Genomic DNA, 57,427 nt, shown 5'->3' with positions numbered 1-57,427 from the left:
ATGAATTGCGAAAGTTGTGAAGAACCAAAGAACTCTTTCACTGCCGCAGAAATTGGTTTTGGATTAATTAAGTCTTGTGGCGTGATCGCATCTAAATCGCCTAAAGATAAACGCTCTTTAACTGCTCTTTCTACACGAACTAAACCAATACGGAATTGGTTTTCTGCCATTTCACCCACAGAACGAATACGACGGTTACCCAAGTGGTCGATATCATCCACTTCACCACGACCATTACGGATATCGATGAGTTTTTTCATCACACGAATGATATCGTCGTTACTTAAAATACCTGTGCCCTCGCCTTCAGGAATACCTAATGAGCGATTAAACTTCATACGACCTACTGCAGATAAATCATAACGTTCTGCAGAGAAGAATAAATTATGGAATAACGCTTCTGAAGATTCTGGTGTAGGTGGTTCACCTGGACGCATCATACGATAGATTTCATATAATGCACTTACACGATCGTAAGTTGGATCAACACGTAATGTTTCAGAAATATATGGACCGTAATCTAAGTCATTGGTGAATAATGTTTCGATCACTTTATAGCCTGCTTGCGATAATTTCGCTAACACTTCTAAAGAAATCTCACCATTTGCGGGACAAATGATTTCACCAGATTCAAGATCTACATAATCTTTCGCTGCAACTTTACCTGCGATATACTCAGTTGGTACTTCAACTTGTGTCACATTATCTTTTTCTAATGCTTTGATGTGACGAGCTGTAATACGACGACCGCGTTCTACATAGACTTTGCCATTCGCTTCAATATTAAATGTCGCTGTTTCACCACGTAGACGTTCTGGCACTAATGTCATTAATAATTTATTGCCAGCGATTTCGAAAGTTACTTTGTCGAAGAATAAGTTTAAGATTTCTTCAACTGTGTAACCTAACGCACGTAAAATAATGGTTGCCGGTAATTTACGACGACGGTCGATACGCGCATATAAGTTATCTTTTGGATCAAATTCGAAATCTAACCAAGAACCACGGTAAGGGATGATACGTGCGTTATAAAGCACTTTACCTGAAGAGTGTGTTTTACCTTTGTCAGAATCAAAGAATACGCCCGGGCTACGGTGTAATTGTGAAACAATAACACGCTCAGTACCATTGATGACAAAGGTACCATTATCAGTCATTAATGGGATTTCCCCCATATATACTTCGCTTTCTTTAATGTCTTTGACTGCGCGTGATGAAGATTCTTTATCGTAGCTAACTAAACGTAATTTTACGCGTAAACCTGCTGCATAAGTTGAACCACGAATTTGACATTCACGTACATCAAATTCAGGCTCTTCTAAACGGTAATCAACATATTGTAATTCTGTATAACCGTTATTGCTTACGATTGGGAAAACAGAACGGAATGCAGCTTCTAAGCCTTGTTGACCTTCAGGATCTTTTTGAATGAATTTATCAAAAGAATCTAATTGGATAGTTAATAAATAAGGTACATTTAAAACTTGCGGACGTTTGCCGAAGTCTTTACGAATTCGTTTTTTCTCAGTATAGGAGTAACCCATTATTGGTTTTCCTCTGTAAATTTTAGTGAGACCGAGTTGATATAAAAAAGTGCGGTCAAATTGATTGACGCTTTTTATTTATATCGGAGATTGACGCCGTTTCGGATACCGCACTCTGAACCTTACTTCTGTAGTGGGCTACTTAAATTAAAACGTCTGATTAATTTAAGTGGAAACAGATACCATTAAACGGAAAATGCCTATCTGTTTTTTGTGCTGTTTTTGATAGCACAAAATGGCTGATGGTAAACCACCAGCCATTAAGCCTGAGAAACAGGACATAAGTAAATCAAAAATTATTTGATTTCTACTTTTGCACCAGCTTCTTCTAATTCTTTCTTAAGTGCTTCAGCTTCTTCTTTAGAAATGCCTTCTTTTAAGTTAGCTGGAGCTGATTCAACTAAGTCTTTAGCTTCTTTTAAGCCTAAACCAGTTGCACCACGTACTGCTTTGATAACTGCTACTTTGTTAGCACCAGCTTCAGCAAGAACTACGTCGAATTCAGTTTTTTCTTCTGCCGCTGCTGCTGCACCGCCAGCTGCTGGAGCTGCTGCTACTGCTGCTGCAGAAACGCCGAATTTTTCTTCCATCGCTGCGATTAATTCAACGATTTCAGTTACAGATTTAGAAGCGATCGCTTCAATGATTTGTTCGTTAGTTAATGACATAACAATCAATTCCTAAAATTAATAAAGTTAAATGAAGTAAGAAACGCTTAAGGATTAAGCTGCTTCTTGTAATTTGTCGCGTAATGCCGCAAAAGTGCGAACAAGTTTGCCTGCCGCAGCTTCTTTCATTGTGCCCATTAAACGTGCAATTGCTTCTTCGTAAGTTGGTAATGTTGCTAAGAATTCAACATCTTGGATCTTACCTTCAAAGGCTGCACCTTTAATTTCAAACTTATCGTTTGCTTTAGCAAAATCTTTGAACAAACGTGCTGCTGCACCTGGGTGTTCGTTAGAGAATGCGATAAGTGTTGGACCTACAAACGTATCTTGTAAGCATTCGAAATCAGTGCCTTCAACCGCACGACGTAATAAAGTATTACGAACAACGCGCATTGTTACACCAGCTTCACGAGCTGCTTTACGTAATTCAGTCATTTTATCAACAGTTACACCGCGAGAGTCCGCGATTACTGCTGAAAGTGCACCTTTGGCTGCTTCATTTACTTCGGCAACAATTGCTTGTTTGTCTTGAAGATTTAATGCCATTGGCTTTTAGCTCCTGAATACACTCCGATTTTTCGGAATTAATTTACCTCATCGAAAGAGTTATCTTTCAGACTAGGACGACTTCGGTGCCCAGAAGCAAGAAATATTCTTATTCTGTTCACCATCTACGTAGGATTATTAAGATGATTATTGCTAACCATTCCCTACGGTCTTGGACGGGGCTTGAATAGGTCAAGCACCAACCAGAAATTTTACGCTAAGCGTAATTTAGGAGCGAGATTATAGTGATTAATCTCGCTCTTGTAAAGTCTATTGTAGAAAAAATCTGCAGATTTTAACCGCACTTTACGATTATTTTCTTACCGCAATTGCTTCGATTTCTAAGCCAACATCTTTTGGCAAGCGAGCAACTTCTACGCAAGAACGAGCAGGGAAATTAGGGTGATTATTTTCTTTAAAGAATTTCTCATACTCTGCATTTACTGCTGCAAAATCATTAAGATCTTTCACAAACACAGTGGTTTTTACAATATCACCCACTTTCAAACCAGCCTGTTCAATAATCGCTTTCACATTTTCTAACGATTGACGCGCCTGAGCTACAATATCTTTTGGCACTTCACCTGTTGCTGGATTAACCGGGATTTGACCTGATGTTAAAACTAAATTACCTAAATCTACCGCTTGAACATAAGGACCGATTGCTGCTGGGGCTTTTTCTGTGTGAATGATTTTAGTCATGATATTTTCCTTTAACATTAAGTATTCTGATTAGTCGATCTCTTTTAACACATCATCAGACAGTTCTTTCTGTGAACTTTCTTTTACTTTGCCATCATTTACTTTAAATTCTAAATTCTGATAATAAGCTTCGCGGAAAGTAACATAAGGATCTTGGGCTTGATTGAGCAATTCTGTTTGGTCCAATGTTTTCGAGCGTTTATCTATGGCTTGCACACCATATTTCACCAGTGACCACGGACCACCCACCCAATTCCAGAACGGATAAGTATAAGCCGCATCGACCACTGCCCCCGTTAATTGACGAGGTGTTGTCGCATTATAAATTGGCAATACAATATAAGTGCCCGCATCTACACCGTAGGTGCCCAATGTTTCACCAAAACTGCGTTGATCATAAACCTGCAAGTCTTTGCTTGCACTGGCAAAATCAAATAAGCCACCGATACCAAAGGTTGAGTTAATCCAGAAACGGTTGAAGTGAACAAAGGCTTTTTTCGGTTCACCTTCTAATAAACGGTTCACAAAGCTCACTGGTTCATCTAAGTTATTTGCCACATTGGATAAACCTTTTGTGACCGGTGTCGGCACGTAATCACGCCAGCCTTTCGCTGCGGGTTCTAACACATAACGGTCCATGACTTTATAGTTAAAATCAAACATCGTGCGGTTAAAACTTTCTAATTTATCATTGCGTTCACCATCTGCTTTTGTCGCACAACCAGTTAATACAGCTGTAGCCATTAAGCCGACCGCAAGTAAAGGTGTTTTTTTCATTCCACTTTCCTATCACAAAAAATTGTCTTTATTCTAACCAACTTGAAAGATAACTACAAAAAATTTATTGAAACCCAAAGATAACTTTTCTGTTAGCTATGTTTAATCATAGTACTTTTTAGTTTTCCAAAAATAACTTTTGTTCCCGACATAAACAAAAATGCCACCTTTCGGTGGCATTCTTTGCAATATAGATTAATTATTCAGTTGCATCTTTTAATGGAATTTCTGCATCTGGCTCGCGAGTAATACGGTTACGTAAATCACGACGAATAATTTCAATTGTCCAGAACCAGAAGATATGTCCCACTAATTCAGAAATATGTTCATATAATGGCCATTCTGCAACAGGCGGTGTTAAACCTAATGCTGGGAAAGTGATGTAGTGCACACAAATATCTGCGATTAAACCCGCACCAATACCTTGCCAGAATTTGATTTTAGGGAAACGTTCTGCCACTAAACAGTACGCAATAGCAAATACTAATGAGAAAGTAATGTGAGTCACGCCAATCCAGTCAAAACCATGATCTGCAAAAGTGAATACTGCTTGAGTTGGGTCAATACCTAAATAATCACGTAAGAATACGTGTGGTGGGTTTAAAAACGCACGTGAACATACTTGAAGAATTTGATCTTGGCTTAAACCTGTGATGTCTACTTTACATGCAACCGCGAAGAAATCGATTGGACTACGCGGTGGGAATGGATGCTCAGCACCCCATTTTACGAATGCAGAAATTAAACCTGCAATAATACCAACAAAAATCGCTACACCATAGCGACGACGATTAGCAGGAGTTTGTTCAAAAATACCTGACATATATTTGCTCCGAAAAAAGAAAAAAATGACCGCACTTTGTATCAAAAATCGCGGTTCCCATTTTGCTTTAGCAAAACTTGTCTTGAATTCTCAATGACTTTGGTGAGTTAGTCAAGAACTAATTATTAAGAGTTAGAACATTTTATGGTAAGAATAAAAAATGCGGTTATTTCTAACCGCACTTTCATGTTTTTTAAATTAAAGTTTTGCTGAAAGCATTGCTTCTAATTTCTCTTGGTCAACTGCAAATTTGCGAATCCCCTCTGCTAATTTCTCAACAGCCATCGCATCGCTGTTATGTTGCCAGTAGAACTCTGCTTCAGTTAATGGTTGAGGTTTCGCTTTTACTTCACCTTTGTAGTCTAGTTTACGTACAAGTGCGGTTGAATTTTCTTGTAATTCTTTAAGTAAAGCAGGAGCAATAGTTAAACGGTCACAACCTGCTAATTCAATAATTTCACCGACATTACGGAAACTTGCACCCATTACCACGGTTTTATAACCGTATTCTTTGTAATAGTTATAAATTTTGGTTACAGAAATGACACCTGGATCTTCTGCTGGAGCATATTCTTTTTTATCAGTATTTGCTTTGTACCAGTCTAAGATACGGCCGACGAATGGTGAAATTAAATAAACACCCGCTTCAGCACACGCACGAGCCTGTGCTTCAGAGAATAATAAGGTTAAGTTACAGTTAATGCCTTCTTTTTCAAGAATCTCTGCTGCACGAATACCTTGCCATGTTGACGCAATTTTGATCAAGATGCGATCATTTGAAATACCTGCCGCATTATAAAGTGCGATAAGTTTACGTGCTTTTTTAACGGTTGCTTGGGTATCGTAAGAAAGACGCGCATCCACTTCAGTTGAAATACGTCCTGGGACAATTTTTAAAATTTCTAAACCGATGTTTACCGCTAATTTATCTTCTGCATCAATTAATTGTTGCGCTTTATCTGCACTTTGCGCTTTGGCATAAGCAATCGCTTCATCAATTAATGGTGCATATTGTGGTAATGCTGAAGCACTTAAAATTAAAGATGGGTTTGTTGTTGCATCTTGCGGTTGGTATTTTTTAATAGCATCAATATCGCCCGTATCAGCCACGACGACGGTCATACTACGAAGTGAATCTAACTGAGTTGTCATTATATTCTCCTTGAATGGATTTGTTTGAATTCGACTGTCTTACGATAGCATAATTAGCTTTAAAAAGGTAATTCGTCCAGGAAAATATTTACGATAGGGAAAACCAATGCATTCTAAATTTATCCTCTCATACCATCACTTTTAGCAATTTTTTCGCGATTTATTAGATACAAATCACAAAACGTTATTTTTCTTTAAATAATTACCTTACAAATCTTTACAAACATGAATTTTTGAGCTAATAAGAGAAAGACCCTTTATAAAAATATCGCCTAATGACAAGGAGGCTCAAATGCAACACAAACTACTCTTCTCAGCAATCGCTCTTGCTCTTTCCTATTCTGCTCAAGCGGTTATAGTACCTGAGGGAACGCAATTAGATGAAAAACAGCATATCGTCATCAATAACGGGGCAGAACCACAAAGTTTTGACCCACAAAAAACCGAAGGTGTGCCAGAATCTGCCGTTGCTTATCAATTACTTGAAGGCTTAGTCACCTCAGACTCTGAAGGTAAACTTCAACCAGGTGTGGCTGAAAGCTGGGAAAATACACCTGACTTCAAAACTTGGACATTCCATTTACGTAAAGATGCTAAATGGTCAAACGGCGATCCTGTTACCGCGCACGATTTCGTATTTGCGTGGCGTCGTTTAGTGGATCCTGCAACTGCAGCGCCTTATGCAAGTTACTTAAGTTACTTACAAGTAGAAAATGCGCAAGACATCATTGACGGTAAGAAAAAACCGGCTGAATTAGGTGTTGAAGCAAAAGATGATTACACCTTTGTGGTTCATGCAACCAATCCTGTGCCTTATGCAGTCAGTTTAACGACTCACCAATCCTTATTGCCATTACCACAAAAAGTGGTCGAAAAATTGGGTGATGCATGGGTGAAAAAAGAAAACTACGTGGGTAATGGTGCCTATAAACTGACTAACCACATCATTAACGAAAAAATTGAATTTGAACGCAACCCACTTTATTGGAACGATAAAGAAACCGTAATCAATAGCGCTACATTCCTCGCTATTGAGAACCCAAGCACTGATGTAGCGCGTTATCGTGCAGGTGATTTAGACATGACCAATTATGGTTTACCGCCAGAACAATTCGCTAAATTACAAAAAGAATTGCCAGGCGAAGTATACATTACTCGTACCCTAGCAACTTATTCTTATGAGTTAAACAATAAGAAAGCACCTTTTGATAACGTGAATATTCGCAAAGCCTTGAACTTATCCCTTGATCGTAATGTGATCACCGATAAAGTATTGGGCCAAGGTCAAACACCAACCTATGTGTTTACCCCAACTTACATCGAAGAAGGTCATCTCATTCAACAACCTGCTTATTCAAAAGAACCGATGGCACAACGTAATGAAGAAGCCATTAAACTCTTAGAAGAAGCCGGTTACAGCAAAGCGAATCCGTTGAAATTCACCATTCTTTACAATACTAATGAAAACCACAAAAAAGTGGCCATTGCTGCAGCATCTATGTGGAAAGCGAACACCAAAGGTTTGATTGATGTGAAATTAGAAAACCAAGAGTGGAAAACTTACATTGATAGCCGTCGTGCGGGTCGTTACGACGCGGCACGTGCAGGATGGAATGCGGATTACAACCAAGCAACAACATTCGGTAACTATTTCTTATCTAATTCGAGTAACAATACCGCGAAATATGCGAACCCAGAATACGATAAAGCCATTGCTGAATCTTATGTTGCAACGGATGCGGAAGGACGTGCAAAAGCCTACGCGAAAGCCGAAGAAATTCTTGCAAAAGATTTCGGTATCGTACCAATCTTTAACTATGTGAATCCACGCTTAGTGAAACCTTACGTAAAAGGTTATTCAGGCAAAGATCCACAAGATCACATTTACTTACGCAACCTTTATATTATTAAACATTAATTCGTTGCTTGTATTTAAGTGCGGTTAAAAATTATCGTGTTTTTGACCGCACTTTTCGCCCATTTTGGTTGGAGTTATTATGCTCAAATTTATTTTTAAACGGCTGTTGGAAGCCTTACCAACGCTGTTTATTTTGATTACTTTTTCCTTCTTTCTGATGCGTCTCGCCCCTGGCAGCCCGTTCACTTCTGAACGCGCTTATCCACCAGAAGTCATGGCTAATATCGAAGCGAAGTATCATTTAAATGAACCATTACATAAACAATATTTCCTTTATTTGGAAAACCTTTCCAAAGGTGATTTTGGCCCCTCTTTCAAATATAAAGATCAATCGGTCAATGATTTAATCGCATCAGCCTTCCCTGTTTCCTTAAAATTAGGGATGGTCGCTTTCGCCTTTGCAGTGGTATTAGGTGTCACAGCGGGTACGCTTGCCGCACTCAATCAAAATAGCCGTTGGGATTATATTTTGATGAGTTTCTCAATGCTTGGCGTAATTATGCCAAGTTTCGTCTTCGCACCAGTCTTAGTACTGATTTTTGCCATTTATTTGGGGTGGTTACCCGCTGGCGGTTGGAATGGCGGTTCAGCAATGTACATTATTTTACCCGTAGCATCCTTAACTATCGCTTATGTTGCAGGGATTGCACGTATCATGCGTGGCTCGATGATTGAAGTGCTGCACTCCAACTTTATTCGTACCGCCAAAGCTAAAGGGCTTTCTACCTCGAGAATCATTTTAAAACATGCTTTGCGCCCTGCTCTTTTACCCGTGATAACCTATTTAGGACCTGCTTTTGTGGGGATTATTACCGGCTCAATGGTCATCGAAAGCGTATTTGGTTTACCTGGCATGGGGTTATTATTTGTAAACGGTGCATTAAACCGTGATTACTCTTTAGTTTTAAGTCTCACTATTTTAGTGGGCACATTAACCATTTTATTTAATGCGATTGTGGATATTTTATACGCCATCATCGATCCAAAAATTCGTTATTAAGGATAAATTATGACAGATTATCGTACTCAGCCGATTAATCAGAAAAATGCGGATTTTGTGGAACAAGTGGCTGACCGTATTGAAGAAATGCAACTGGAAGGCCGCAGTCTATGGCAAGATGCGAAACGCCGTTTTTTCCGCAACAAAGCGGCCGTTGCCAGTCTGATTATTTTGGCGTTTATTATTGTATTTATTACTGTAGCACCTTGGTTCTTCCCCTTTACCTATGAAGATACCGATTGGAATATGATGAGCTCCCCACCAACAATGGAAGGCTATCACTTCTTCGGTACGGATGCTTCTGGTAGAGACTTACTCGTACGTACCGCTATTGGTGGACGTATTTCATTATTGGTCGGTATCGCAGGGGCTTTTATTTCCGTCACTATCGGCACAATTTATGGTGCGATTTCCGGCTATGTAGGCGGTAAAACAGATATGTTGATGATGCGCTTTTTAGAGATTCTCAGTTCATTTCCATTTATGTTTTTCGTAATTTTGCTGGTGACCCTTTTTGGTCAAAACATTTTCTTAATTTTTATCGCTATCGGTGCCATTGCTTGGCTTGGCCTTGCACGTATCGTGCGTGGACAAACGCTCAGCCTAAAAAATAAAGAATTCGTCGAAGCCGCCATCGTTTGTGGCGTACCTCGTCGCCAAATCATTTTGAAACACATCATTCCAAATGTATTAGGCTTAGTAGCAGTTTATGCCTCGCTTGAAGTTCCGGGACTCATTCTATTTGAATCATTCTTAAGTTTCTTAGGCTTAGGAACTCAGGAGCCAATGAGTAGTTGGGGTGCACTCTTAAGTGATGGTGCTGCACAAATGGAAGTGTCACCTTGGTTATTAATTTTCCCGGCATTTTTCCTTTGCCTTACTCTATTTTGTTTTAACTTTATCGGTGACGGGTTGCGTGATGCACTCGATCCGAAAGATAGATAGGAGCGAATAATGAATCCTTTATTAGATGTAAAAAATCTCTACGTTCGCTTCAAAACACCAGATGGCGTCGTCACAGCCGTGAATGACTTAAACTTCACGCTCAATGCAGGAAGCACGCTGGGTATTGTAGGTGAAAGTGGTTCAGGCAAATCACAAACGGCCTTTGCTTTAATGGGTTTATTGGCAACCAACGGTGAAGTGGAAGGCTCTGCCATGTTTGAAGGTAAGGAATTAGTCAATTTACCGAATGCTGAGTTGAATAAAATCCGTGCTGAGCAAATTTCCATGATTTTCCAAGACCCAATGACGTCACTCAATCCATACATGAAAATCGGTGAACAACTCATGGAAGTGCTGCAACTGCACAAAGGTTATGATAAACAAACTGCCTTTGCCGAATCCGTGAAAATGTTGGATGCAGTTAAAATGCCAGAAGCAAAAAAACGCATGGGCATGTATCCTCATGAATTTTCGGGTGGTATGCGTCAACGCGTGATGATTGCGATGGCCTTATTATGCCGTCCAAAACTACTCATTGCAGATGAACCAACTACCGCTTTAGACGTGACCGTTCAAGCACAAATCATGACCTTGTTAAATGAGTTAAAACGCGAATTTAATACTGCAATTATTATGATTACCCATGATCTTGGCGTGGTGGCTGGTATCTGCGATCAAGTCATGGTGATGTATGCTGGGCGAACCATGGAATACGGCACAGCGGAACAAATTTTCTATCATCCGACTCATCCTTATTCTATTGGCTTAATGGATGCAATTCCTCGCTTAGACGGCAATGAAGAACACTTGGTCACCATTCCTGGTAATCCACCGAATTTACTGCATTTGCCAAAAGGTTGTCCATTCTCACCTCGTTGCCAATTTGCTACCGAACAATGCCAAACTGCGCCAAAACTGACTACATTTAATCATGGTCAATTACGCAATTGTTGGTTACCAGCGGAGAAATTTAACCTATGACAGTCTCAAACAACAAAGAATTACTCCTTGAAGTCAATCACTTAGGCGTCAGTTTTAAAATTAAAAATGATAAATCCCTGTTCTTCGCCAAACCGCAAACCTTAAAAGCGGTGAAGGATGTCTCTTTTAAACTTTACGCAGGTGAAACCCTCGGCGTAGTAGGTGAATCCGGTTGCGGTAAATCCACACTTGCACGCGCTATTATCGGTTTAGTCGAAGCGAGTGAAGGGCAAATCTTGTGGCTTGGTAAAAATTTACGAAAACAATCAGCGAAACAATGGAAAGAAACACGTAAAGATATTCAAATGATTTTCCAAGATCCGCTCGCCTCTCTCAATCCGCGAATGAATATTGGTGAAATCATTGCTGAACCATTAAAGATCTACCAACCGCACTTAAGCACCACTGAAGTGAAAGAAAAAGTGCAAGCTATGATGTTGAAAGTTGGGCTTTTACCCAACTTGATTAACCGCTATCCGCATGAGTTTTCTGGTGGCCAATGTCAGCGTATCGGTATCGCTCGCGCGTTAATCATTGAGCCGAAAATGATCATTTGTGATGAGCCTGTTTCTGCTCTGGATGTGTCTATTCAGGCTCAAGTGGTAAATTTATTGAAATCCCTGCAAAAAGAAATGGGGCTTTCCTTAATTTTCATCGCTCATGATTTGGCGGTGGTAAAACACATTTCTGACCGCGTGTTAGTGATGTATTTAGGCAATGCCATGGAATTAGGCAGTGATGAGGAGGTATATAACAACACCAAACATCCTTATACCAAAGCCTTAATGTCTGCAGTTCCGATTCCCGATCCAAAATTGGAACGCAATAAATCCATCGAATTACTTGAAGGTGAGCTGCCTTCGCCAATTAATCCACCGTCTGGTTGTGTGTTCCGAACTCGCTGCCTGAAAGCTGATGAAAATTGTGCGAAACAAAAACCACCTTTAACCAGCCAAAACAACAGCCATTTTGTGGCTTGTTTGAAAGTCTTATAAAACAAAAAGTGCGGTCAAAATTCACCGCACTTTTTACTTTTACAATCCTAACGTTTCTTCGATTACTTTAGCCAAATCATCTATCATCGCATAACGTTTACGATACATGGAGCGCTTTTTACTCGGCACATCATCAAGATTTCTATCTATTTCTAAAGGCAATTCCCAATAATCTTTCAACAGTCCTCCTGATTCAGCAAAAATCGCATCATAATCTACAACATAATGAGAGCTTTGAATAAAACGCGATTTATTTTGATATTTTTGTGGAATGCCCAATAACGTCTTAAAACCCAACGCTTTCGTCAATGCTTTCATCGTTTCCACCATCAAATAAGCAGGACGTAAACCATGGCACGTTTTTGTGAGTTGCTTCACCATCTCTTTAGAACCTTCAAAATTGGGGCCCTGCACCACAGAAATAAGCAATGCCTCATCAAGCTTTGCAAAAGTGAGTAAATACACTAATTCATTACGTGGTTTATGCCATAACTCTAATACCCAATAGCCTTCCATCGGTTGGTGCGTGGTCATCGACAATGTCATCTCAAAATCAGGAATCACTTCACCAAAACTTAATGGCGTTTTATAAATGGGTGCTGAAAGTGCGGTCAATTTTTCAGGTAAAAAAAGTAGATTGTCGCAAATAGCTTGGAAACGCTGTTTACTATTAAAACGTTTATCTAAAAAACGATAAACTAATGGATAGCTATAATCAGCATGTTCATTTAATAAGGTCACAAGAAAGGGATGCTGATTGATAAATTGCTCAAAATGAACAATTGAGCCTTGATGTAAAAAAGATCGAAGACGATAACGTAGACGCTTAAGCGCATAAGAACGCCCTGGTCTATCGGGATAAAGGGCTTCCGCTTTTGGCCAGCGATATTGATTCTCTTGAGATTCCATAGTTATTAATATAATTAAAGAGGCTTTAAATCACACAAAGCGCGCATTCTCTCATAATTTCAGCAATTTTTCTATTTGTGATATGCTAGGGTCAATTGATGAAAGGAACCATTATGTCTGAAATTAAACTGAATTATCATAAAACGCATTTTCTTACGAGCGCCCCAAATATTCGTTCCATTCCAGAAGATACTGGAATTGAAATTGCTTTTGCGGGACGCTCAAATGCAGGGAAATCAACCGCACTTAATGCGTTAACCAATCAAAAAAGCTTAGCCAGAACGTCTAAAACACCTGGTCGTACACAGCTCATCAATCTTTTTGAGGTAGAGCCAAATTGTAAATTGGTGGACTTACCTGGCTATGGTTATGCTGCTGTTCCTGAGAAAATGAAAATTGAATGGCAAAAATCCCTCGGGGAATATTTGCAAAAACGCGAATGTTTAGGTGGACTTGTTGTTTTAATGGATATTCGCCATCCTTTAAAAGATCTCGATCAACAAATGATCGAATGGGCAGTTTCTGCTGATTTACCGGTTATGTTACTTTTAACTAAAGCGGATAAACTCAGTCAAAGTGCGCGTAGTAAACAAGTTAAAATGGTACGTGAAGCGATTTTACCCTTCCAAGGTGATATTCAAGTCGAGGCTTTTTCTGCACAAAATAAAATTGGTATTGATAAATTGGCTGCCAAGTTAGATAGTTGGTTTGCCCCACTTTTCGCGTAGTTTTTATCAAGAAAAAGTAATTTCTGCGATCTCGATCGCAAAAAAGGCACAGAATGTATGATTTCATTCTGTGCTTTTTTTATAGTGCAAAAATCTGATTATTTTTGACCACACTTTAAGGAATCTGAATGTCTCTTGCCATTGTTTATAGCCGTGCATCAATGGGGGTACAAGCCCCTCTTGTTACCATTGAGGTACACTTAAGTAACGGAAAGCCTGGATTTACCTTAGTTGGTCTACCCGAAAAAACCGTAAAAGAAGCGCAAGATCGCGTCAGAAGTGCATTAATGAATGCGCAGTTCAAATATCCTGCCAAACGCATCACCGTAAATCTTGCACCGGCTGATTTACCCAAAGAAGGGGGACGATTTGATTTACCCATCGCGATAGGTATCTTGGCTGCATCAGATCAATTAGATGGTAGTCATTTAAAACAATTTGAATTCGTTGGTGAACTCGCATTAACGGGTGAATTACGTGGCGTACACGGTGTCATTCCTGCCATTTTAGCGGCACAAAAAGCCAAACGTGCCCCCATTATCGCTTATCAAAATGCCAATGAGGCATCGCTTGTCTCAGAGCAAGAGACTTATTTCGCTAAAAATCTGCTAGAAGTCGTGCAATTCTTAAATAATCAAGAAAAATTACCTTTGGCTTCATTACTTGCACAAGAAAGTGCGGTCGGATTTTCAGCTAAAAATCACTTGGATTTGACCGATATTATTGGTCAGCAACATGCTAAACGAGCACTAACAATTGCGGCTGCAGGTCAGCATAATCTGCTCTTTTTAGGACCTCCTGGTACAGGTAAAACCATGTTGGCAAGTCGTCTCACTGCATTACTCCCAGAAATGACTGATTTAGAAGCCATTGAAACCGCTTCGGTCACAAGCTTAGTACAAAATGAATTAAATTTTCAGAACTGGAAACAACGCCCATTTCGAGCGCCACATCATAGTGCATCTTTGCCTGCATTAGTGGGTGGAGGAACCATTCCAAAACCTGGCGAAATATCGCTCGCACATAACGGTGTACTTTTTCTTGATGAGCTACCTGAGTTTGAGCGAAAAGTACTGGATGCACTTCGCCAGCCATTAGAAAGTGGAGAAATTATTATTTCGCGTGCTAATGCGAAAATCCAATTTCCTGCTCGCTTTCAACTCGTTGCGGCGATGAATCCAAGTCCAACGGGGCATTATACCGGAACACATAATCGTACCTCGCCACAACAAGTGATGCGTTATTTAAATCGCCTTTCAGGACCATTTTTAGATCGCTTTGATCTATCCATTGAAGTGCCTCTTCTGCCACAAGGTAGTTTACAAAATACGGGAGATAGAGGCGAAACAAGCCAACAAGTACGAGAAAAAGTGTTAAAAGTGAGGGAGATTCAACTTGCTCGAGCCGGTAAAATCAATGCGCATCTTTCAAGCAAAGAAATTGAACGAGACTGTAAATTACAAGATAAAGATGCATTATTTCTGGAGAATGCTTTAAATAAACTCGGGCTTTCTGTTAGAGCCTACCATCGGATTTTAAAAGTCTCACGTACAATTGCCGATTTAAATGGTGAAAAAGAAATACAACAACCTCATTTAGCAGAAGCGCTAGGATATCGGGCGATGGATCGGTTGTTACAAAAATTATCTGCTGCTTAAAAAAATAAAAGGGCGAATGATTCGCCCTTTTTCGTCTTCGATTCTTAATAATAAGAATGTTCACCACGTTGGTGTTCTGTGACGTCTCGTGCACCTTTTAATTCATTTGGGAAGAGCGAAACTAACTGTTTCTCTACCCCGTCTTTTAAGGTGACATCAACCATTGAACAACCGTTACAGCCGCCGCCGAATTGTAGAACCGCATAACCATCATCGGTAATTTCAATTAGCGTGATTTTACCGCCATGACTGGCTAATTGTGGGTTAATTTGTGTTTGGATCACGTACTCTACGCGCTCAATTAAAGGCGCATCATCTGCCACTTTACGCATTTTAGCGTTAGGTGCTTTTAAAGTCAGTTGAGCACCAAGCTCTTCGGTTACATAATCAATTTCCGCGTCTTCTAAAAAAGGTAAACTGATTTCATCTACAAATGCTGAAAAAGTATCGTATTTCATTTCGGTATCAGTTGCTTCAACTGAATTTGGCGGGCAATAAGAAACGCCACATTCTGCCCCAGGCGTACCAGGATTCACGACAAAAATACGAATATTTGTACCTTCTTCTTGTGTATCTAAAAGTTTCCGAAAATGCGCTTGTGCCGCATCTGAAATAAAAATTTGTTCCATAAATAAAGTCCTAATACTTGATGCAATATATCGGGAATGATACTCCTATACGGCAATTTTTTCTACATTTATTCCTATTTTTATAGAGATAGATAAATCCTATCTTTAAAAATTTAGGCTCTCGCCAAGCCCCATACTTGAATTTCTTTTACACCTAATTTTCGAAGCTGTTTGGCTATCTCTGCTAACGTTGAACCAGTTGTAATCACATCATCTACCAAGGCAACTCGCTCATAAGGAAAGGGCTTTTGGGTATTCACTGTAAAAGCATTTTTAAGGTTCTGTCGTCGATCTTTCGCAGTTAAACCTCGCTGAGTATGGGTATGTTTAATCCGTTTCACCACATGATGACAGTTAGGCACATCACACCAACGGCTCAACCAGTTAGCCAATAAATCCGCCTGATTATAACCCCGTTGCCACTGCCGAAAATGATATAACGGCACCGGAATAATCGCCTGTGGCAGAGAGAGCCCATGTGTTCGTCTCGCCTCTCGCACCGCAAGATAAAGCAAACGCGATAAACTGCGATCTAACCAGAACTGTTTTTGGAATTTAAAACGATGAATAAGTGAAGAAAGCGGTTCTATGTAATGCCCGATAATCACAATACGATCCCAAGCGGGTTCATTTCTCAAACAATGGCCACAGCCCATTGCATAATACTGCAAAGGTGAACCACATCGCCCACAATAAGGGAAAGTTTTAATTTGTTTCTGACATCGACTACACAATCCATTTCGACCTAAATGAATAGATCGCTTACAATGCACACAACTAAACTGAAAAAAATAGGAAAACATAAGAGAAATTGACCACACTTTATTTTTTCACTTTTTCAACTTGCTTAAAATGCTTTTCTTTCTTAGCCATTTCCATTCTTTCACCTTGTTTCAAAATATGAGGGGTCACAAAAATAACGAGTTCGCGTTTTTGATGTCGTTCACTTTCCTTACTAAATAGACGCTTAATACCTGGAATATCGCCCAATAATGGTACTTTATCGACACCTTTCGTGATTGTGTCGTGGAATACCCCTCCCAATACAATTGTTTCGCCATCTTTGGCAAAAACTTGTGTATTAATTTCTTGTTTATCAATGGATACAACTTCATTTTGCCCGTAAGCCACGCGATTTCCCGGGGAATTTTGACTGACTAATAAATCCAATAAAATATTATTATCCTTCGAAATATGTGGTGTGACTTCCAATCCTAAGACTGCCTCGCGAAACTCTACTGACTGTGTATCATTTTTACCATTTGTCACTACATAAGGAATTTCTGTCCCTTGTTTAATGCTTGCGCTTTTCTTATTAGTTGTGAGTAAACGAGGGCTTGCAATAATTTCTACGTTATTTTCACGTTCAAGTGCGGTCAATTCTAAATCTAATAATCGACCATTAATTTTAGCCACTTGAAGTGCTAATGAGCCAGCTGGCGTGACCGTTGTCGCAAAATTCACGTTTAAATTATTACTGATATTACTAAAGCCATTTGCATCTAGACTACCACTCACTCGATGTGCTGCTTCAGTAGGATTAAAAATGCCCCAACGCACACCTAATTCTTTTAGGCTTTCATCAGTAATCGTCACAATACGTGCTTCAATCACGATTTGCTCAATGGGTTTATCCAACTCTGCGATTAACTTTTTGATATTTTTGACAGAACGTGAATCATCCTGAATCAGTAATACATTGCTTCGGTCATCAAAGGTAATGTTGCCACTAGGTGAAAGCAAAGAACCGCTCCCTGTTGTTAACGATTTCATCACATCAGAGGCCTTGGCAAAATGCAGTTTAACCGTTGTACTCACAAGAGGTATTTCACTAGACAAACTTTCTCCGCTAATTGCCATAGGTTCTGCCATTTTCTCTGCATATTGTTCATGTTGAGAAGGCTTACCCAAATAATAAATATCATTTTCTTGATAAAAAGAGAGCCCTTTGATTTTTGCCACAGAACGCAATAAACGATCAAAGTCCACGTTATCTAATTGCAATGAAAGTGTTCCTTCTAGCTCATCATCAATCATTAAATTGGCATTTTGCTCAAGAGCAAGTTGCTGGAGTGTCGCCACCATGGGCGCCTGTTTTAAGCGAAGTGAAAAAACACGATTTTCTGCCGCTGAGTAAGTTGACCATAGGATCAAAAAACACATTAAAAACTGACCGCACTTTGTTTTTATTTTCTGCTTTACCATTTTAAAATCTCATGATGATTGAGGTCGTTTGTTCACATTGCCCGGCTTTATAAGCTTGAAGCGTCACACTGTTTTTACTTACTTTTTCAATTAAATAGCCTTCCTTTCCAATTCTCTGCCCGACTTGAGCAGAAAGAATATGCCCATCATCATTAAATAACACTTCTGCCTGTTTACCGTATTGCACGACACCTACAATATGTAGCTGAGCCAATGGGCGTTCCTCCGCCAGTCTCGGCTCCGAATATACGCAAATCGACACTGGCGGTAGGGTGAGCCCCTCTTTTGGATATTCGGTTTGTTCTCTTTGTTTACGATCAAAAGGATCTTGCGAAAATGCCGATACCGAAAAAATCGCTATCAAGATAAAGAAGAGCTTTTTCATTACTTGTCCTTATTTAGTTGGAAAATTAACTCACATGTAATAGAGCTATTTTCCTCTTCATCTAATTTCTCAATGTTTAATTGAGTTAACGAAAGTTTTGGGATATCCCTTAAAAGTGCGGTCAAAAATTGACGTAAATCGACAAAATAGCCTTGTAATGACAAATGCAACAAAATCTGTTGAGAAAAATCCCAACGTAAATCCAATACTCGAAGTCGACCATTTAACAACGCCTGTACATGCTGATTAATCGGCAACACAGAATGAGCCAGCTCTGGAGAAAGCTGTCGGCTATCTGACTTTTGCCTTAAAGTTTGTAAAATCTTTTCCTGTTTATCCCATTCTTGTTGTTGTAAACTAAATTCTGCATCAAGTCGATGCCGTTCATCGCTATTTTCAATGTAACGAAAAACAGGTAAAAAGATGACTGCACTTAGTGCGCTCAACCAAAAGATAGCATGGACAATTTGAGGTAATCGAAGCCATTTACCCAACCAACCTTGTGCAGTTTTTTGAACAAGCTCATTGATAAAGTTCCTCATTGCACAGGCCCCGATAAATGAATATCAAACTGAAAGAATAACTGTTGTTGCACCGGTTGAAACTTGGTTAAATTAACCTCGGTAAAATGGCGTTTAAGAAATTGATGTATTGCTTCAAATTCTTGTTGATTTTCCGTCATGCCAGAAAGGACAACTTGCTTAGCATTGAGCATAAATACATCTAACTCACCTTGTTGTAAGGGCAACTCAGTTAATAAATTAAGCATTCTATACACATATTCCGTCTCCATTTCAGTCAACTCATTCATTTCTTTCAAGTCACGTTGTAGTTGTTGAACTTGAATGCGTTTCTGATGGACTTGATGAGTAATTTGTGTCAGTTTTTCTTTTATCTGATTTAGGGTTTGCGCTTGTTGTTCATTAAAATGACTCAAGCCAAAGACAATCAAAACTGAGCAAGCTAGCCAAATTAAGCCTTGCCACATAAAACGGCGAAAAGCCTTTTGATGTTGTTCTAAGCGCCAAGGCAATAAATTAAGGCTTAACATCACCACTCTCCCGATTACTTGGAGTCAAAAGTGCGGTCGTTTTTGAGGATAAATCCACTAGCTTTAAATCGGTTTGCCAGAGTGCATTGCCTAAAGCGATGAAAGGTAAATCTGTTTCAATTCGCAGCCAATCCTGAGGCAGTAATTCGATTGTACGTGAATTTAATATATCGGGTGTTTGATACACATAAATCTGTTCTATTGTTTCAGGAAAACGCTGGATAAATTGTTGATAAAGCTCAGATAAATCACGTTGAGATTGCAAAACTTGTCGTTGTTGTAAGCGTTCACAAACGGCGAGACAACCTTGTTGATCTTGATATAAAAATAAGATGTTAATCGGCTCTTGCCCTAAAATGGCATAAAATGCACGTAAAATACTATGATTCAGTAAATCAAGTACGGTCAATTTTAACGGCAAATATTTTGCTAATTCTGCATTGGCACTTTCTTGTCGAATCGCCGTGATATCCAAACGGAAACCTTGTTTTAATGGCGTGGTCAAATAATCAAACCATAATTCATCCAACGGAATCGGTAATTCTTTTTGCAAAATGAAACGACATTGTTGCTCACATTCCTGAGCATTGAGTGTTTGCGGTAAAATAAGCGTTTTAGACCAAGTCAAATGGGGTGAAATAGCGCCGATAAAACAACATTGGTTCGTTTTTTGTGGTAAATGAGGCAATAACTGGGAAAAAATATCCTTTTGTTGTCCATTCAAGCAAATAGATTGAACTTTGTGGAATTCATCTAGCCAAACAAAATAGAGGTTATCTTGTTGTTTACTCACGCCAATTTGTTGTTTTCGCTGCTTTCTAGGAACAATTCCCATATTCTTTCCTATTCTTTAAGGGATTAATCTTTTATACTTAGCAGCCAAGATCATAATTTTGATTTTTTGAATATTCATTAAACCAGAGAGAATTTTACGATGCGGATCGCAAAATTAATATTAAGTACCCTATTTACGATATGTATACTGGGGTTAGTCGCCGGTGGTGTACTGTATTTTCACTTAAAATCTTCCTTACCATCGGTAGAAAGCCTAAAAACCGTTGAATTGCAACAACCGATGCAAATCTATACGGCTGATGGCAAATTAATCGGTGAAGTCGGCGAACAACGCCGTATTCCGGTGAAATTAGAAAATGTGCCTCAACGTTTGCAAGATGCCTTCTTAGCAACGGAAGATAGTCGTTTTTATGACCATCATGGTTTAGACCCAATTGGTATTGCCCGTGCAATTTTTGTTGCAGTTAGCAATGGCGGAGCCTCTCAAGGGGCTAGTACTATTACACAACAGCTTGCGCGTAACTTCTTCTTAACCCCAGAAAAAAAATTGATTCGTAAAGTACGTGAAGCGGTATTAGCGGTTGAAATTGAAAATACCTTGAGCAAACAGGAAATTTTAGAACTTTATTTGAATAAAATTTTCTTAGGCTATCGTTCTTATGGTGTCGCAGCCGCTGCACAAACCTACTTTGGTAAAAACTTAGATGAGTTAACGCTTTCTGAAATGGCCGTCATCGCAGGCTTACCAAAAGCACCTTCTACCATGAATCCTCTCTATTCACCAAAACGTGCTGAAGAACGCCGTAATGTGGTATTAGGTCGTATGTTGGATGAAAACAAAATTACCAAAGCAGAATATGATGCAGCCATCAAAGAGCCAATCGTCGCGAGTTATCATGGGGCTAAATTTGAATTCCGTGCAGACTATGTAACTGAAATGGTTCGTCAGGAAATGGTAAAACGTTTTGGTGAAGAAGAGGCTTACACCAAAGGCTATAAAGTCTTCACGACTGTACTATCAAAAGATCAAGCGGAAGCACAAAAAGCCGTCCGTAATAACCTGATCGATTATGATATGCGTCATGGCTGGCGTGGTGGTGCACCACTTTGGAAAAAAGGTGAAGCACCATGGGATAATGAACGCATTGTCGCTTTCTTGAAAAAATTGCCAGATTCAGAGCCGTTTATTCCAGCAGCGGTGACCGCATTGGGTAAAAATGGGGCGGAATTGCTCTTAGCGAATAATGAAACCATGACGCTTTCCTCTAACGCAATGCGTTGGGCGGGTAAATCACCGGTTAAAGTAGGCGAACAGATTTGGATTCGCAAACGTGATAACGGTGAATGGATTTTAGGTCAAATTCCCGAGGCTAACTCTGCATTAGTTTCATTAAACTCTGATAATGGCGCCATTGAAGCGATGGTGGGTGGTTTTAGTTATGAACAAAGTAAATTTAATCGTGCAACGCAATCTTTAGTACAAGTCGGTTCTTCGATTAAACCATTTATCTATGCCGCTGCGTTAGAAAAAGGTTTAACCCTTTCAAGCGTATTGCAAGACAGTCCTATCTCTATTCAAAAACCAGGACAACCTTTGTGGCAACCAAAAAACTCACCTGATCGTTATGACGGTCCAATGCGTTTACGTGTGGGGTTAGGTCAATCTAAAAACATGATTGCCATCCGAGCACTACAAACTGCAGGTGTTGACTTTACTGCTGACTTCTTACAACGTTTTGGATTCAAACGTGACCAATATTTTGCGAGTGAAGCGCTTGCTTTAGGTGCTGCATCCTTTACTCCGTTGGAAATGGCGCGCGCTTACGCGGTATTTGATAACGGTGGTTTCTTAATTGATCCTTACCTTATCGAAAAAATTCAAGACAATACCGGTAAAGATTTATTTATTGCGAACCCAAAAATTGCTTGTATCACCTGTAATGATATTCCTGTAATTTATGGTGAAACTAAAGATAAAATTGATGGCTTTAAAGATGTGGCAGAAGTCGCTAATCCAGATAAGCTAAAATCAGCCAAAGGTAATAGCAATACCGATACAGATGAAGGTGAGGGAGATCAGCAACCAGACAATGTACCAGACTTACCAGAACTTCAAACATCAGCATTAAATGATGGTTCTGTTGATTTAATGGCGGATGCGAAAGACGGTGCAGCAAAACAAGAATACGCACCTCGTGTGATTAGCGGTGAGTTAGCCTTCTTAATTCGTAGCGCATTAAATACGGCGATTTATGGTGAGCAAGGGCTTAGTTGGAAAGGTACCAGCTGGCGTATTGCTCAAAGTATTAAGCGTAGTGACATCGGCGGTAAAACTGGTACCACCAATAGCGCGAAAGTGGCTTGGTATGCAGGTTTTGGTGCAAACTTAGTCACCACAACCTATGTCGGTTTCGATGATAACAAGCGCGTATTAGGTAAAGGTGAAGCGGGTGCAAAAACCGCAATGCCTGCGTGGGTCGCTTATATGAAAGCTGCACTTTCTGATATACCAGAACGTCAACTTGAACTTCCACCAAATATCATGGAAAAAACTATTGATAGTAACTCGGGTTTACTTTCTGAAGGTGGTGGTCGTAAAGAATACTTTATCGTTGGTACCGAGCCTAAACGTACTTATGTTGCAGAAATGCAAGAGCGCGGTTATTATGTCCCACCAGAATTGCAACAACGCTTAAATGGTGGAACAGGCAAAACCAAAGACGCGATTCCAGCAACGCAACCAGAAGAATTATTCTAACGATTTAAATACTAAAAGTGCGGTTAATTTTGACCGCACTTTTTTACGTCAAAAGGACAAATCATGTTAAGTTATCGTCACAGTTTCCACGCTGGCAATCATGCTGATGTATTGAAGCACATTGTATTAATGTTGATTTTGGAAAACCTTTCTCTAAAAGAAAAAGGTTTTTACTATCTCGACACCCACTCTGGTGTTGGTCGTTATCGTTTAAGCTCAAATGAATCAGAAAAGACGGGCGAATATAAAGAAGGAATAGGCAGACTTTGGGAAAAAACAGATTTACCTGAAGAGGTGGCTCGTTATGTAGCTCTCATTAAAAAGCTCAATTATGGCGGTAAAGAATTACGCTATTATGCAGGTTCACCAATGATTGCCGCGCAATTATTGCGTCCTCAAGATCGTGCATTACTGACAGAATTACATCCGAGTGATTTTCCATTATTACGGAATAACTTTAAAGAATTCAAGAATATCACGACAAAATCAGAAAATGGTTTCCAACAACTCAAAGCGACACTTCCACCAAAAGAACGCCGCGGTTTAGTGCTCATTGATCCACCTTATGAATTAAAAGAGGATTATGATTTGGTGGTGAAAGCGATCGAAGAAGGTTATAAACGCTTTGCGACAGGTACTTATGCCATTTGGTATCCAGTGGTTCTACGCCAACAAACAAAACGCATTTTTAAAGGATTAGAAGCAACGGGAATTCGTAAAATATTGAAAATTGAACTAGCAGTTCGCCCTGATAGCGATCAACGTGGTATGACCGCAAGTGGAATGGTGGTGATTAATCCACCTTGGCAATTAGAACAGCAAATGAAAGCTATTTTGCCTTATTTGACTCAAACACTCGTCCCGGAAGGTACGGGGAGTTGGACAGTGGAATGGATTGTACCGGAATAATCCATTCCAAAACCTCGGTCAAAATGACCGCACTTTTAAATTTTAATTTTATTGGAATACAACACTAAACAAAGTGCAATAACCATAATTAAAATCGCGCCTGCAAATAAGATGGTATCAACTGAACTTTCATGATTCACAATGATCAGGCGCAACATGGCGGTAATCCCCGCATAAATAAAATATCGCAAAGGAAAGTGATAGCCACTTTTAAAATATTGCACAATAAGGCCAATAAAACCGAAATATAAGAAAAACATCACAGCTTGTTCAGCAACATCATAAGGCACTACGCTTGACGTATTAAATACCATAATTGCAAGGGTATAGGTGATTTTAGCTAAAGCAATAATCAACACAACAGCCAAAGCAATAAGTGAAAAACTTAATATCACTTTTAATACCCCAGTCACTACGCGGGGCAGTTTTTCAAGTTCTTGAGATTCTTCCATAAAGTTCCTTGTTTTTTTAATGATGAAAGCGCGTATTTTAAGGGAATGTGTTTTTTTGGTAAATAGTAAAATGTAATCAAATAAAGGGCAGATATTTCTGCCCTTTATTTTTTACATGAATGAATAATTACTCATCTAAGAAACTTCTTAAGGTTTCTGAGCGGCTTGGATGACGTAATTTACGCAATGCTTTCGCTTCAATCTGACGAATACGCTCACGGGTTACATCAAATTGTTTGCCCACTTCTTCAAGTGTGTGGTCAGTATTCATATCAATACCAAAACGCATACGTAATACTTTGGCTTCACGAGGTGTTAAACCTTCTAACACTTCATGAGTCGCCACTTTCAAGCTTTGTGCAGTTGCAGAATCTAATGGTAACTCAAGGGTTGAATCCTCGATGAAGTCGCCTAAATGTGAATCATCGTCATCACCGATTGGGGTTTCCATTGAAATTGGCTCTTTTGCAATCTTAAGCACTTTACGGATTTTATCTTCTGGCATCCCCATGCGTTCAGCGAGCTCTTCTGGCGTCGCTTCACGTCCCATTTCTTGTAACATTTGACGAGAAATACGATTTAATTTGTTAATCGTTTCAATCATATGAACCGGGATACGGATTGTACGGGCTTGATCCGCAATCGAACGAGTAATTGCCTGACGGATCCACCAAGTTGCATAGGTAGAGAATTTATAACCTCGACGGTATTCAAATTTATCTACTGCTTTCATCAAACCGATATTCCCTTCTTGAATTAAATCCAAGAATTGCAAACCTCGGTTGGTATATTTTTTCGCAATAGAAATCACTAAACGTAAGTTAGCTTCAACCATTTCTTTTTTCGCACGGCGAGCTTTTTGTTCACCACGAGATACCGCATCACAAATCTCACGCATTTGTTGGATGGTGAGATTCGTATGTTGCTCAATATTCGCTAGGTTATCTAAAGATAAACGGATACGCTCTTCATATTTGGGTAAGCGTTTTGCCCAAGCTTTTGTTGATTTTAATGCTTTTGCTACCCATGCATCACTGCTGCCATTTGCAACAATCAGTGCCTCAAATTCATCTTTTGGCATACCTGCGATATCAACTAATACTTTTTGTAGTTGACGCTCTTCTGCACGTACACGTTTCATCATGTTCTTCATTGATAAAACAAGTACATCAAATTGTTTTGGCACTAAACGGAATTGTTTAAAAATATCTGCAAGTTGAGCAATTTGATCTTTTGCACGTTTACCGCTACGCCCGTGTTTTGCAATGGTTGCCAAGGTTTTGGTATGTTGCTCTCTTAATGCCGCAAATCTTTCACGCGCCACTTCAGGATCGATGCTGTTATCTGAATCACTGTCATCTGAGCTTGAACTGCTATCACTTTCATCTTCCTCATCGCTCTCATCATCAACATCTACAGTAGATTCAGCACTTTCATCTTCACCGGCAAAATGCTCATCAATATTTGCCGTTTCCTCTTCAGCAATATTGGGGTCAACAAAGCCTGTGATTAAATCAGCTAAACGATAATTACCCGCTTCAACTTGGTCATAATGATCTAATAATTCAGTTAACGCTTCTGGGTATGCTGCAATCGCGGTTTGAACTTCATCAATCCCTTCTTCAATACGTTTTGCAATGCTGATTTCATCTTCACGGGTAAGAAGATCAACGGTCCCCATTTCACGCATATACATACGCACAGGATCTGTTGTACGACCGATTTCAGATTCTACATTTGACAAAATCTGCGTTGCTTCTTCCACAGCATCTTCATCTGGAATCGTGTCATTCAGCATCATGTCGTCACTTTCCGGCGCTTCATCAAGAACCGGAATGCCAGCATCATGCTGTAAAGTTTGCAACAACTTGTCGTAATATTCCGGATCGATTACATCTTCCGGAAGCAAGTCATTAATTTCCGCATAGGTTAAATAACCTTGCGTACGACCTAATTCCATTAGCTGTTCAATTTGTTCTGAATATTGCTCGGCGCTAGATTGTTGATTTTGTTCCATTTTTATTCCCGTTTTGCGTTATTTTTGGAAGATAAAAGCCCTTGTTTTGAACAGGAGATTTTACCATTGTTATGACGGATTAACTAACTGTTTTTTCTGCTCTTCTTTTCCCTTAAGCAAATTCACTAAAATTGCTCGCTCCTGATCAGTTAATCCTTCCGCCCTTTCTTTTGCAATCAGCATTTCAATGTCACGCTCAATCGCTTGAATATTCAATCGACGATAGTTTTGAGAGAATGCATTAATGATTTCTAAGTCATCTAATAGATGATCCCAAGAGGCTAATATTTCAAGAGGCTTACTGAATTCTGTATCACGAAAATATTCTAAGATTTGCCCTGTTGTAATGCCTTCTCGTTCACGGCAAAGTGCGGTCAATTTTTCGAGTAATTCGTAACCCGCCTCATGCTTTAAGGCTTGCAAACCCACATCAGAAATACGATTCACTAATTGTGAATTCTGTAATAACAGCGAAATCACCACGCGCATTGGTGTTTTCTTAATGGTTTTTTGTGGCGTTTTAGGTTTGGGTTCAGCCTTATCTATTTGATTTGGTATTAAGCTTTCAAGCTGTGATTGATCAAAGATTCCAAGCTTTTGCGCCAACATATTCCGCAATGAAAGACGCAGCATATCACCAGGGATTTGACGAATTAAAGGCGCCGCGAGTGCGACTAATTTACCTCGTCCTTCTTGTGTCGAAAAATCCACCTGTGGACTTAAATGCGCGAATAAGAATTCCGTGAGAGACTGAGCTTGATCAATATATTCTTCAAACTTTTCTTTACCATATTGACGAATATAAGTATCCGGATCTTCTCCATCTGGCAGAAAAATAAACTTAATTTGTCGTCCATCTTCCAGATAAGGCAAAGCGTTTTCAACTGCGCGCCAAGCGGCATCACGCCCTGCTCTATCACCATCGTAGCAGCAAATAACTTGCTCTGTTGAACGGAACAATAATTGAATTTGCTCCGATGTCGTTGATGTCCCAAGAGAAGCCACCGCATAATTGACACCAAATTGCGCCAATGCCACCACGTCCATGTAGCCTTCAACCACCAGTAATTTTTCTGGCTCATCATTAATTTGTAAGGCTTCATACAAGCCATAAAGCTCATTGCCTTTATGGTATGTAATGGTTTCGGGTGAGTTTAGATATTTGGGTTTTTCATCCGTTAAAACACGTCCACCAAAGGCAACCGTACGACCACGTTTATCCCGAATCGGAAACATAATACGATTACGGAATTTATCGTACACATTGCCACGATCATTGCGAGAAAGCATGCCTAAATCAAACAGCTTTTTCTGTTCTTCTCGATTTTTACCGAATTGACGCAACACCGTATCCATCGCATTGGGTACATAACCAATTTGAAAACGAGCTATAATTTCTGGCGATAAACCACGTTGCTGAAGATAGCTTTGAGCAGGAATATTTAGTGGGAGTTGCGCTTGATAAAACGACGCAATCTCTTGCATCAAATCGTATAAATTACGTTTTGTCTGATAGCTCACATCCCGTTTATTGCCAAATTGATTTGGGCGTTTTTCATAAGGCACTTCAAGCCCTGCCGAAGCGGCTAGTTCTTCAACGGCTTCAACAAATTCTAATTTGTCATAATCCATTAAAAATGAAATCGCATTGCCTTTCGCGCCACAACCAAAGCAATAATAGAATTGTTTTTTTTCACTTACCGTAAAGGAGGGTGTTTTTTCGTGATGAAACGGACAACAAGCTTGATAATCTCGTCCTGCTTTTTTGAGTTTCACGCGCGCATTAATCACATCGACAATATTCGATTTTGTGAGCAGATCATCAATAAACTGGCGTGGAATTGAGCCTTTCATTGCCTTGCCTCCTTGAATACGATGCGAAAGTGCGGTTGATTTTGCGTGACTTTTTTTCGATGAATTTAAAGCAACAAAACCGTGATACCCAAAAGGTTTCACGGTTTGTCTTAACTCGAGTTAGAAAATACTACAAATTAGTATAAACGGGTATTGCGCGCGTTTTCGCGAGCATTACGTTTAGCGTGACGTTTAGCAAGTGTTGCTTTTTCACGTTTACGGATTGTAGTTGGTTTTTCATAGAATTCACGAGCGCGAACTTCTGCTAAAATACCAGCTTTTTCGCAAGAGCGTTTGAAACGACGTAAAGCTACGTCGAATGATTCGTTTTCACGTACTTTAATTACAGGCATAAGCCAATCACCTCAATGAGTTTAATTTAATTGCAATTTTAAATTTTTATTACTGCCGAATGAACGGCAAATTCAATAAAGGACGCAATTCTAATCGATCTTCCCTGCAAAAGCAAAGGAAAGATCGCCTATTTGCTGAAAATTTGGCGTTTGAACTGGTTTAAGCGGGCTAAACAAGGTAAAATCTTTGCCAATTTTTTTAATAAAATGAGAATAAAATGCGTATTTTAGGAATCGAAACCTCCTGTGATGAAACAGGTGTCGCGATTTATGATGAAGACAAAGGCTTAATTGCTAATCAGCTCTACACGCAAATTGCCTTGCATGCAGATTACGGCGGTGTGGTACCAGAGCTAGCTTCCCGCGATCACATTCGAAAAACGGCGCCATTAATTAAAGCCGCATTAGAAGAAGCCAATTTAACCGCAGATCAAATTGATGGCATCGCTTATACAAGCGGTCCGGGTTTAGTGGGGGCATTATTAGTGGGCGCAACGATCGCGCGTTCACTAGCTTATGCTTGGAATGTTCCCGCTATTGGCGTACATCACATGGAAGGTCATCTACTTGCTCCAATGCTTGATGAAAACCGACCGCACTTTCCATTCATTGCCCTCTTAGTTTCAGGTGGGCACACACAGTTAGTGCGCGTTGATGGCGTAGGGAAATATGAAGTCATTGGCGAATCTATTGATGATGCCGCAGGCGAGGCCTTTGATAAAACCGCGAAATTATTAGGGTTAGATTATCCTGGCGGTGCAGCACTTTCACGTTTAGCCGAAAAAGGATCAAAAGATCGCTTTGTGTTCCCTCGACCAATGACGGATCGCCCTGGCCTTGATTTTAGCTTTTCAGGTTTAAAAACCTCAGCAGCTAACACCATTAATCAGGCGATCAAACAAGAAGATGAATTAACTGAACAAACCAAAGCTGATATTGCCTTTGCCTTCCAAGATTCTGTCGTGGATACACTTGCAATTAAATGCAAACGTGCCTTAAAAGAAACCGGTTATAAGCGTTTAGTCATTGCTGGCGGCGTAAGTGCAAACAAAAAATTACGTGAAACCCTTGGCACAATGATGAAAAATCTTGGTGGTGAAGTATTTTATCCGCAACCTCAATTTTGTACCGATAACGGCGCCATGATTGCCTATACGGGCTTTTTACGTTTAAAACAAGGTCAGCACAGCGATCTCGCCATTGATGTCAAACCTCGTTGGGCAATGGCCGAACTCCCTGCAATTTAAGGAAAAAATATGGAAAATATGATTAAAGTAAGAGCCATGCGTGCAGCCGGTATCGCTTGTTTTTTGGTGCTCGCGATTATCGGTGGATGGATTTTTACCACGCCAAGCAGTGATATTGTTGACGCTCTTGCTGAAGCAGGAAAAATGGTGGGAGGCGGTGCCACTTACGGGACCTTTATGCTAGCAGCCTGTCCACCAGTTGCAGGATTCATTGCCTATCATTTCTGGAAATGGGTGATTAAATAATGGCAAAACTCTATTTTTACTACTCTACGATGAATGCGGGGAAATCAACCACATTGTTGCAGTCTTCCTATAACTATCGTGAACGAAATATGAACACCATGGTTTATACGGCTGCGATTGATGATCGTTTTGGAGCAGGCAAAGTTACGTCACGTATTGGTATTCATGAAGAGGCGAATTTATTTACGTCAACCAGTGACCTTTTTGCTGAAGTGAGTCAACGTTTACAACAAGAAAAAATTCATTGTGTTTTAGTTGATGAAGCCCAGTTTTTAACGAAAAAACAAGTGTATCAATTAAGTGATGTCGTAGATAAACTGAAGATTCCAGTACTTTGCTATGGCTTACGGACAGACTTCCAGGCAGAGCTATTTGAAGGCAGTAAGTATTTACTTGCTTGGGCAGATCAACTAGAAGAATTAAAAACAATCTGTTATTGTGGGCGTAAAGCCAATTTCGTTTTACGTTTAAATGAACAAGGTGAAGTCATTAAGGAAGGGGAACAAATCCAAATCGGTGGAAATGACTCTTATCTTTCGGTTTGCCGCTATCATTACAAAGAAAAGTGCGGTCAGCTTTAACCTCATTTTTCAATTTTATACTCGGAGGACAATTTTATGCTAAAGAACAAAACATTCGGCAGTGCCTTAATCATTGCAGGCACGACCATCGGGGCGGGAATGCTCGCGATGCCATTAACCTCTGCCGGAATTGGTTTTGGTTACACCGTTTTCTTATTAGTCGGCTTATGGGCGCTTTTGGTTTACAGCGGTTTACTTTTTGTTGAAGTGTATCAAACTGCAGATCTATTAAATGATGGCGTGGCGACTCTCGCTGAAAAATACTTCGGCATCACTGGACGTGTCTTAGCCACCTTTAGTTTGCTCATTTTACTTTATGCTCTTTCTGCGGCCTACATCACCGGGGGCGGTTCATTATTATCGGGTTTACCAACCGCTTTTGGCTTTGAAAGTCTTTCCTCCGAACTTTCAATCATTTTATTTACCGTCGTACTCGGTGCCTTTGTGGTTGTAGGTACAAGAGGCGTTGATGGTGCCACCCGTATTCTGTTCATCGGTAAATTAATTGCCTTCGCTTTTGTGTTGTTCATGATGTTACCAAAAGTATCTGTCGATAACCTGATGGCCTTACCTTTAAATTATGCTTTCGTGATCTCTGCGGCACCAATTTTCTTTACCTCCTTTGGCTTCCACATCATCATGGGCAGCGTAAACAGCTATTTAGATGGTAGTGTTACTCAATTCCGTAAAGCGATTTTAATTGGTACAGCGATTCCACTTGTAGCTTATTTAGTGTGGCAATTAGCGACTCACGGTGTATTAAGCCAAAATGAATTCGTACAAGTGCTCCAAGCGGATCCAACCCTTAACGGCTTAGTCAATGCAACACGTCAAATCACCAACTCCCACATCATGGGTGAAATCGTACGCGTATTCTCTGCACTTGCATTAATCACCTCTTTCCTTGGTGTCATGCTCGGGGTATTTGAAGGTTTAGGCGATTTATTTAAACGTTACAAATTGCCACACAATCGCTTGACACTGACGGTTGCCGCCTTCACACCACCACTTGCGTTTGCCTTGTATTATCCTGAAGGCTTTATCGCAGCATTAAGCTATGCAGGTTTACTCTGTGCGTTCTACTGCTTAATTTTGCCTATCGGACTAGCATGGAAAACACGTCAAGCGAATCCGAATCTGCCTTATCGCGTAATCGGTGGAAACGTAACCTTAGTGATAGCCTTAGTAATTGGCGTAATCATTATGATCGTGCCATTCTTAATTCAATCGGGTTATTTACCTGCAGTAGCAGGCTAAAGTGCGGTAGATTTTCAAGGCATTTTTCTCATAAAAGTAGGGCTTAAACGCCCTATTTTTTATTTTCAAAAAATTTTCATTTTTTTTACCTCTCTTAATCTTTCCTTAAGATTCTCTTGTTTAAATACACTCATCGAAAGGCAAACAACCCAATCGATAAATAAATCTGAAAAATGTTAATCACTTAAGAAAAGATTAAGATTTGAATGATTTAATACATCTGAAAGCAAAACTTTCAACTTACTTTATGATTATCTTATTTAGGAGAACAAACTATGAAAAAATTACTTACTGTTGCAGCTATCGCATTATCTTCTGTTGCCGTATATAACACCGCAATAGCGCAAGGATTTAATGATGGCAATAATCAAGTCACTCAACAAGGTTTTGTAGATGAAAGTGTCATTGTAAAAACCGTTGCTGATGCATTAAATGCCAATGATAACACTCCAGTTCGTTTAGACGGACAAATTGTAAAACAAATTGGTAAAAAGGATTTCTTATTTAAAGACGCAAGTGGAAAAGAAATCCAAATTGAAGTCAGCAAAAAAGCATGGAATGGTCAAACGATAGCACCTCAAGATAACATTCAAATTATCGGTAAAGTCGATAAAGAATGGAATAAAACAGAAGTTGATGTAAAACAAATCATCAAAAAATAACTAACAAAATGACCGCACTTTTCTTAAGTGCGGTTAAAAATCCCAAAGGAGAAGAGAATGGAAAACGTACAAACAATGTCAGATCTTATGCAGCAAATTCAACAACGAATTGATTCACTAAAAGCCTCTGCTATGCAGCAACAAACAGAAATGAAACAATCATTAAATGAATGTATTGAGCAAAGTGAAGCCATTCAAAATCAATTAGTTCAGAGCCAACAGCAATTAACATCACAATTGGAATACGGCACTGCAGTATTAATTGAACTGGAACAAGGGTTACAGCTAGATTTCAGTACAGAAATCGCCGAATTTGAACAGTTGTGTCAAAATGAAACTGCCGATACGGCAGAATTAACACAACGATTAGAACAGAATGTACAGGAAAAAATCACGTTCCAATTAAACGAATTAAAAGCCAAAACAGGTATTGCCTTACAAGAAATTGGTCAGGTGACACTCCATATTAAGCAGTTATTTGGGGCAGAAAAAAGTGCTAAAGTGAAAGGGTTGGCAAAATTAAAACAACGTTTATATAAACGCTTTGGTAAACAGATTATTGCTTCAAAAGAATGCTTGGCAAAACAACTGGAACGCGGAGCCAGTAAATTAAGAGCTTAAAATGTCTGCTATCGTTTATTAAGAAGAAAAGTTAAACCGCACTTAATCTTGAGATGAGATGAAGTGCGGTCATTTTTTTAGTATTTTTTCGATTGAGACGATTAAATCTGAGCCAGAAATTCTTCTTCCGTTAAAACAGCCACACCTAATTCTTGCGCTTTTGTCAGTTTAGAACCGGCTGCATCACCAGCAATCACAAAATCCGTTTTCGCTGAAACCGAGCCGCTCACTTTCGCGCCCATGTCTTGTAATAAGGCTTTAGCTTCATTACGTCCCATTTGAGTTAAGGTTCCGGTTAACACCACCGTTTTGCCTTTAAAGCGGTTTTCTGTCACTTCTTTGGTTTCCACGGTTTCCCAATGTACGCCTTGAGCGATTAAATCATTCACCACCGCGACATTATGTGGTTCATGCCAAAACGCCAAAATACGATTTGCCACCACTTCACCCACGTCAGGCACTTGCTGTAAGGCTTCTAAATCTGCATTTTGCAACGCTTCTAGGGTTTTGAAATGATTTGCTAAATTCAATGCTGTCGCCTCCCCCACTTCACGGATTCCTAAAGCAAAAATAAAACGTGCTAACGTCGTATTTTTTGCTTTTTCAAGGCTGGCTAAGGCATTTTCAGCAGATTTTGCGCCCATCCTTTCCAAACGAGTCAGTGTGGTTAAATCTAACTTAAATAAATCGGCGGGTGTATGAACTAATTCACGATCCACCAACTGCTCGATTAATTTCCCCCCTACGCCATCAATATCCATAGCCTTGCGAGAAACAAAATGTTTAAGCGCTTCTTTACGCTGTGCGGCACAGAACAAACCGCCCGTACAACGCGCTACCGCTTCACCTTCAATACGAACAATGGCCGAATCACATACAGGACAAGTTTTAGGGAAAATGATCGGTCTCGCATCTGCTGGACGACGGTCGTGTAATACGCCGATAATTTGTGGGATCACATCTCCCGCACGGCGAATCACTACCGTATCGCCAATAGCAATATCCAAGCGTTCAATTTCATCGCCGTTATGTAATGTGGCATTACTTACCGTTACCCCTGCCACAAATACCGGTTCTAATTTGGCGACTGGAGTAATCGCCCCCGTTCTGCCCACTTGGAATTCCACATCATTTAGGCGAGTTAATTCTTCTTGCGCAGGGAATTTATAAGCAATCGCCCAACGTGGCGCCTTGGAGATAAAACCTAATTTCTCTTGTAACGCAATATCATTTATTTTCAGCACGGTGCCATCAATATCGTAGCCAAGAGAACTACGTTTATTTTGAATATCACGATAAAAATCCAACACTTCATCTGTGCCGTTACATAAACGGATTTCTGGGTTTACCGGAATCCCAATAGACTTCAACCATTGCAAACGATCATAATGAGTATTCGGCAAATCTACCCCTTCAGCAATACCAATACCATAAGCATTCAATACCAATGGACGCTTACTTGTAATTTTTGGATCGAGCTGTCGCAACGAACCTGCTGCGGCATTACGTGGGTTAGCAAAGGTTTTCTCGCCTTTCTCTAAAGCCTGTTGATTTAAACGCTCAAAGCCTTCATGTAGCATAAACACTTCACCACGCACTTCTAAACGTGCAGGTGGATTGTCCATTAAAAGTTGCAAGGGAATATTTCGAATTGTACGGATATTCGCGGTAATATCTTCCCCTGTTGTTCCATCACCACGGGTTGCGGCTTGAGTCAGCACACCATTCACATACAAAATACTCACCGCTAAACCATCTAATTTTGGTTCACAGCAGAAAGTGAGGGGGGCAGGCAAACGAATAAGACGATCTTCAATGCGTTTTACGAATGCATAAAACTCCTCATCTGAAAACGCATTATCCAAAGACAACATTGGAATTTCATGACGAATTTGTGCAAAGCCTGAAAGTGGTTTGGCACCTACACGTTGAGTAGGTGAATCTGCCGTAATGAGTTCCGGATGGGCGGCTTCTAAGGCTTTAAGTTGATGAAATAAACGGTCATATTCCGCATCAGGAATCGTTGGGTTATCCAACACGTGATATTCATATTCATAACGACGAAGATCCTGACGTAATGTATCAATTTGTTGCTGAAGGCTCATAATGTTCTCTAACAGTTTGCTCATTGAATTAAAATGGGCGAACCATCGGCTCGCCCAAAGTGCGGTTATTTTTTCGTGCGTTTTATGCGATGCGAGATAAGTAATCCTGCTCAGCCATATCATCAAAAATCTCTTGCTGATCAGTCAATACCACGCCACCTAAATCTTCTGCGATGGTTTTCGCTGCGCGAATCATCATACGTAAGTTTGCCAAATTATTACCTGGTGATGGCAACTGCATAAAGAGCACCACACCCATGGTTGAAAACTCTGCCATATTGTAATAATCAAACGTACCTGGTTGTTCAATGTTTGCCACGCTAAATAGCACTGGGCTTGCCACACTTAAATCAAAGTGGCGATGATACATTTGACGCTCACCAAAAATGAATCCCAAGTTTTCTAAAGATTGAGATAATTGTGGTCCATAAAATTCACGATTCTGATTCGAAATCACATAAAGTTGAACAAAGCCAGTAGTTTGTTTTGGTTTTTCAACCTCTACTGGTTCGTGATAGTTAAAATGCACGTTCTCATGAGCAGGTTCTTGAGTTGGATTTAATGACATCTCGGCCAACTGCTCACGCAGTTCAGGCGAAGAAGAATTCACACCGTCAAAATCATTGCTTTGTGCTTCTAATTCTTCAAGTGTCATTTCTGCTACACGCGGTTTTGGTTGTACATTCGTTTCAGGATAAACCACGGGTTCTGGTTGTGGAGCTGGCGCAGGAGCAGGTTGCGTTGTATTCATCTCATAAATCGGCTGATTTGGTAAGGAGATTTTAATATCATCCACGCTTTTTTCTATTTGACGCGCATCCACTTGAGCACGTTGCTCATCAAAATTAAATTGCTGTTGGCTTGCCGCCTGAGGTGCTACTTTAGGTTGAACACTTTGTTGTACAGGCTGTGCCGCTTGAGCACGATGTGTTAAACGAATATCCGCATTAGGATCAGCAGCTTGCGAAAAAGGATTGACCTCACCGTTTTTAGAAGTGCGGTTAAATGTGTTCGCGCTTTTAAAATATTTTGATTTCTCACGGCGATTTGACCATAATCCGTGTACCACTAAGGCAATTAAAGCGATTACCCCTAAAATAATCAAAATGGTATTTAAATCCATTCTTGTTGCTCCTTAACGCAATGATTTTTGCTAATCCTATCACATTTCCACAGGTGAAAAAATAGGAAAGCAAACAAGATATTAAAAGGGATGAGATGGAATTTTTCTCAAAAAATATTGTCTTTCTGTGACATTTTGTATTTTTACTTTTCAATTTAAAGGAACAATGATGATCGATCAAAATGAAATAAAATCTGCTTTCAATCATTTCGTGATGGGTTGGCATTTCATTACGCAAAAAGGCCTCCGTCGTTTTGTGATTATGCCGATTTTACTTAACATCGTCCTTCTTACAGGCTTATTTTGGCTATTTGTTTCACAAATAGCCACGATGATCGACTGGGTGATGAGCTTTATTCCAGATTGGTTAAGCTTTTTAAGTGTGATTTTGCTCGTGCTGTCTATTGGCTCAATTCTCTTATTTTTCTATTTTGCCTTTACAACACTTTCAGGCTTTATTGCCGCACCGTTTAATGGATTGTTAGCAGAAAAAGTTGAAAAAATGCTGACTGGTGAAGCCGTTAATGATGATGGTTTTGCCGAAATTATGAAAGATGTGCCGCGTATGCTAAACCGCGAATGGCAAAAATTGTGGTACAGCTTACCGAAATTCGTGGGCTTATTCCTATTGAGCTTTATCCCAGTTATCGGACAAACCATTATTCCAGTACTAACCTTCCTATTTACCTGTTGGATGATGGCAATTCAGTACTGTGACTACCCGTTTGATAACCACAAGATTTCCTTTGGCATTATGAAAAATGCATTAGGCGAAAGACGCACACAAAGCCTGACATTTGGAGCATTAATAACCCTTTGTACCGCATTGCCAATTGTGAATTTAGTGATTATTCCTGTAGCGGTCTGTGGTGCAACTGTGATGTGGGTCGAAAATTATCGCTCACAGTTAAAATTTGATATGAATTTTGACCGCACTTCGGGTTCAACACAAATTGTGACACGTTCTAGTAGTACTGAAATTAAGCCTTCAGGAAATAGCATCGTGAATAAATAGCATTTAGTTATAAAATATAGCTATTAACTATTTTTTTTATATAAAAACCGGTGTTATAACTACTGCATCAACTCATTCACAAATATAAAAGGACAGTAAAATGACAATTTATGCAGATAACTCATACTCAATCGGTAATACGCCATTAGTTCGTTTAAAACACTTCGGACACAATGGTAACGTTGTTGTAAAAATTGAAGGTCGTAACCCAAGCTTTAGCGTGAAATGCCGTATTGGTGCCAATATGATTTGGCAAGCGGAAAAAGATGGCATTTTAACAGCAGGAAAAGAAATTGTAGATGCAACCAGCGGCAACACCGGTATTGCTTTAGCCTATGTGGCTGCCGCACGTGGTTATAAAATCACCTTAACCATGCCTGAAACCATGAGTCTTGAACGTAAACGTTTATTACGTGGTTTAGGCGTCAATCTTGTGCTCACTGAAGGCTCAAAAGGGATGAAAGGTGCGATCGCTAAAGCAGAAGAAATTGTGGCGTCTAATCCAAATCATTATGTAATGCTAAAACAATTTGAAAACCCGGCTAACCCTGACATTCACCGTCAAACTACAGGTGAAGAAATTTGGAAAGATACGGAAGGTAAAGTCGATGTTGTGGTTGCAGGTGTGGGTACCGGCGGTACAATTACCGGTATTTCTCGTGCGATCAAATTAGATCACGGTAAAAAAATTACCTCTGTGGCGGTTGAGCCAACAGAATCACCCGTTATTAGCCAAACCCTTGCTGGTCAAGAAGTGAAACCAGGTCCACACAAAATTCAAGGTATCGGTGCGGGCTTCATTCCGAAAAACTTAGATTTATCATTAATTGATCGCGTGGAAACTGTAGATAGCGATACGGCAATTGCGACCGCTCGTCGCTTAATGGCTGAAGAAGGTATTCTTGCGGGTATTTCTTCTGGTGCGGCTGTGGCAGCGGCTGACCGCTTAGCAAAACTACCAGAATTCCAAGATAAATTAATCGTCGCGATCTTACCTTCTGCCTCTGAACGTTATTTAAGTACGGCATTATTTGAAGGTATTGAAGCTTAATCTGTTGATTAAATTCATTTTATCTAAGGTCTGTTTTTACAGACCTTTTTTGTTTATTAATTAAACAATTCTTATTTAATATAACGAAAAGAAATAATTCATAAATAAATAATACTTTTCTTTTCTTTTTCGCTTCTTATAATTCATTTCACTTTCGTTATTTATCTAAAAAAGGAATACTTATGAAAAAATCATTTTTTAGCACCGCACTTTTAGCGGCAGGATTAGCTCTTTCTACTTTTGCTAACGCAGGTGAAATTGCTGATCGCGTTGAACAAACTAAAACCTTATTAGTCGGTACTGAGGGAACTTACGCACCATTCACTTTCCACGATAAAGATGGCAAGTTAACCGGTTTCGATGTAGAAATTATCGAAAAAGTTGCACAAAAATTAGGTTGGAAAGTAGAATTTAAAGAAACCGCTTGGGATGGCATGTATGCAGGTTTGAACGCAAAACGCTTTGATGTTATTGCGAACCAAACTAATCCAAGCCCAGAACGTTTAAAAAAATATGATTACAGTGCACCTTATAACTACTCTGCCGGCGTAATCGTGACGAAAGCCGATAACGATAGCATTAAATCATTCCCTGATTTAAAAGGTAAAAAATCTGCACAATCTGCAACCAGTAACTGGAGCAAAGATGCGCGTGATAATGGTGCAATTATCGTGACTGTAGATAGCTTGGCGCAAAACCTTGAGGCGGTAAAACAAGGTCGTGTTGATGCCACAGTAAACGATAAGCTTGCAGTATTAGATTACTTCAAAAAACAACCTAACTCTGGCTTAAAAATTGCTGTAGAAAGTGATAAAAAAATCCCGACCGGTTTTGCTTTCTTGAAAGGTGAAGAACCGCTTATTGCGAAAGTAAACCAAGCACTTGAAGAATTACGCAAAGACGGAACTTTAAAACAACTTTCAATCAAATGGTTTGGCGATGACATTACTCAATAATTGGTTAGCAAGCCTTCCATTTATGACCACAGAACGAGCTGATTATGTAATCAGCTCGTTTTGGCCTATGATGGAAGGGGCAATTTTATATACGATTCCCCTAGCGGTCATTTCTTTCTTTTGCGGTTTATTCATTGCTGTCATCGTGGCTGTAATTTGCACATTGCCGCATCCCAATTTAATGACGAAAATTCTACAGGGCATCTGTCGCACTTATATTTCAATTATTCGCGGCACGCCAATGTTGGTGCAGATCTTCATTATTTTCTACGGTTTACCTGAAGTTGGCATCAAACTGGAACCTTTCCCAACTGCAATTATTGCATTCTCCATTAATATTGGTGCTTATGCAGCAGAAACCGTGAGAGCCTCCATTCTTGCGATTCCTAAAGGTCAATGGGAAGCCTCTTATGCAATAGGCATGAATTACACACAAGCTTTCGTGCGTACCATTATGCCGCAAGCTTTACGTATTTCCGTCCCTTCGCTATCAAATACCTTCATTAGCACAGTGAAAGATACGTCTCTGGCATCACTTGTTTGGATCGCTGAATTATTCCGTGTGGCGCAAAACATCACCGCCGAAAACTACGAATTTATTTTAATTTATAGTGAAGCGGCTCTCATTTATTGGGTATTCTGTTTTGTGCTATCAATGGGGCAAACCCGTTTAGAAAAACGCCTTTCTCGCCATTTATAAGGACTGTTTATGTTAAAAGTCACGAATATTCAGAAAAGTTTTAATGGCCACCATGTATTAAAAGGCATTGATTTTGAAATTAATAAAGGTGAAGTGGTTGCCATTCTAGGTCCGTCGGGTTCAGGCAAAACGACCTTTTTACGCTGTTTAAATTTGCTCGAACGCCCAGAAAAAGGGGTATTAGCATTTACTGATGGAAGCTTAACCATTGATTTCAGCAAGAAGATCAGCAAAGCCGATGAACTAAAATTGCGTCGTCGCTCCTCAATGGTGTTCCAACAATACAATCTATTTCCCCATCGCACAGCACTCGAAAATGTGATGGAAGGCATGGTCGTTGTGCAAAAACAAGCGAAAGAGATTGCGCGTGAAAAAGCCTTAGCATTATTGGAAAAAGTTGGTTTAAAAGCGAAAGCGGATTTATATCCCTCTCAACTCTCTGGAGGTCAACAGCAACGCGTCGGGATAGCCCGTGCTTTAGCTGTTAAACCCGATATTATCTTGTTAGATGAGCCTACTTCCGCTCTTGACCCTGAACTCGTCAGTGAAGTGTTACAAGCGCTCAAAATGCTCGCGCAAGAAGGTTGGACAATGATTATCGTCACCCATGAATTGAATTTTGCTAAAGATGTGGCAGATCGTGTGATTCTCATGGAAAATGGTCAGGTTGTTGAGCAAAATACTGCGACTGAATTCTTCACTCATCCTCAACAAGAGCGCACCAAACAATTTCTATTGCAAGCTAAAATGCCAATGGAATTCGAAGATTATTGTATTTAATCAAACCTCTAAATATAAAAAGAGCGGTCAAAAAACATCATGAATTTTGACCGCTCTTTCTATTTGAATAAATTACATAATCGCATTATAGAATACTGCTGCTAAAGCCGCCCCGATAAATGGACCTACAACCGGCACCCAACTGTATCCCCAGTCAGCTTTAGTTTTTAATGTACCACCCAGGAAAAGACCTAAGGTTAAGCGCGGACCAAGATCTCGAGCTGGGTTGATCGCATAACCGGTTGTCCCCCCCAAACTTAAACCAATTGCCCAAACGAGAATCGCTACAGGTAATGCCCCGATAGAGCCTAAACCAATTGGCGTGCTTTCTGCCGTGCCTGGTAAAGTGATGTTTGCTCCCGCAAGATAGAAAATCACGAAAACAAGTACGAAGGTACCAACAATTTCGTTTACTAAGTTGATTGGATAGTTACGAATTGCTGGTTCAGTACAGAAACAAGCGCGTTTTAAGCCCTCTTCTTCGGTCGCTGCGAAGTGATCTTTATACATAATGTAAACCAACAACGCACCTACCATGCCCCCCACAACTTGTGCTGCGATGTAGCCTGGTACCAGTTTCCAAGCAAATGCACCCTTCATTGCCACACCAAGTGTTACCGCTGGATTTAAGTGCGCCCCACTGTAAGGACCTGTTACAACGACGGCCACATACACTGCAAATGCCCACGCGGTAGTAATCACAATCCAACCAGAACTTTGCCCTTTCGTTTTATTTAAACATACGTTGGCTACCACACCGTTACCTAACAGGATTAAGAGTGCTGTGCCAAAAAATTCTGCAAAATAGGCATTCATAAGAGAATCTCCAAATAATGATTAACTTAATGATTTCATTAAAGAAATCTTGTTTTGCAATTCGTTTCGTTGTTTGATCAAATATTGAGATACTCAAAGTGAGTGGCTTCATTATCTAGTTTTAACCAATTAATTCAATAGATGAAACCGATCTATTTTCTAAAAATGAGAGAAGGATCACATTATTTTGTGCGTTAACGCAATCGGTTGCATGTCTTCAGAGAAAAATCTGTGATGCTAATCACAAAACCCAACATTGCTTGTTCCAATTAGATTCGAATTCAATTAAGTTAGGGTCGCAATTTGTTCGTTTAAGCTCAAAATTTCTTCATTCATTTAATGAGAGTGCCGAGCACTCTAAGGAATAGAACCATGACAGATAAAAAATACATCATCGCTTTGGACCAAGGTACCACAAGCTCTCGTGCAGTATTATTAGATCACAATGCGAATGTTGTCGAAATCGCCCAACGTGAATTTACACAAATTTATCCACGCGCAGGCTGGGTGGAACATAATCCAATGGAAATTTGGGCAACACAAAGTTCAACATTAAACGAAGTGGTTGCAAAAGCAGGCATTACCTCAGATGAAATCGCGGCAATTGGTATTACTAACCAACGTGAAACCACCATTGTGTGGGAAAAAGCAACCGGCACACCGGTTTATAACGCGATAGTGTGGCAATGTCGTCGTACTGCAGATATTACAGACAAACTTAAAGCGGATGGTCACGAAGAATATATCCGCAACACCACGGGGTTAGTGGTAGACCCATACTTCTCCGGTACAAAAGTGAAATGGATTTTAGACAATGTAGAAGGTGCACGCGAAAAAGCGGAACGCGGTGAACTTCTATTCGGTACCGTAGATACCTGGCTTGTATGGAAATTAACCCAAGGCCGTGTTCACGTAACGGATTACACCAACGCCTCCCGTACCATGTTATTTAACATCCATACGAAAAAATGGGATGACAAAATGTTGGAATTATTAAATATTCCACGCTCTATGTTGCCTGAAGTACGTAATTCTTCCGAAGTGTATGGCCAAACCAACATCGGGGGTAAAGGCGGTGTGCGTATTCCTGTTGCAGGTATCGCGGGTGACCAACAAGCAGCACTTTACGGCCATCTATGCACACGCGCAGGCCAAGCGAAAAATACCTATGGTACAGGCTGCTTTATGTTGCTACACACCGGTGATAAAGCTATTACCTCTAAAAATGGCCTATTAACCACCATCGCTTGTAATGCCAAAGGTGAACCCGAATACGCACTTGAAGGTTCGGTATTTATCGCTGGTGCTTCAATCCAATGGTTACGTGACGAACTCAAAATCGTACATGATAGCCACGACTCCGAATACTTCGCACAAAAAGTTCCTGACAGCAACGGGGTATATGTCGTGCCAGCCTTCACCGGTTTAGGCGCACCATATTGGGATCCGTATGCACGCGGTGCCATTTTCGGTCTTTCTCGTGGTTCTAACCGTAACCATATTGTACGTGCGACCCTTGAATCTATCGCTTACCAAACCCGTGACGTATTAGAAGCAATGCAATCTGACTCAGGTCAACGCTTACAATATTTACGTGTTGATGGCGGTGCAACCAACAATAACTTCTTAATGCAATTCCAAGCGGATATTTTAGATGTGAACGTAGAACGTCCAGTGGTGAAAGAAGTGACTGCACTTGGTGCAGCTTACCTTGCAGGACTTGCGGTTGGTTTCTGGAAAGATTTAGACGAACTTCATGACAAAGCTCGTGTAGAACGTACCTTCACACCAGATAACGATGAAGAAAAACGTGAACGTCGTTATAAAGGTTGGAAAAAAGCGGTTAAACGCTCATTAGAATGGGCAAAAGAAGACGCAGAATAATCCTTTCTAATCCATAATAAAGTGCGGTCAAAATCGCTTATGTTTTTCGGTATTATGTAGCAGTTGCACAAAGACCTAACCGCTTGAAAATACTAGAATCTCCATTGAAAGTTTAACTCAATGGAGATTTTTATTATGGCGGAATCCCACCTTATTTCTCAACTTACCAAATTAATCGAAAGTAGCTATAAAGAAAAAGCAATTCTTGAACATCAACTTGATCAGTTAAAACAACAGAAATCAGATTTAGAGGATAAAATACTTTGTTTTGAGAATACCTTGATATACATTGAACCCAATTTCGATTTAAGGCAAATCAAAACACAATTCAATGTTTCAAGGCTAATAAAACCTCGATTGTTTAAGCAAAATCTTCAATTGTTGGTTGCAAGAGTATTAAAGCAAAGTGATAGTTGGAAAACATTATACTTTATTACAGAGGCGGCGTTGGAATTAGACACTGGCAAAAATTATCCTCTACCCCAAATAGAACATAAATTAGCTGTTGCTCGGGTATTGAAAGAACTGTATAAGAAAGGAATTATTGAACGGAAAGAAGTTGAATTACATAAACGGACACTAAAGCGAAGATTTTTCAGGCGTTCTGAATGGCGATTAAAACCTCTTGAGTAGAAATGGATAAGTAGCGGTAGAAATACCGCTATTTTTGTTTCCATTGCCAGTGAACCTCATTTCGACTGATTTGAATTCTATCAATCCATTCTCTTTTATAAAACTCATTCAGTTGTTTACGAACGGAATCAAGGTGTTTTTCGGACGGTGTATCAGGATTTTGTTCAATATCGAAAATGCGCTGCGTGAGTTCGGCAATTGTAAAGGCTTTGTTGGGGGCTTCTCGCATCATTTGTACGATGTATTTACGAATTTTCCCTTTAAAGAGCTTATATTTGGAACGGTACACAAAGTTGTCCGTATTATAAAGGGCTACATCACTTTCCTGTTGAGTAAGCTCAATAGCGCGTTTTAATGTGGCAATGTTCGTATCAAGTAACGCAAGATGATGCAATACCTGTTTACGCTCAAACTCAAATTCTTTGAGTTTCTTATCTAGGTTATATGCCATATATCTACTGCCAAATCACTTCTTGATGGATAATTTTTCGTTGCCAATAACCGCACCATTCATTGTTATCGTTGGTGGCTTTCAAACATCGGCTTAATACATCAATAAACTGCGCTTTATTTGAGGTACGGCGATTGTCCTCACGGTAGGCAATTTCATTAGCATAGTTAAGTAAGTATTCGTTGCTGATACGGTGAACTTGTCCGTAGTACATACGTTTGAAACGACTAAATAGACTTTCTGCTTGATTGTTTGTTACACCTAAGTCACTACGATATTCTTCCTTATGGTTTACTGTTCTCAAATCATAGTAGGGTAACAAGACATCATAAGCCGTGCTTTCATCGGTATTGATTTGTGTATTCGGTTTAATGAACTTATCGGCAAAACTTTTCACTATCGATTGCGATTCCGTATGCGCCACAAAAACGTGAGAACGTTTTGCCCCACAATGCAACGCATTACTGGCTTTTTCTTCTGGCGAATAATGCTCACGAGCAACCATTACACAACGTTTATCAGGATTCTGATTTTCCTTTAAGCGATAGTCAATACGGTCAGATTTCTTATTTGCTTTGCGTGGTGCAGGATGAACATAAGTACCGTCCATATCCACTACACCTGAAAGAGGTTTCATATCACGGCTTTCAAGTAAGGCTTTACGGAATTTATGCGATAAAACAAATGCCGTGCGAGGATTAAGTTTTGCATTACGTGCTAATTGAAGGGAAGATAAGCCTTTGACTGCGTTTACCCATTCCATTAAAGCATAGAGATAAACCTTAATTGGTTTCTTGCGATTGGCAAAAATTGTACCTGAAGTGACGCTAAAGGTATGATTACAATGTTTGCAGCGCCATTGTTTACGTGTAGAAATATAATAAGGCTTGTGTTGCACCCCACATTTAGGGCAAGTGATAAACTCTTTGCCACCCCATCTTAATTCACAAAGTAAATCATACGCTTCTTCTTCCGAGAGTTGTGCAATCTCGTAAGAAGAAAGCGTGCGAGCCTTACTAGATAAGAGGAAGTGTTGCGCCATAATTTTGTTTATTTAACCTAATAAAATCACTATAATAATGCAAGTTTTGGCATTCTCAATGATTAAATAATGCCACTTTTTACACTTAAAGTCAATAAGGAATGCCAAAATGAGCATTAAAGAACGATTACGTCTTGTTATTGAGTCGCAAAAACTGACAGTAAAGGATTTTGCAGAATTAGTTGATACACCACTTAGAACAGTGCATAACTATCTTAATAGTGGTAAGGAGCCTAGTATGGAGTTTCTTTCTAAAGTTTCTAAAAAATTTAATATTAATTTAAATTGGCTGCTATTGAATCAAGAGGATATGTTTTTAACTGAAAAAGATATTAATTTGAATTTAGATGAATCTGAATTGCTCAACAATTATCGTTCTGCAAATGAAGTGGGAAAGCGTATTTTAAAAAGAACCTCTAAAATTATTTTTAATGAATTGAGTAATAATGATGTACAACACTCAGATTAGTAATTTAGATGCTATAGATTGGTTAAAAACCTTAGATTCATCATCTGTAGATCTAGTTATTACAGATCCTCCTTATGAATCATTAGAAAAGCATAGGAAAATTGGAACAACTACTCGTTTAAAGCAAAGTAAATCCTCTAGTAATCAATGGTTTGAGATCTTCCCTAATCAGCGTTTTGAAGAATTGCTAATTGAAATATATCGAGTTTTAAAGAAAGACAGTCACTTTTACCTATTTTGTGATCAGGAAACTATGTTTGTAATAAAACCTATCGCAGAAAAAATAGGATTTAAATTTTGGAAACCTATAGTATGGGATAAGGTCGCCATCGGTATGGGGTATCATTATAGAGCACGATATGAATTTATCTTATTCTTTGAAAAAGGAAAGAGGAAATTAAATAATTTATCAATCCCAGATATTCTTGTTGAAAAAAGGATCGTTAGAGGCTATCCAACAGAAAAACCTATAAATTTAGCGAAGACTCTCATTGAACAAAGCTCTAACAAAGGTGAATTAGTAGTCGATCCATTTTGTGGTTCAGGTTTTGTTGGTGTCGCAGCTAAAATAACAAATAGAAGTTTTAAAGGGACGGATATTAATTTAGATGCTATTAAATTAGCTATAGCTAGAATATCTAATGTATAAGTTAAAAATTGCATAGCTATGACAGCTATGCAATTTTCTTACTGAATGGTTTTAAATACATTAACCCATCTTTTTAAAGTTGAAGCTCTTCTTTTAGCTGTATCTTCACTTAATCCATTAGCATTATCTAATAAATATTGCGTCGCAGAATTTGGATCTATATCTAAGATAGAATTAACACCTTGATTTTTCATCCATAAATAACCACATTCAGAATTTTCAAATTGAACTCTTAATATTTTTAACCATTCATTTTCTTCCTGAATTTCTGTTATCCTATTTCCAATAGGAGTTAAGTAATTATATCTCTCATTTATTAACCCTAATAAATAACAAGCATCTCTATAATAAGAGATCTGTCGTTCAGAAGTTACGCCTAATTTATCAAGAGCTACAACATTATCTGATTTTAGTATATCTAAATATTTTTTAACTTTATAAATATCATTAGCTTGAGGAACCATAGTGCTATCAAGATAAGTATCTAATTTTGAATCTACTAGATTTAATAACTCTCCTGCAAGTTCTGAATTTATGTTTAATAATTTTACTGTAGAGCTTTCATCAATAAATTGAATAACGCTATCATAAGATTTTATGAGATTTAATAATTTCCAAGTTGATTTAACATCAATATGTTTATTATTTAATATCTCTTTAAATTTGTGTTTATCATTAAAGCTTAATAAATCAGAGTAAGATTTTTCTTTATTTTCTTGTAATGCATTACCCTCACACTTTGTCTTTACTCTAAAAACAAAAGAGCCATGAATTGCGTCTTGAGGAAAAAGATTAATGTTAACATTATTCTTAGAAAAAATAGATTTTATTAAGTTACTAAAAAGTATTGTTATTTCATTAAGTTTAGTATTTGTAAGATTATTTGCAGCAACTCTTATCTTGTGAGTATGAGAACGAGTATCATCCCAATTTATATTTTCGGAAATATATATAGTATCATCTGGCATTAAATAAGGATAATTTCTAGTTGATATCCAGTTTTCTTCTTTTTCACCAGTATCTACATTTAATTTAAGTAATTTAATCTTTTCACAATCATCCCCCTTCATCATTTTGATGACAGGAATGTCTTTTTGTTCTAAGCGATTTTTCTTCTCCTCTGAAATAGGCATAATTAGCCATAAATCATTTTCTTGTTCATCATCCAATCCCAAACTATAACAAAAAAAGAAATGTCTATATTCATTAAATGCCGTAAAAACTACAGGTTCACCATAAAATGCATATACATTATGGTAAAATAATTTTCCAAAATCAGTTTCTAAAAATAATATTTTTCTCATACTCTTACAAATCCTGTAGGAAAAATATTTTTATAAAGCCACATAGAAATATGTCCCGTATTATGGTTTTCAATTCCTTTTCCATATTCAGGTTTAATCATTCCAACCGCAATGAATTTTCCCTTAAATGCATGAGGTCTTAGATTTAGCATATATTGAGCTTTATCAAGAGAATTAAAGAAAGAAGTTGCATAAAATTCTACTCTTTCTCTGTAATGTAAGTAATTTTTCTGTCTAGGATCCTTAAAGCTTGCTAAAAAATCATCTATATCAGGTTGCTCTTTACTTACCATTCGATAAGCTTCTTTATTTATCTCCACAGCCTCTTGAGGCGGTAATTCAAAACCTAAATCTTGAGGATAATCACAATCCCAAGTTCTAATATTCATTCTTGATTCCCTTGTTAAAATTTTATACCAACATTTTCTATTAAATAGAGCTTTTATTTATTTCTTCGAAGCCTGTATTAGCTCTTTTAGGGTTGTAATTTCACTATCCTTCTGCTCAAGTAATTTTTTCAATAACTCTTCTTTTTCATTGGCATGAGACAACGCCAATTTTAAACGCTCTATCTCAATCAACAACTGAGTTTCCCCACCACCTTGATATACCGAACCTAGTGGCGATTCAATTTGGAAACAGATATTCTTACCATCTGATTGCATTAGCTCAACTATATCAATATCGAATACTTGTGCAATTTGTTCGAGTTTGTCTAGGTAAATTTTACTTTCACCACGCTCAATCTTGGCATAGCCATTTAATGACATATTCAGCTTTTCTGCCATCTGTTCTTGCGACCAATCCTTTGCTTCTCGGAACTTACGAATCTTCTCATTGACACTCATTTTGTACCTGTAAAATTTCTTGAATACCCACTACTAGGGTAGTTGATAGAGATTACTAGTTGCTACAGCAAAACAACCACATTATGTATTATAGCTAGGTTTAATGCGGGTTCTTACTGAAAATTTCCCTAAATTTTTTATATTAATCATTATAGGTTTTTTATTATGAATAAGCTACTTCTATATTTATCTACAGTATTCGTATCTACAAACGTTTTCGCTTTGTCACCTTTAGAACAAGCTAAAGTAGATACCGTTGCAAAGGTCTATCAAACCAATGATTTAGAACGCTACTCAACAAAAGAGTTTGCAGATTTGCAAACGAAAGCAACAGATATTCATAACGAAAATGAATATGAATACGGCGGAACATGCCTTTCCGAATTTTGGATCTATGGAATGGTGAGAAATCAAGTTGAAGTAAAACCTATCATAAAAATTATTAAGGAGCAGGTAAATGTCACGCTAAAAAATAAGAAGAAAATCATTAATTTAGTCTATCAACTGGAATGTGAAAACAACCAATGTTTAGTATCAGATGTAATTACTGAACAAGGGCGTAGTTACAAGAAAAGATTGGCTTCTTGCATCAAGAAATATCAATAAGGAAATGTTATGAGAAAAATATTTAAGGTAGTAATGCTAACCTTATCATTAACTTCTTGTGCAGAAGTTACAGAGGGACTTCGAGATATTTCACAAGGTACATTTGTGAAGAAAAGAGTTGGCAATCCATTTAGAACGGAGCAAACCACTGATTCATCTTTATATAACAGTTTGGTTAATCTATCTCAAGGTAAAGCAGTAGGTTCATCTATAAAGATGGAAACATCCGATCTTATGCTCTTTAAGGCATTAAACCATAATACTTTAATTCAAGAAAATGAAGTAAATTATGACTACGACCAAGTTGAATTATTAAGTAATGAATTAAAACGCCATAAAATCTTTATTAAAGAGAGTAAAGCAGGTGAAAAATGTTCATCTCCTTTATCAAATAATCAAGGATACACATCATCAACTTACGAATTTATGATTAATGGTAAAAAACTATATATCCTTCAATATGGAAGTGTTTGTGGAAGTTGTTTATATAAACCCATTGTAATTACCAAGAATCAGCCTTGCAAAGTCCTCAATACTCTTTAAATTTTAGGTATAACACGAGAATGTTTAAAAATTTGCTTAAAGAATATCAAGAAGGATACGTATATCTCTTTTCTGATAGAAGTTTCTATAAGAAGCTTTGGATTATTCCTTTATTACTATTTTTTCCATTTATAAAGTATCCATTCGGCATAATATTTATTAAAGGATGGCAGGTTCAGATGGTTGAAGATATTATGCTAGATAAGCCGTTGCAATCATTACAAATAAAGAAAATAGTTCTGAAAGGGTTACAAATAACAGGAGTTACGATTATATATTGGATGATTCCAACAGCTTTTTGTTATTTATTAGGACTAAAAGGTATTCTAGGATTGTTCTTAGATATACTTGAATTTATACAAGGTGGGTTAACAGGTTATCTTACGGATTACATTGAGGATTATATTGCAACATTATTTATCTACTTTATATGGGGTATGATCTCAAATCCAATTCTTCAATGTGGAATCATTAGATATGCATTAACTGGAAAATGGTTAGAATTATTAAATATACCGAAAAACATCTTATTTCTAATGGCTAATTTACATAATTTCTTAAAGTTTTATGTTTTTTATCTAGTCACAGTATTGCTTTTAATAATCCTTGATTCGTTATTATTATTTATAGCATTTCCTATTGAGATTTTGTTGCTACCATTTTTACTTGCTCTCTATTATGGTTCAGTTTCGCATGAGTTAGGGCATCTAGCAAAAAATGCATTTCTCAAGCAGGTTAATAGGAAAAAAGATTTAACTGCTGATAATCCAACAGATTATATTGAAAATAAACGTTCACATTAAGAGGATTAGTTATGATTGAAAAATCGTTATTTACATACTTTATTGAAGCATTTACTAAAAACTATGCAAACTTTAAAGGGCGTGCTAGACGAAAAGAGTATTGGGGATTTACTTTATTTTATGCGTTAATATTCGCTATTTTAGGTGCATTTGCTTTTACAGGTATTGGAGTAATACTTTTTTTAGTAGTTTTTGTTGTTACCTTACCACCTTCAATATCCCTAATAGTCCGTAGATTACACGATATAAATTTATCGGGTTGGTTTACTTTATATATGTTAATTATGCTAATTCCTGTTATTGGTGAAGCGATTGCAATCATCATATCAATTGTCATCGGAGTTGTGCAAGGTAGTGCCGAATCGAATAAATTTGGCGAAAATCCTGTAATATCGAATAAATAATTACGGACACTAGCGATAACAAATAATAGATAAAAGCAACTTCGTGAGGAATTGCTTTTTTTATTTGACGAAAAATCTTCAAACGACTATATTTACGCTGATTTGCAGGGAAAACTTACTACAAATTATAGAATTAGCCAAAGAATGCAACTTTATTCAATCACCAATTAATACACATTAACAGGTGTGTAGCGAATGTTTAGGTGGCAGAAAATTTCATCTTGTAAATTTCCTGTTTTAACAATCGCAATTTCACTCATTTTAAATGAGCCTTCCACAAGTTCCTTGTGGGTAACGGTATTCGAGGCATAAACGCTTTGAGCCGATCTGAATTTTTCAGATGGGCGTTTTTTTGTGTCTGGCGTTTAGCAAATCTCGGATGCCTTGTACTACACAAGGAAATTCGCAATGGCTCAACATTATTTACTTTCAAGCAAATCAAAAAACATCAATTTAAAAGATATTTTACGCCTTACTGAAGAAGATGCTTTTCACCTTTTAAAAACTCACCGTTGGGGAAACCCTGATAATGTTCGTGATGTATGCTGTCCGCATTGTAGTATTCGCCACGAAGCCTATTTCCTTTCTTCTCGTAAACGTTGGTGTTGTAAACATTGCAAACGCCATTTTTATATTACAACAAATACAGCCTTTGCCTTTCATAAAGTTGATTTAGTCGATATTCTTGCTGTCATCTTAATGATGGTAAATAGCTCAAAAGGCATTAGTGCGATTGATGTTAGTCGTCATCTTAATTTGAACTACAAAACGGCATTTGTACTTTGTGGGAAAGTTCGCGAAGCCTTATTTAAAACACGCGATTTAAGTCCATTGTCAGGCGAAATTCACGAAGATGGAATGTTGATCAACTTTACCCTGCGCCCAACTAATTTTCGTAAAAACAATTATAAACAACGTCAAAAAGCCGATGAGAAAGGTCGCAAATATCCTAAATTTAGAGCGACTAAACGTTGTCTATTCGCTATTACACAACGTGCTGCAAATGATAGTAATATATCTGGAGCAAATCGTACCATTGTCGCAATGGATTACACCGAAAATGCTGATACTGTTTTTGCATTAAATCAACGCTTTGTCAAAGCAGGCAGTGATATTATGTGTGATGAAAACCCTGCTTATAAAAGTCTTGATTTTCATTACACCCGTTGGTCGGTGAATCATCAAGAGGCTTATAGTGCGAAAGGTGTAAATAATAACCTTGCGGAATCCTTCAATGCAAGAATGCGTGATTTAATGCGTGGCACACATCATAAAGTCGATAATAAATATGCCTTGCACTATGCTAATCAAGCCGCATTCTTTTCAGATAACCGCCGAGAATCTAACGGGAAACTTTTTGAAGATGTCCTCAAACGTTGTTTATGGGTTCTGCCATTTAAAGAATGGGTTGATTATTGGCAGGGAAATCATCGTGAAGGTGAGCTTCTCGGTATGAAAGCCTTTGCACCTAACGAAATTTCATCACACTACTTTAAGCGACTTGAAGAACAAGCTGCATACGATGAAATTCTGATGGCAGCATAGAATCTTATATACGCTAATAGACTTAGATAGAAATAAATAGCTTACCTGAATGAAGGTTGAGCGGAATAGCTACGCCTTGAGTTTGAAAAAATAGAAAATTGATGTGAAAAATTGCGAGGTTAAAGTTAGAATTTGAGGTAAAAGAAATGCCTTTCACAATTTTCATTTGGAAAGGCATTCAAATTTATGCGGTAAATTAGTCAATTTTCGGACTTTGTGCAACTGCTACATAATACCGATGTTTTTGACCGCACTTTATATTTTGAGGAAATATATTACCGATAAATACTCGTACAATACGTCAGAGCTTGTCTTATGGCTTTTCCTAATTCTTCATCCGAAATACTCTTATCATATTTAAATTCTAATGCTGAATTGTCAGGAAGTGAAATTCCTGTACTTCCATCTAAAGAATCTTGATGAAGAGGCGAAATAGTTATATATAAATTATCTTGTTCTAAAGATAAAAAAGACATATCCTTATAGATAGATTTTTTATTTTTGTATCCATAGCGTTTTTTCATCTCTTCCTCAAGTCTTTTTTGTAACCCCTTCATTTTCTCAGAATTAAAAATAGCTTGAAATTCCTGGAGGGATACTTCTCTGCTTTCATCAAGTTTTTCTCTAACCAACTTTCCAAAATATGAATCTGTAATATCAACTTGATTAAAAATAAAATCTTGATCTGGATCTGTCATTCCAATCATCCCTCTAATAATAGAAGTCACTAATAAGAATTCATTATTTACTATAACTGAAACAGTTTTTGGTTTATTCATATCAATTTACCTTATTAACAATAATATTAGTTCCTTTCGATCTAGTATACATTAAACAATTACCTAATTTACCACTTTGACTTGTTATGCTATCTATAGTGATATTTCTACAGAAAAATGAATGTGAAATTATAAGGTTTACTTAGAATAATCACCTTTGGAAACAAAAGCGCGGTCAAAATTTCTTGTGTTTTTGACCGCACTTTTACTTCATCAATCAACTATACTGCTGCCGATACTTCTCTAAATTATCTTGAAAATGCTGAATGTAGTATTCGATATCTTTTTCTGGGTAGCCAAGAATTCGGCCGATTTCACGTTCAACTTTTGGATCAAAACCATTCACAGTGCTTGCGGGAAGTAACACTTCCATTTGTTCAGCAAGTGCAAGAGATTGAGGTAAATAGACAATAAAATCGGTTAAGCAAACATCATTGACATGACGTTGCACTGTTTTTGAATGAAGCATTCCTAGCTCAAGATAAGGGAGAAAGGCGTCAGGAATACCGAGCTCCTGATTGAATAATGCCACTTGCTTTTCGCCCCTTAACATTAATTCCAGCTCCTTGCCTTCATGCGGCCCAAGAATACCTTTTTCCATAAGAATATTCCTTTCGTTGAAATAAAAAAGGGGATTGGATGATTGACCAGATCCCCTTCATTGTACGCCTATTTGGCCACAATGTTCATCTAAATGACGAAATTATTTTTTCCAATTTTTCAACGCATCGGCAAAGGCATTCCCCATCGCACTATTTCCTCTAGGATGACGATCTTGGCGAGGTGCATTACCTCTTGGTTTTGCACTTAAAGTGCGGTCAGATTTGCCGTCATTTTTGACCGCACTTTCATCTAATCGCATCGTTAACGCAATACGTTTACGCGGCACATCCACTTCTAAGACTTTCACTTTCACGATATCGCCAGTTTTCACCACTTGATGTGGATCTTCTACGAATTTATCGCTTAATGATGAAATATGTACTAAACCGTCTTGGTGAACACCAATATCCACAAATGCGCCGAAGTTGGTCACATTAGTGACGGTACCTTCTAAAATCATACCTGGTTTTAAATCGGTGATTTCTTCCACGCCCTCTGCGAATACAGCGGTTTTAAATTCACCACGCGGATCGCGCCCCGGTTTTTCCAACTCTTTGAAAATATCTTGAACGGTTGGTAAACCAAATTGCTCATCAATGAATTGTTTTGCATCAAGCTGACGTACCACACCCGCATTGCCCATTAAATCTTGGATAGATTGTGCTGTCGCTTGCAAGATTTTTTCGACCACAGGGTAAGCTTCAGGGTGAACCCCTGAAGCATCAAGTGGATTTTTCCCGCCTGCAATACGCATAAAGCCCGCACATTGCTCAAAAGCTTTTGGTCCTAAACGTGGTACTTTTTTCAATTCTGCACGGCTTTCAAAACGACCATTTTCATCACGATATTCCACAATGTTTTGCGCTAAGGTTTTTGTCATCCCCGCCACGCGAGCAAGCAATGGCGCCGATGCCGTATTCAAATCCACACCCACCGCGTTTACACAGTCTTCCACCACAGCATCAAGTTTACGCGCAAGTTGGGTTTGGTTTACATCGTGCTGATATTGCCCTACACCAATGGCTTTCGGTTCGATTTTCACTAGCTCCGCCAATGGATCTTGTAAACGACGAGCAATAGACACCGCTCCACGTAAAGATACATCTAAATTCGGGAATTCATTTGCGGCAAATTCAGAAGCAGAATAAACGGACGCCCCCGCTTCGCTCACTACAACGGTTTGCGGTTTATTTTCTTTGATTTCTTTAATCACTTCTTTCGCAAAACGTTCAGTTTCACGAGAAGCGGTACCGTTACCAATGGCAATTAATTCTACGTTATGTTTGCGGATCAAGCTGAAAATCACCACTTGCGCTTCAGCTTCACGCCCCGTGTGTGGATAAATGGTGGTGGTATCTAATAATTTACCTGTGTTATCCACCACAGCGACTTTAACACCTGTACGTAAGCCTGGGTCCAAGCCCATGGTACTTTTCGCCCCAGCCGGTGCAGCCATTAAAAGTGCGGTCAGATTTCGAGCAAAAACATCAATGGCCTCTTCTTCCGCTTTTTCACGTAAACTTGCCATTAATTCCGTTTCTAAATGCAACGAAACTTTGATTTTCCATGTCCACGCAATCACTTGCTCACGCCATTTATCTGCAGGCTGTCCCGTGAAACGGACATCTAAATAATCACGAATAATTTCTTCACAATAGCTTTGACGACCTCCCTCTTCCGCATCAGGATCCGCATTTAAGCTTAATTGTAAAATACCCTCATTACGTCCACGGAACATGGCTAATGCACGATGAGAAGGCACATTTTTCAATAATTCTTGGTGATCGAAATAATCTTGGAATTTTGCACCTTCCGTCTCTTTGCCTTCGATCACTTTGGATACAATAACGGCATTTTTCGCTAAATAATCACGTACTTTCGCTAATAAGCCCGCATCTTCAGCAAAACGCTCCATTAAAATATAGCGTGCGCCATCAAGTGCGACTTTAGTATCTGTTACACCTTTATCAGCATTTACAAATTCCGCTGCTGCCGTTTCAGGATCATTCTTTGGCTCGTTCCAAAGTAAATCAGCCAATGGTTCAAGACCGGCTTCAATCCCAATTTGCCCTTTCGTGCGACGTTTTGGTTTATATGGCAAATACAAATCTTCTAATTCAGTTTTGCTTTGTGTCGCATGGATTTTGTCACGCAATTCATCAGTCAATTTCCCTTGCTCTTCAATAGATTTCAAAATGGTTTGACGACGATCTTCTAATTCACGTAAATAAATTAAACGGGTTTCAAAATGACGAAGTTGAGTGTCATCCAAGCCACCAGTAGCTTCTTTACGGTAACGAGCAATAAATGGAATGGTGTTACCATCATCTAATAATTGAATGGCGGCGAGGATTTGTTGGGGTTGAACAGTTAATTCTGCCGCAATAATTTGGCTAATTTGTTGATTTAACATTGTCATACTTCTTTGTTATTAAAGGATTCGATAAAAACGGGAATAGAATACTGGTTTTAGACAACAGGCTCAAATATAATTCAAAAAAATTTCTTTTATTTTCATTATGGCAAAATCAAATTACATTACTCGTCAAGGCTGGCTTGCGCTTGACCAAGAACTTAAATTTTTGTGGAAAGAAGAACGCCCTAAAGTTACTCAAGCGGTTTCAGATGCCGCGGCTCTAGGTGACCGCAGTGAAAACGCAGAATATATTTACGGCAAACGTCGTTTACGGGAAATTGATCGCCGTGTGCGTTTTCTTTCTAAACGCTTAGAAGTGCTACAAATCGTGGATTACCACCCGAAACAAGAAGGTAAGGTGTTTTTTGGTGCCTGGGTTGAGCTAGAAGATGAAGAAGGCGAAGTGAAGCAATATCGCCTTGTCGGCTGCGATGAATTCGATCCCGCTAAAAACTGGATCTCCATTGATTCTCCCGTCGCTCGTGCCTTAATCGGAAAAGGTGTTGATGATGAAATTCATGTTGAGACACCCTC

Annotated in this window: 59 protein-coding genes and 2 pseudogenes (2 of these 61 running past the window's edge); 31 read left to right on the top strand and 30 right to left on the bottom strand. The window is 38.8% G+C overall.

Going from position 1 to position 57,427, the window contains the following annotated elements; genetic code table 11:
* The 7 genes from rpoB to tal all read right to left on the bottom strand — a co-directional run.
* Window positions 1-1,544, bottom strand: partial view of a DNA-directed RNA polymerase subunit beta gene (rpoB, locus tag INP94_RS04055; protein WP_197544103.1) — the 5' portion only. It extends 2,485 nt beyond the left edge of the window; 1,544 of the gene's 4,029 nt are visible here — the first part of the coding sequence; it begins with the start codon at window positions 1,542-1,544; the stop codon falls past the left edge of the window.
* A gap of 296 nt (window positions 1,545-1,840) precedes the next feature.
* A complete protein-coding gene (gene rplL / locus INP94_RS04050) occupies window positions 1,841-2,212 on the bottom strand; it encodes a 50S ribosomal protein L7/L12 (protein WP_049357197.1) in 372 nt (123 codons plus the stop codon).
* A 54-nt stretch (window positions 2,213-2,266) separates the two neighbouring features.
* Window positions 2,267-2,758, bottom strand: a complete 492-nt coding sequence (rplJ, locus tag INP94_RS04045) for a 50S ribosomal protein L10 (protein ID WP_005694693.1) — start codon at window positions 2,756-2,758, stop codon at window positions 2,267-2,269.
* Window positions 2,759-3,070: 312 nt separating this feature from the next.
* Window positions 3,071-3,460 (bottom strand): RidA family protein, encoded by a 390-nt coding sequence (locus tag INP94_RS04040; protein WP_005694694.1) that lies wholly within the window; start codon window positions 3,458-3,460, stop codon window positions 3,071-3,073.
* A 30-nt stretch (window positions 3,461-3,490) separates the two neighbouring features.
* Window positions 3,491-4,237, bottom strand: coding sequence for an MlaA family lipoprotein (locus INP94_RS04035; protein WP_197544102.1), 747 nt, complete (start codon window positions 4,235-4,237; stop codon window positions 3,491-3,493).
* Between the two features lie 199 nt (window positions 4,238-4,436).
* The gene (locus INP94_RS04030; RefSeq protein ID WP_197544101.1) at window positions 4,437-5,060 is read right to left on the bottom strand and encodes a YagU family protein; all 624 of its coding nucleotides are present in this window, start codon (window positions 5,058-5,060) and stop codon (window positions 4,437-4,439) included.
* Window positions 5,061-5,258: 198 nt separating this feature from the next.
* A complete protein-coding gene (tal, locus tag INP94_RS04025; protein WP_197544100.1) occupies window positions 5,259-6,212 on the bottom strand; it encodes a transaldolase in 954 nt (317 codons plus the stop codon).
* A gap of 292 nt (window positions 6,213-6,504) precedes the next feature.
* Here tal and INP94_RS04020 point away from each other — a divergent pair, with 292 nt between their 5' ends.
* From INP94_RS04020 to oppF, 5 genes are all read left to right on the top strand, one after another.
* Window positions 6,505-8,130: an ABC transporter substrate-binding protein gene (locus INP94_RS04020; protein ID WP_049374904.1), complete on the top strand. Its 1,626-nt coding sequence runs from the start codon at window positions 6,505-6,507 to the stop codon at window positions 8,128-8,130.
* A gap of 79 nt (window positions 8,131-8,209) precedes the next feature.
* The gene (oppB, locus tag INP94_RS04015) at window positions 8,210-9,130 is read left to right on the top strand and encodes an oligopeptide ABC transporter permease OppB (protein ID WP_005700169.1); all 921 of its coding nucleotides are present in this window, start codon (window positions 8,210-8,212) and stop codon (window positions 9,128-9,130) included.
* Window positions 9,131-9,139: 9 nt separating this feature from the next.
* A complete protein-coding gene (oppC, locus tag INP94_RS04010) occupies window positions 9,140-10,075 on the top strand; it encodes an oligopeptide ABC transporter permease OppC (protein WP_070868471.1) in 936 nt (311 codons plus the stop codon).
* A 9-nt stretch (window positions 10,076-10,084) separates the two neighbouring features.
* Entirely contained in the window at window positions 10,085-11,056 is a 972-nt protein-coding gene (locus tag INP94_RS04005) for an ABC transporter ATP-binding protein (protein WP_197544099.1), read from the top strand.
* Window positions 11,053-12,051, top strand: a complete 999-nt coding sequence (oppF, locus tag INP94_RS04000) for a murein tripeptide/oligopeptide ABC transporter ATP binding protein OppF (RefSeq protein ID WP_197544098.1) — start codon at window positions 11,053-11,055, stop codon at window positions 12,049-12,051. Before INP94_RS04005 ends, oppF begins: the two co-directional genes overlap by 4 nt.
* A 39-nt stretch (window positions 12,052-12,090) precedes the next feature.
* On the opposite strand, the gene INP94_RS03995 is transcribed toward oppF, so the two are convergent.
* The gene (locus tag INP94_RS03995) at window positions 12,091-12,960 is read right to left on the bottom strand and encodes a VirK/YbjX family protein (RefSeq protein ID WP_197544097.1); all 870 of its coding nucleotides are present in this window, start codon (window positions 12,958-12,960) and stop codon (window positions 12,091-12,093) included.
* Window positions 12,961-13,073: 113 nt separating this feature from the next.
* Here INP94_RS03995 and yihA point away from each other — a divergent pair, with 113 nt between their 5' ends.
* Both yihA and INP94_RS03985 read left to right on the top strand, forming a co-directional pair.
* Window positions 13,074-13,688, top strand: a complete 615-nt coding sequence (gene yihA, locus INP94_RS03990) for a ribosome biogenesis GTP-binding protein YihA/YsxC (RefSeq protein ID WP_032822378.1) — start codon at window positions 13,074-13,076, stop codon at window positions 13,686-13,688.
* Between the two features lie 128 nt (window positions 13,689-13,816).
* Window positions 13,817-15,346 carry a YifB family Mg chelatase-like AAA ATPase gene (locus tag INP94_RS03985; protein ID WP_197544096.1) on the top strand — a complete coding sequence of 510 codons (1,530 nt, stop codon included), beginning with the start codon at window positions 13,817-13,819 and terminating at the stop codon, window positions 15,344-15,346.
* A 44-nt stretch (window positions 15,347-15,390) separates the two neighbouring features.
* On the opposite strand, the gene nfuA is transcribed toward INP94_RS03985, so the two are convergent.
* The 7 genes from nfuA to INP94_RS03950 form a co-directional block, all read right to left on the bottom strand.
* The gene (gene nfuA, locus INP94_RS03980) at window positions 15,391-15,975 is read right to left on the bottom strand and encodes a Fe-S biogenesis protein NfuA (RefSeq protein WP_005694707.1); all 585 of its coding nucleotides are present in this window, start codon (window positions 15,973-15,975) and stop codon (window positions 15,391-15,393) included.
* A gap of 113 nt (window positions 15,976-16,088) precedes the next feature.
* Window positions 16,089-16,778: a ComF family protein gene (locus tag INP94_RS03975; protein ID WP_197544095.1), complete on the bottom strand. Its 690-nt coding sequence runs from the start codon at window positions 16,776-16,778 to the stop codon at window positions 16,089-16,091.
* A 19-nt stretch (window positions 16,779-16,797) separates the two neighbouring features.
* Window positions 16,798-18,180, bottom strand: coding sequence for a type IV pilus secretin PilQ (locus tag INP94_RS03970; RefSeq protein ID WP_197544094.1), 1,383 nt, complete (start codon window positions 18,178-18,180; stop codon window positions 16,798-16,800).
* 1 nt (window position 18,181) lies between these two features.
* On the bottom strand, window positions 18,182-18,565 hold the full coding sequence (locus INP94_RS03965; protein WP_197544093.1) for a pilus assembly protein PilP: 384 nt from the start codon (window positions 18,563-18,565) through the stop codon (window positions 18,182-18,184).
* Window positions 18,565-19,107 (bottom strand): competence protein ComC, encoded by a 543-nt coding sequence (locus INP94_RS03960; RefSeq protein WP_197544092.1) that lies wholly within the window; start codon window positions 19,105-19,107, stop codon window positions 18,565-18,567. Before INP94_RS03960 ends, INP94_RS03965 begins: the two co-directional genes overlap by 1 nt.
* Window positions 19,104-19,616, bottom strand: a complete 513-nt coding sequence (locus INP94_RS03955) for a PilN domain-containing protein (RefSeq protein WP_197544091.1) — start codon at window positions 19,614-19,616, stop codon at window positions 19,104-19,106. Before INP94_RS03955 ends, INP94_RS03960 begins: the two co-directional genes overlap by 4 nt.
* Window positions 19,603-20,451: a pilus assembly protein PilM gene (locus INP94_RS03950; protein WP_197544090.1), complete on the bottom strand. Its 849-nt coding sequence runs from the start codon at window positions 20,449-20,451 to the stop codon at window positions 19,603-19,605. The genes INP94_RS03955 and INP94_RS03950 overlap by 14 nt, the downstream gene beginning before the upstream one ends.
* 99 nt (window positions 20,452-20,550) lie before the next feature.
* Here INP94_RS03950 and INP94_RS03945 point away from each other — a divergent pair.
* The 3 genes and pseudogenes from INP94_RS03945 to INP94_RS03940 form a co-directional block, all read left to right on the top strand.
* A pseudogene (locus INP94_RS03945) lies at window positions 20,551-22,401 on the top strand (penicillin-binding protein 1A); the annotation flags it as partial.
* A 75-nt stretch (window positions 22,402-22,476) separates the two neighbouring features.
* Window positions 22,477-23,169, top strand: a pseudogene (locus INP94_RS10930) (penicillin-binding protein 1A); the annotation flags it as partial.
* Window positions 23,170-23,232: 63 nt separating this feature from the next.
* On the top strand, window positions 23,233-24,078 hold the full coding sequence (locus tag INP94_RS03940) for a 23S rRNA (adenine(2030)-N(6))-methyltransferase RlmJ (RefSeq protein WP_197544088.1): 846 nt from the start codon (window positions 23,233-23,235) through the stop codon (window positions 24,076-24,078).
* Between the two features lie 35 nt (window positions 24,079-24,113).
* On the opposite strand, the gene psiE is transcribed toward INP94_RS03940, so the two are convergent.
* The 4 genes from psiE to rpsU form a co-directional block, all read right to left on the bottom strand.
* A complete protein-coding gene (gene psiE / locus INP94_RS03935) occupies window positions 24,114-24,530 on the bottom strand; it encodes a phosphate-starvation-inducible protein PsiE (RefSeq protein WP_197544087.1) in 417 nt (138 codons plus the stop codon).
* A gap of 127 nt (window positions 24,531-24,657) precedes the next feature.
* A complete protein-coding gene (gene rpoD / locus INP94_RS03930; RefSeq protein WP_197544086.1) occupies window positions 24,658-26,547 on the bottom strand; it encodes an RNA polymerase sigma factor RpoD in 1,890 nt (629 codons plus the stop codon).
* A gap of 69 nt (window positions 26,548-26,616) precedes the next feature.
* Window positions 26,617-28,401, bottom strand: coding sequence for a DNA primase (gene dnaG, locus INP94_RS03925; RefSeq protein ID WP_197544085.1), 1,785 nt, complete (start codon window positions 28,399-28,401; stop codon window positions 26,617-26,619).
* Window positions 28,402-28,538: 137 nt separating this feature from the next.
* Window positions 28,539-28,754 (bottom strand): 30S ribosomal protein S21, encoded by a 216-nt coding sequence (gene rpsU / locus INP94_RS03920; RefSeq protein ID WP_005694732.1) that lies wholly within the window; start codon window positions 28,752-28,754, stop codon window positions 28,539-28,541.
* Between the two features lie 218 nt (window positions 28,755-28,972).
* Between rpsU and tsaD the strand changes: the two genes are divergently transcribed.
* The 6 genes from tsaD (at window position 28,973) to INP94_RS03890 (ending at window position 33,368) form a co-directional block, all read left to right on the top strand.
* Window positions 28,973-30,001 (top strand): tRNA (adenosine(37)-N6)-threonylcarbamoyltransferase complex transferase subunit TsaD, encoded by a 1,029-nt coding sequence (tsaD, locus tag INP94_RS03915; protein ID WP_197544084.1) that lies wholly within the window; start codon window positions 28,973-28,975, stop codon window positions 29,999-30,001.
* A 9-nt stretch (window positions 30,002-30,010) separates the two neighbouring features.
* Window positions 30,011-30,247: a hypothetical protein gene (locus tag INP94_RS03910; protein WP_197544083.1), complete on the top strand. Its 237-nt coding sequence runs from the start codon at window positions 30,011-30,013 to the stop codon at window positions 30,245-30,247.
* Window positions 30,247-30,828, top strand: coding sequence for a thymidine kinase (locus tag INP94_RS03905; protein WP_197544082.1), 582 nt, complete (start codon window positions 30,247-30,249; stop codon window positions 30,826-30,828). The genes INP94_RS03910 and INP94_RS03905 overlap by 1 nt, the downstream gene beginning before the upstream one ends.
* 36 nt (window positions 30,829-30,864) lie before the next feature.
* Window positions 30,865-32,085, top strand: coding sequence for an aromatic amino acid transport family protein (locus INP94_RS03900; RefSeq protein WP_197544081.1), 1,221 nt, complete (start codon window positions 30,865-30,867; stop codon window positions 32,083-32,085).
* Window positions 32,086-32,360: 275 nt separating this feature from the next.
* Complete coding sequence (locus tag INP94_RS03895) at window positions 32,361-32,747, top strand: YgiW/YdeI family stress tolerance OB fold protein (RefSeq protein WP_054420347.1); 387 nt, start codon at window positions 32,361-32,363, stop codon at window positions 32,745-32,747.
* A 57-nt stretch (window positions 32,748-32,804) separates the two neighbouring features.
* Complete coding sequence (locus tag INP94_RS03890; protein ID WP_054420346.1) at window positions 32,805-33,368, top strand: hypothetical protein; 564 nt, start codon at window positions 32,805-32,807, stop codon at window positions 33,366-33,368.
* A 101-nt stretch (window positions 33,369-33,469) separates the two neighbouring features.
* Here INP94_RS03890 and ligA read toward each other — a convergent pair whose 3' ends face one another.
* Together ligA and zipA are read right to left on the bottom strand one after the other, a co-directional pair.
* Window positions 33,470-35,473: an NAD-dependent DNA ligase LigA gene (ligA, locus tag INP94_RS03885; RefSeq protein ID WP_197544267.1), complete on the bottom strand. Its 2,004-nt coding sequence runs from the start codon at window positions 35,471-35,473 to the stop codon at window positions 33,470-33,472.
* 82 nt (window positions 35,474-35,555) lie between these two features.
* Complete coding sequence (gene zipA, locus INP94_RS03880) at window positions 35,556-36,596, bottom strand: cell division protein ZipA (protein WP_197544080.1); 1,041 nt, start codon at window positions 36,594-36,596, stop codon at window positions 35,556-35,558.
* A 169-nt stretch (window positions 36,597-36,765) separates the two neighbouring features.
* On the opposite strand from zipA, the gene cysZ reads away from it, so the two are divergent.
* The 5 genes from cysZ (at window position 36,766) to INP94_RS03855 (ending at window position 41,098) form a co-directional block, all read left to right on the top strand.
* Entirely contained in the window at window positions 36,766-37,611 is an 846-nt protein-coding gene (gene cysZ, locus INP94_RS03875) for a sulfate transporter CysZ (RefSeq protein WP_197544266.1), read from the top strand.
* A 100-nt stretch (window positions 37,612-37,711) separates the two neighbouring features.
* Window positions 37,712-38,662 (top strand): cysteine synthase A, encoded by a 951-nt coding sequence (gene cysK, locus INP94_RS03870; RefSeq protein ID WP_005694743.1) that lies wholly within the window; start codon window positions 37,712-37,714, stop codon window positions 38,660-38,662.
* A gap of 182 nt (window positions 38,663-38,844) precedes the next feature.
* Window positions 38,845-39,618: an amino acid ABC transporter substrate-binding protein gene (locus INP94_RS03865; protein WP_005697382.1), complete on the top strand. Its 774-nt coding sequence runs from the start codon at window positions 38,845-38,847 to the stop codon at window positions 39,616-39,618.
* Window positions 39,602-40,318, top strand: a complete 717-nt coding sequence (locus INP94_RS03860; protein ID WP_049365735.1) for an amino acid ABC transporter permease — start codon at window positions 39,602-39,604, stop codon at window positions 40,316-40,318. Before INP94_RS03865 ends, INP94_RS03860 begins: the two co-directional genes overlap by 17 nt.
* A 9-nt stretch (window positions 40,319-40,327) precedes the next feature.
* Complete coding sequence (locus INP94_RS03855; protein WP_197544079.1) at window positions 40,328-41,098, top strand: amino acid ABC transporter ATP-binding protein; 771 nt, start codon at window positions 40,328-40,330, stop codon at window positions 41,096-41,098.
* 72 nt (window positions 41,099-41,170) lie between these two features.
* Here the strand turns inward: INP94_RS03855 and INP94_RS03850 are convergent, their stop codons facing one another.
* Window positions 41,171-41,914 (bottom strand): MIP/aquaporin family protein, encoded by a 744-nt coding sequence (locus INP94_RS03850; protein ID WP_197544078.1) that lies wholly within the window; start codon window positions 41,912-41,914, stop codon window positions 41,171-41,173.
* Between the two features lie 372 nt (window positions 41,915-42,286).
* Between INP94_RS03850 and glpK the strand changes: the two genes are divergently transcribed.
* Together glpK and INP94_RS03840 are read left to right on the top strand one after the other, a co-directional pair.
* Window positions 42,287-43,798: a glycerol kinase GlpK gene (gene glpK / locus INP94_RS03845; protein ID WP_005694750.1), complete on the top strand. Its 1,512-nt coding sequence runs from the start codon at window positions 42,287-42,289 to the stop codon at window positions 43,796-43,798.
* A 135-nt stretch (window positions 43,799-43,933) separates the two neighbouring features.
* Window positions 43,934-44,431 (top strand): hypothetical protein, encoded by a 498-nt coding sequence (locus INP94_RS03840; RefSeq protein WP_005699609.1) that lies wholly within the window; start codon window positions 43,934-43,936, stop codon window positions 44,429-44,431.
* Between the two features lie 28 nt (window positions 44,432-44,459).
* Here the strand turns inward: INP94_RS03840 and INP94_RS03835 are convergent, their stop codons facing one another.
* A complete protein-coding gene (locus INP94_RS03835; protein ID WP_197544077.1) occupies window positions 44,460-44,882 on the bottom strand; it encodes a hypothetical protein in 423 nt (140 codons plus the stop codon).
* A 4-nt stretch (window positions 44,883-44,886) separates the two neighbouring features.
* The gene (locus INP94_RS03830; protein ID WP_197544076.1) at window positions 44,887-45,924 is read right to left on the bottom strand and encodes an IS1595 family transposase; all 1,038 of its coding nucleotides are present in this window, start codon (window positions 45,922-45,924) and stop codon (window positions 44,887-44,889) included.
* A gap of 109 nt (window positions 45,925-46,033) precedes the next feature.
* On the opposite strand from INP94_RS03830, the gene INP94_RS03825 reads away from it, so the two are divergent.
* Window positions 46,034-46,393, top strand: a complete 360-nt coding sequence (locus tag INP94_RS03825; protein WP_115911619.1) for a helix-turn-helix domain-containing protein — start codon at window positions 46,034-46,036, stop codon at window positions 46,391-46,393.
* A complete protein-coding gene (locus INP94_RS03820; protein WP_197544075.1) occupies window positions 46,371-47,042 on the top strand; it encodes a DNA-methyltransferase in 672 nt (223 codons plus the stop codon). Before INP94_RS03825 ends, INP94_RS03820 begins: the two co-directional genes overlap by 23 nt.
* Window positions 47,043-47,080: 38 nt before the next feature.
* Here INP94_RS03820 and INP94_RS03815 read toward each other — a convergent pair whose 3' ends face one another.
* From INP94_RS03815 to relB, 3 genes are read right to left on the bottom strand one after another with little or no spacing between them, the layout of a single operon-like run.
* Window positions 47,081-48,346, bottom strand: a complete 1,266-nt coding sequence (locus tag INP94_RS03815) for a DUF6575 domain-containing protein (RefSeq protein WP_197544074.1) — start codon at window positions 48,344-48,346, stop codon at window positions 47,081-47,083.
* On the bottom strand, window positions 48,343-48,735 hold the full coding sequence (locus INP94_RS03810) for a hypothetical protein (protein WP_005759377.1): 393 nt from the start codon (window positions 48,733-48,735) through the stop codon (window positions 48,343-48,345). Before INP94_RS03810 ends, INP94_RS03815 begins: the two co-directional genes overlap by 4 nt.
* Window positions 48,736-48,792: 57 nt before the next feature.
* Entirely contained in the window at window positions 48,793-49,194 is a 402-nt protein-coding gene (relB, locus tag INP94_RS03805) for a type II toxin-antitoxin system RelB family anti-toxin (protein WP_197544073.1), read from the bottom strand.
* A gap of 165 nt (window positions 49,195-49,359) precedes the next feature.
* Here relB and INP94_RS03800 point away from each other — a divergent pair, with 165 nt between their 5' ends.
* The 5 genes from INP94_RS03800 to INP94_RS03780 all read left to right on the top strand — a co-directional run bounded on the left by INP94_RS03800 (window position 49,360) and on the right by INP94_RS03780 (window position 53,095).
* A complete protein-coding gene (locus tag INP94_RS03800) occupies window positions 49,360-49,800 on the top strand; it encodes a hypothetical protein (RefSeq protein WP_197544072.1) in 441 nt (146 codons plus the stop codon).
* A gap of 9 nt (window positions 49,801-49,809) precedes the next feature.
* Window positions 49,810-50,343: a hypothetical protein gene (locus tag INP94_RS03795; protein WP_140450124.1), complete on the top strand. Its 534-nt coding sequence runs from the start codon at window positions 49,810-49,812 to the stop codon at window positions 50,341-50,343.
* A 20-nt stretch (window positions 50,344-50,363) separates the two neighbouring features.
* Complete coding sequence (locus INP94_RS03790; RefSeq protein ID WP_197544071.1) at window positions 50,364-51,146, top strand: DUF4013 domain-containing protein; 783 nt, start codon at window positions 50,364-50,366, stop codon at window positions 51,144-51,146.
* An 11-nt stretch (window positions 51,147-51,157) separates the two neighbouring features.
* Complete coding sequence (locus INP94_RS03785; protein WP_197544070.1) at window positions 51,158-51,550, top strand: DUF805 domain-containing protein; 393 nt, start codon at window positions 51,158-51,160, stop codon at window positions 51,548-51,550.
* 408 nt (window positions 51,551-51,958) lie between these two features.
* The gene (locus INP94_RS03780; protein WP_197544069.1) at window positions 51,959-53,095 is read left to right on the top strand and encodes an IS1595 family transposase; all 1,137 of its coding nucleotides are present in this window, start codon (window positions 51,959-51,961) and stop codon (window positions 53,093-53,095) included.
* A 275-nt stretch (window positions 53,096-53,370) separates the two neighbouring features.
* Here the strand turns inward: INP94_RS03780 and INP94_RS03775 are convergent, their stop codons facing one another.
* The 3 genes from INP94_RS03775 to INP94_RS03765 form a co-directional block, all read right to left on the bottom strand.
* Window positions 53,371-53,874, bottom strand: a complete 504-nt coding sequence (locus INP94_RS03775) for a contact-dependent growth inhibition system immunity protein (RefSeq protein ID WP_197544068.1) — start codon at window positions 53,872-53,874, stop codon at window positions 53,371-53,373.
* Window positions 53,875-54,091: 217 nt separating this feature from the next.
* The gene (locus INP94_RS03770; RefSeq protein ID WP_049362435.1) at window positions 54,092-54,475 is read right to left on the bottom strand and encodes a hypothetical protein; all 384 of its coding nucleotides are present in this window, start codon (window positions 54,473-54,475) and stop codon (window positions 54,092-54,094) included.
* 102 nt (window positions 54,476-54,577) lie between these two features.
* Entirely contained in the window at window positions 54,578-56,890 is a 2,313-nt protein-coding gene (locus INP94_RS03765) for a Tex family protein (RefSeq protein ID WP_197544265.1), read from the bottom strand.
* Window positions 56,891-56,996: 106 nt separating this feature from the next.
* Between INP94_RS03765 and greB the strand changes: the two genes are divergently transcribed.
* Window positions 56,997-57,427: the 5' portion of a transcription elongation factor GreB gene (gene greB, locus INP94_RS03760; protein ID WP_005697419.1), read on the top strand. The gene runs 46 nt beyond the window's last position; the window shows 431 of its 477 coding nt (coding positions 1-431); its start codon is at window positions 56,997-56,999; its stop codon lies off the right edge, out of view.

This window comes from Haemophilus parainfluenzae, from assembly GCF_014931395.1.
Lineage (GTDB): Bacteria > Pseudomonadota > Gammaproteobacteria > Enterobacterales > Pasteurellaceae > Haemophilus_D.
The sequence above is the reverse complement of the archived record's forward strand: the minus strand, read 5'-3'. Positions and strand labels throughout refer to the sequence as shown.

What these genes read in the sequence shown, in the direction of transcription:
- oppF (WP_197544098.1), top strand. Translation starts at nt 11,053, where the DNA reads ATGACAGTCTCAAACAACAAAGAATTACTCCTTGAAGTCAATCACTTA.
- INP94_RS03825 (WP_115911619.1), top strand. Translation starts at nt 46,034, where the DNA reads ATGAGCATTAAAGAACGATTACGTCTTGTTATTGAGTCGCAAAAACTG.
- INP94_RS04020 (WP_049374904.1), top strand. Translation starts at nt 6,505, where the DNA reads ATGCAACACAAACTACTCTTCTCAGCAATCGCTCTTGCTCTTTCCTAT.
- rpoD (WP_197544086.1), bottom strand. Translation starts at nt 26,547, where the DNA reads ATGGAACAAAATCAACAATCTAGCGCCGAGCAATATTCAGAACAAATT.
- nfuA (WP_005694707.1), bottom strand. Translation starts at nt 15,975, where the DNA reads ATGGAACAAATTTTTATTTCAGATGCGGCACAAGCGCATTTTCGGAAA.
- INP94_RS03855 (WP_197544079.1), top strand. Translation starts at nt 40,328, where the DNA reads ATGTTAAAAGTCACGAATATTCAGAAAAGTTTTAATGGCCACCATGTA.
- cysK (WP_005694743.1), top strand. Translation starts at nt 37,712, where the DNA reads ATGACAATTTATGCAGATAACTCATACTCAATCGGTAATACGCCATTA.
- INP94_RS03785 (WP_197544070.1), top strand. Translation starts at nt 51,158, where the DNA reads ATGATTGAAAAATCGTTATTTACATACTTTATTGAAGCATTTACTAAA.
- INP94_RS03950 (WP_197544090.1), bottom strand. Translation starts at nt 20,451, where the DNA reads ATGGGAATTGTTCCTAGAAAGCAGCGAAAACAACAAATTGGCGTGAGT.
- ligA (WP_197544267.1), bottom strand. Translation starts at nt 35,473, where the DNA reads ATGAGCCTTCAGCAACAAATTGATACATTACGTCAGGATCTTCGTCGT.
- zipA (WP_197544080.1), bottom strand. Translation starts at nt 36,596, where the DNA reads ATGGATTTAAATACCATTTTGATTATTTTAGGGGTAATCGCTTTAATT.
- INP94_RS03795 (WP_140450124.1), top strand. Translation starts at nt 49,810, where the DNA reads ATGAGAAAAATATTTAAGGTAGTAATGCTAACCTTATCATTAACTTCT.
- INP94_RS03765 (WP_197544265.1), bottom strand. Translation starts at nt 56,890, where the DNA reads ATGTTAAATCAACAAATTAGCCAAATTATTGCGGCAGAATTAACTGTT.
- yihA (WP_032822378.1), top strand. Translation starts at nt 13,074, where the DNA reads ATGTCTGAAATTAAACTGAATTATCATAAAACGCATTTTCTTACGAGC.
- rplJ (WP_005694693.1), bottom strand. Translation starts at nt 2,758, where the DNA reads ATGGCATTAAATCTTCAAGACAAACAAGCAATTGTTGCCGAAGTAAAT.
- INP94_RS03900 (WP_197544081.1), top strand. Translation starts at nt 30,865, where the DNA reads ATGCTAAAGAACAAAACATTCGGCAGTGCCTTAATCATTGCAGGCACG.
- INP94_RS03910 (WP_197544083.1), top strand. Translation starts at nt 30,011, where the DNA reads ATGGAAAATATGATTAAAGTAAGAGCCATGCGTGCAGCCGGTATCGCT.
- INP94_RS03790 (WP_197544071.1), top strand. Translation starts at nt 50,364, where the DNA reads ATGTTTAAAAATTTGCTTAAAGAATATCAAGAAGGATACGTATATCTC.
- INP94_RS03810 (WP_005759377.1), bottom strand. Translation starts at nt 48,735, where the DNA reads ATGAATATTAGAACTTGGGATTGTGATTATCCTCAAGATTTAGGTTTT.
- INP94_RS03840 (WP_005699609.1), top strand. Translation starts at nt 43,934, where the DNA reads ATGGCGGAATCCCACCTTATTTCTCAACTTACCAAATTAATCGAAAGT.
- dnaG (WP_197544085.1), bottom strand. Translation starts at nt 28,401, where the DNA reads ATGAAAGGCTCAATTCCACGCCAGTTTATTGATGATCTGCTCACAAAA.
- glpK (WP_005694750.1), top strand. Translation starts at nt 42,287, where the DNA reads ATGACAGATAAAAAATACATCATCGCTTTGGACCAAGGTACCACAAGC.
- tsaD (WP_197544084.1), top strand. Translation starts at nt 28,973, where the DNA reads ATGCGTATTTTAGGAATCGAAACCTCCTGTGATGAAACAGGTGTCGCG.
- INP94_RS03815 (WP_197544074.1), bottom strand. Translation starts at nt 48,346, where the DNA reads ATGAGAAAAATATTATTTTTAGAAACTGATTTTGGAAAATTATTTTAC.
- rpsU (WP_005694732.1), bottom strand. Translation starts at nt 28,754, where the DNA reads ATGCCTGTAATTAAAGTACGTGAAAACGAATCATTCGACGTAGCTTTA.
- INP94_RS04040 (WP_005694694.1), bottom strand. Translation starts at nt 3,460, where the DNA reads ATGACTAAAATCATTCACACAGAAAAAGCCCCAGCAGCAATCGGTCCT.
- INP94_RS03905 (WP_197544082.1), top strand. Translation starts at nt 30,247, where the DNA reads ATGGCAAAACTCTATTTTTACTACTCTACGATGAATGCGGGGAAATCA.
- INP94_RS03850 (WP_197544078.1), bottom strand. Translation starts at nt 41,914, where the DNA reads ATGAATGCCTATTTTGCAGAATTTTTTGGCACAGCACTCTTAATCCTG.
- INP94_RS03995 (WP_197544097.1), bottom strand. Translation starts at nt 12,960, where the DNA reads ATGGAATCTCAAGAGAATCAATATCGCTGGCCAAAAGCGGAAGCCCTT.
- INP94_RS03820 (WP_197544075.1), top strand. Translation starts at nt 46,371, where the DNA reads ATGATGTACAACACTCAGATTAGTAATTTAGATGCTATAGATTGGTTA.
- INP94_RS04035 (WP_197544102.1), bottom strand. Translation starts at nt 4,237, where the DNA reads ATGAAAAAAACACCTTTACTTGCGGTCGGCTTAATGGCTACAGCTGTA.
- rplL (WP_049357197.1), bottom strand. Translation starts at nt 2,212, where the DNA reads ATGTCATTAACTAACGAACAAATCATTGAAGCGATCGCTTCTAAATCT.
- tal (WP_197544100.1), bottom strand. Translation starts at nt 6,212, where the DNA reads ATGACAACTCAGTTAGATTCACTTCGTAGTATGACCGTCGTCGTGGCT.
- INP94_RS03955 (WP_197544091.1), bottom strand. Translation starts at nt 19,616, where the DNA reads ATGTTAAGCCTTAATTTATTGCCTTGGCGCTTAGAACAACATCAAAAG.
- relB (WP_197544073.1), bottom strand. Translation starts at nt 49,194, where the DNA reads ATGAGTGTCAATGAGAAGATTCGTAAGTTCCGAGAAGCAAAGGATTGG.
- INP94_RS03780 (WP_197544069.1), top strand. Translation starts at nt 51,959, where the DNA reads ATGGCTCAACATTATTTACTTTCAAGCAAATCAAAAAACATCAATTTA.
- cysZ (WP_197544266.1), top strand. Translation starts at nt 36,766, where the DNA reads ATGATCGATCAAAATGAAATAAAATCTGCTTTCAATCATTTCGTGATG.
- INP94_RS03770 (WP_049362435.1), bottom strand. Translation starts at nt 54,475, where the DNA reads ATGGAAAAAGGTATTCTTGGGCCGCATGAAGGCAAGGAGCTGGAATTA.
- INP94_RS03890 (WP_054420346.1), top strand. Translation starts at nt 32,805, where the DNA reads ATGGAAAACGTACAAACAATGTCAGATCTTATGCAGCAAATTCAACAA.
- INP94_RS03835 (WP_197544077.1), bottom strand. Translation starts at nt 44,882, where the DNA reads ATGGCATATAACCTAGATAAGAAACTCAAAGAATTTGAGTTTGAGCGT.
- INP94_RS03985 (WP_197544096.1), top strand. Translation starts at nt 13,817, where the DNA reads ATGTCTCTTGCCATTGTTTATAGCCGTGCATCAATGGGGGTACAAGCC.
- INP94_RS03860 (WP_049365735.1), top strand. Translation starts at nt 39,602, where the DNA reads ATGACATTACTCAATAATTGGTTAGCAAGCCTTCCATTTATGACCACA.
- oppB (WP_005700169.1), top strand. Translation starts at nt 8,210, where the DNA reads ATGCTCAAATTTATTTTTAAACGGCTGTTGGAAGCCTTACCAACGCTG.
- INP94_RS03830 (WP_197544076.1), bottom strand. Translation starts at nt 45,924, where the DNA reads ATGGCGCAACACTTCCTCTTATCTAGTAAGGCTCGCACGCTTTCTTCT.
- INP94_RS03970 (WP_197544094.1), bottom strand. Translation starts at nt 18,180, where the DNA reads ATGGTAAAGCAGAAAATAAAAACAAAGTGCGGTCAGTTTTTAATGTGT.
- INP94_RS03800 (WP_197544072.1), top strand. Translation starts at nt 49,360, where the DNA reads ATGAATAAGCTACTTCTATATTTATCTACAGTATTCGTATCTACAAAC.
- INP94_RS04005 (WP_197544099.1), top strand. Translation starts at nt 10,085, where the DNA reads ATGAATCCTTTATTAGATGTAAAAAATCTCTACGTTCGCTTCAAAACA.
- INP94_RS03975 (WP_197544095.1), bottom strand. Translation starts at nt 16,778, where the DNA reads ATGTTTTCCTATTTTTTTCAGTTTAGTTGTGTGCATTGTAAGCGATCT.
- INP94_RS03940 (WP_197544088.1), top strand. Translation starts at nt 23,233, where the DNA reads ATGTTAAGTTATCGTCACAGTTTCCACGCTGGCAATCATGCTGATGTA.
- INP94_RS03960 (WP_197544092.1), bottom strand. Translation starts at nt 19,107, where the DNA reads ATGAGGAACTTTATCAATGAGCTTGTTCAAAAAACTGCACAAGGTTGG.
- oppC (WP_070868471.1), top strand. Translation starts at nt 9,140, where the DNA reads ATGACAGATTATCGTACTCAGCCGATTAATCAGAAAAATGCGGATTTT.
- psiE (WP_197544087.1), bottom strand. Translation starts at nt 24,530, where the DNA reads ATGGAAGAATCTCAAGAACTTGAAAAACTGCCCCGCGTAGTGACTGGG.
- INP94_RS03965 (WP_197544093.1), bottom strand. Translation starts at nt 18,565, where the DNA reads ATGAAAAAGCTCTTCTTTATCTTGATAGCGATTTTTTCGGTATCGGCA.
- INP94_RS03775 (WP_197544068.1), bottom strand. Translation starts at nt 53,874, where the DNA reads ATGAATAAACCAAAAACTGTTTCAGTTATAGTAAATAATGAATTCTTA.
- INP94_RS03865 (WP_005697382.1), top strand. Translation starts at nt 38,845, where the DNA reads ATGAAAAAATCATTTTTTAGCACCGCACTTTTAGCGGCAGGATTAGCT.
- INP94_RS04030 (WP_197544101.1), bottom strand. Translation starts at nt 5,060, where the DNA reads ATGTCAGGTATTTTTGAACAAACTCCTGCTAATCGTCGTCGCTATGGT.
- INP94_RS03895 (WP_054420347.1), top strand. Translation starts at nt 32,361, where the DNA reads ATGAAAAAATTACTTACTGTTGCAGCTATCGCATTATCTTCTGTTGCC.